The organism is Sphingobium jiangsuense (assembly GCF_014196495.1).
GTDB classification, from domain to species: domain Bacteria; phylum Pseudomonadota; class Alphaproteobacteria; order Sphingomonadales; family Sphingomonadaceae; genus Sphingobium; species Sphingobium jiangsuense.
Genome location: NZ_JACIDT010000018.1, coordinates 1 through 55437, shown reverse-complemented (window position 1 = coordinate 55437; position 55437 = coordinate 1). Strand labels below are relative to the sequence as shown.

59 protein-coding genes and 1 pseudogene (1 of these 60 only partly in view) are annotated in these 55437 nt (G+C 63.5%); 45 read left to right on the top strand and 15 right to left on the bottom strand.

The window, feature by feature from the left end:
- The 10 genes from GGR43_RS18890 to GGR43_RS18845 all read left to right on the top strand — a co-directional run.
- Nucleotides 1-253 carry the 3' portion of a type II toxin-antitoxin system Phd/YefM family antitoxin gene (locus tag GGR43_RS18890; RefSeq protein WP_017183643.1) on the top strand. It extends 8 nt beyond the left edge of the window, so the window shows 253 of its 261 coding nt (coding positions 9-261); the start codon falls outside the window, past its left edge; its stop codon occupies nucleotides 251-253.
- A complete protein-coding gene (locus GGR43_RS18885) occupies nucleotides 253-663 on the top strand; it encodes a type II toxin-antitoxin system VapC family toxin (protein WP_011950451.1) in 411 nt (136 codons plus the stop codon). The genes GGR43_RS18890 and GGR43_RS18885 overlap by 1 nt, the downstream gene beginning before the upstream one ends.
- Nucleotides 664-853: 190 nt before the next feature.
- Nucleotides 854-1168, top strand: coding sequence for a DUF7673 family protein (locus GGR43_RS18880; RefSeq protein WP_011950450.1), 315 nt, complete (start codon nucleotides 854-856; stop codon nucleotides 1166-1168).
- Between the two features lie 41 nt (nucleotides 1169-1209).
- Complete coding sequence (locus GGR43_RS18875; protein WP_017183644.1) at nucleotides 1210-1407, top strand: hypothetical protein; 198 nt, start codon at nucleotides 1210-1212, stop codon at nucleotides 1405-1407.
- Nucleotides 1408-1599: 192 nt separating this feature from the next.
- Nucleotides 1600-2295, top strand: a complete 696-nt coding sequence (locus GGR43_RS18870) for a hypothetical protein (RefSeq protein ID WP_011950449.1) — start codon at nucleotides 1600-1602, stop codon at nucleotides 2293-2295.
- 12 nt (nucleotides 2296-2307) lie between these two features.
- A complete protein-coding gene (locus GGR43_RS18865; protein ID WP_011950448.1) occupies nucleotides 2308-2592 on the top strand; it encodes a hypothetical protein in 285 nt (94 codons plus the stop codon).
- A 77-nt stretch (nucleotides 2593-2669) separates the two neighbouring features.
- Nucleotides 2670-3608, top strand: a complete 939-nt coding sequence (locus GGR43_RS18860) for a hypothetical protein (protein WP_011950447.1) — start codon at nucleotides 2670-2672, stop codon at nucleotides 3606-3608.
- A 108-nt stretch (nucleotides 3609-3716) separates the two neighbouring features.
- The gene (locus GGR43_RS18855) at nucleotides 3717-3989 is read left to right on the top strand and encodes a hypothetical protein (protein WP_011950446.1); all 273 of its coding nucleotides are present in this window, start codon (nucleotides 3717-3719) and stop codon (nucleotides 3987-3989) included.
- On the top strand, nucleotides 3986-4552 hold the full coding sequence (locus GGR43_RS18850; RefSeq protein WP_011950445.1) for a hypothetical protein: 567 nt from the start codon (nucleotides 3986-3988) through the stop codon (nucleotides 4550-4552). The genes GGR43_RS18855 and GGR43_RS18850 overlap by 4 nt, the downstream gene beginning before the upstream one ends.
- Nucleotides 4553-4773: 221 nt before the next feature.
- Nucleotides 4774-5325, top strand: coding sequence for a DUF736 domain-containing protein (locus tag GGR43_RS18845; RefSeq protein ID WP_011950444.1), 552 nt, complete (start codon nucleotides 4774-4776; stop codon nucleotides 5323-5325).
- Nucleotides 5326-5448: 123 nt separating this feature from the next.
- Here GGR43_RS18845 and GGR43_RS18840 read toward each other — a convergent pair whose 3' ends face one another.
- Together GGR43_RS18840 and GGR43_RS18835 are read right to left on the bottom strand one after the other, a co-directional pair.
- Nucleotides 5449-6729, bottom strand: a complete 1281-nt coding sequence (locus GGR43_RS18840) for a SulP family inorganic anion transporter (protein ID WP_011950443.1) — start codon at nucleotides 6727-6729, stop codon at nucleotides 5449-5451.
- 2 nt (nucleotides 6730-6731) lie between these two features.
- Entirely contained in the window at nucleotides 6732-7046 is a 315-nt protein-coding gene (locus GGR43_RS18835; RefSeq protein WP_011950442.1) for a helix-turn-helix domain-containing protein, read from the bottom strand.
- A gap of 173 nt (nucleotides 7047-7219) precedes the next feature.
- On the opposite strand from GGR43_RS18835, the gene GGR43_RS18830 reads away from it, so the two are divergent.
- The 7 genes from GGR43_RS18830 to GGR43_RS18800 all read left to right on the top strand — a co-directional run bounded on the left by GGR43_RS18830 (nucleotide 7220) and on the right by GGR43_RS18800 (nucleotide 14059).
- Nucleotides 7220-9040, top strand: a complete 1821-nt coding sequence (locus tag GGR43_RS18830; RefSeq protein WP_011950441.1) for a phosphoenolpyruvate carboxykinase (GTP) — start codon at nucleotides 7220-7222, stop codon at nucleotides 9038-9040.
- Between the two features lie 15 nt (nucleotides 9041-9055).
- Nucleotides 9056-9364 (top strand): alkylphosphonate utilization protein, encoded by a 309-nt coding sequence (locus GGR43_RS18825; RefSeq protein WP_011950440.1) that lies wholly within the window; start codon nucleotides 9056-9058, stop codon nucleotides 9362-9364.
- A gap of 608 nt (nucleotides 9365-9972) precedes the next feature.
- Nucleotides 9973-10302, top strand: coding sequence for a single-stranded DNA-binding protein (locus GGR43_RS18820; RefSeq protein ID WP_011950439.1), 330 nt, complete (start codon nucleotides 9973-9975; stop codon nucleotides 10300-10302).
- A gap of 58 nt (nucleotides 10303-10360) precedes the next feature.
- Nucleotides 10361-10690, top strand: coding sequence for a hypothetical protein (locus GGR43_RS18815; RefSeq protein ID WP_011950438.1), 330 nt, complete (start codon nucleotides 10361-10363; stop codon nucleotides 10688-10690).
- Between the two features lie 32 nt (nucleotides 10691-10722).
- Nucleotides 10723-11325 carry a hypothetical protein gene (locus tag GGR43_RS18810; RefSeq protein WP_011950437.1) on the top strand — a complete coding sequence of 201 codons (603 nt, stop codon included), beginning with the start codon at nucleotides 10723-10725 and terminating at the stop codon, nucleotides 11323-11325.
- 901 nt (nucleotides 11326-12226) lie between these two features.
- The gene (locus GGR43_RS18805; RefSeq protein ID WP_011950436.1) at nucleotides 12227-13306 is read left to right on the top strand and encodes a DUF2493 domain-containing protein; all 1080 of its coding nucleotides are present in this window, start codon (nucleotides 12227-12229) and stop codon (nucleotides 13304-13306) included.
- A 186-nt stretch (nucleotides 13307-13492) separates the two neighbouring features.
- Nucleotides 13493-14059 (top strand): hypothetical protein, encoded by a 567-nt coding sequence (locus GGR43_RS18800; protein ID WP_017184750.1) that lies wholly within the window; start codon nucleotides 13493-13495, stop codon nucleotides 14057-14059.
- A 6-nt stretch (nucleotides 14060-14065) separates the two neighbouring features.
- Here GGR43_RS18800 and GGR43_RS18795 read toward each other — a convergent pair whose 3' ends face one another.
- The gene (locus GGR43_RS18795; RefSeq protein ID WP_017184751.1) at nucleotides 14066-14326 is read right to left on the bottom strand and encodes a hypothetical protein; all 261 of its coding nucleotides are present in this window, start codon (nucleotides 14324-14326) and stop codon (nucleotides 14066-14068) included.
- Nucleotides 14327-14910: 584 nt separating this feature from the next.
- On the opposite strand from GGR43_RS18795, the gene GGR43_RS18790 reads away from it, so the two are divergent.
- The 7 genes from GGR43_RS18790 to GGR43_RS18755 all read left to right on the top strand — a co-directional run bounded on the left by GGR43_RS18790 (nucleotide 14911) and on the right by GGR43_RS18755 (nucleotide 22072).
- Nucleotides 14911-15726, top strand: a complete 816-nt coding sequence (locus GGR43_RS18790; RefSeq protein ID WP_011950433.1) for a hypothetical protein — start codon at nucleotides 14911-14913, stop codon at nucleotides 15724-15726.
- 367 nt (nucleotides 15727-16093) lie between these two features.
- The gene (locus GGR43_RS18785) at nucleotides 16094-17245 is read left to right on the top strand and encodes a tyrosine-type recombinase/integrase (RefSeq protein ID WP_188073437.1); all 1152 of its coding nucleotides are present in this window, start codon (nucleotides 16094-16096) and stop codon (nucleotides 17243-17245) included.
- Entirely contained in the window at nucleotides 17235-19004 is a 1770-nt protein-coding gene (locus tag GGR43_RS18780) for a site-specific integrase (RefSeq protein ID WP_188073436.1), read from the top strand. Before GGR43_RS18785 ends, GGR43_RS18780 begins: the two co-directional genes overlap by 11 nt.
- On the top strand, nucleotides 19001-20806 hold the full coding sequence (locus GGR43_RS18775) for a site-specific integrase (protein WP_188073435.1): 1806 nt from the start codon (nucleotides 19001-19003) through the stop codon (nucleotides 20804-20806). The genes GGR43_RS18780 and GGR43_RS18775 overlap by 4 nt, the downstream gene beginning before the upstream one ends.
- A complete protein-coding gene (locus GGR43_RS18770) occupies nucleotides 20799-21269 on the top strand; it encodes a hypothetical protein (protein ID WP_188073434.1) in 471 nt (156 codons plus the stop codon). Before GGR43_RS18775 ends, GGR43_RS18770 begins: the two co-directional genes overlap by 8 nt.
- Before the next feature lie 183 nt (nucleotides 21270-21452).
- Nucleotides 21453-21626, top strand: coding sequence for a hypothetical protein (locus tag GGR43_RS18760; protein WP_188073432.1), 174 nt, complete (start codon nucleotides 21453-21455; stop codon nucleotides 21624-21626).
- A gap of 221 nt (nucleotides 21627-21847) precedes the next feature.
- Nucleotides 21848-22072 carry a hypothetical protein gene (locus GGR43_RS18755; protein WP_011950432.1) on the top strand — a complete coding sequence of 75 codons (225 nt, stop codon included), beginning with the start codon at nucleotides 21848-21850 and terminating at the stop codon, nucleotides 22070-22072.
- A gap of 119 nt (nucleotides 22073-22191) precedes the next feature.
- Here the strand turns inward: GGR43_RS18755 and GGR43_RS18750 are convergent, their stop codons facing one another.
- Nucleotides 22192-22410, bottom strand: a complete 219-nt coding sequence (locus tag GGR43_RS18750) for a hypothetical protein (RefSeq protein ID WP_026002696.1) — start codon at nucleotides 22408-22410, stop codon at nucleotides 22192-22194.
- A 481-nt stretch (nucleotides 22411-22891) separates the two neighbouring features.
- Here GGR43_RS18750 and GGR43_RS18745 point away from each other — a divergent pair, with 481 nt between their 5' ends.
- From GGR43_RS18745 to GGR43_RS18720, 6 genes are read left to right on the top strand one after another with little or no spacing between them, the layout of a single operon-like run.
- Nucleotides 22892-23182, top strand: a complete 291-nt coding sequence (locus tag GGR43_RS18745) for a hypothetical protein (protein WP_011950431.1) — start codon at nucleotides 22892-22894, stop codon at nucleotides 23180-23182.
- Nucleotides 23172-25478 carry a type IV secretion system DNA-binding domain-containing protein gene (locus GGR43_RS18740; RefSeq protein WP_011950430.1) on the top strand — a complete coding sequence of 769 codons (2307 nt, stop codon included), beginning with the start codon at nucleotides 23172-23174 and terminating at the stop codon, nucleotides 25476-25478. Before GGR43_RS18745 ends, GGR43_RS18740 begins: the two co-directional genes overlap by 11 nt.
- A complete protein-coding gene (mobF, locus tag GGR43_RS18735; protein WP_011950429.1) occupies nucleotides 25478-28522 on the top strand; it encodes a MobF family relaxase in 3045 nt (1014 codons plus the stop codon). The genes GGR43_RS18740 and mobF overlap by 1 nt, the downstream gene beginning before the upstream one ends.
- Before the next feature lie 50 nt (nucleotides 28523-28572).
- On the top strand, nucleotides 28573-28773 hold the full coding sequence (locus tag GGR43_RS18730) for a hypothetical protein (RefSeq protein ID WP_011950428.1): 201 nt from the start codon (nucleotides 28573-28575) through the stop codon (nucleotides 28771-28773).
- Between the two features lie 13 nt (nucleotides 28774-28786).
- On the top strand, nucleotides 28787-29296 hold the full coding sequence (locus GGR43_RS18725; protein WP_011950427.1) for a DUF2726 domain-containing protein: 510 nt from the start codon (nucleotides 28787-28789) through the stop codon (nucleotides 29294-29296).
- 29 nt (nucleotides 29297-29325) lie between these two features.
- Nucleotides 29326-29961 carry a hypothetical protein gene (locus GGR43_RS18720; RefSeq protein WP_232332932.1) on the top strand — a complete coding sequence of 212 codons (636 nt, stop codon included), beginning with the start codon at nucleotides 29326-29328 and terminating at the stop codon, nucleotides 29959-29961.
- Nucleotides 29962-29998: 37 nt separating this feature from the next.
- Here the strand turns inward: GGR43_RS18720 and GGR43_RS18715 are convergent, their stop codons facing one another.
- Nucleotides 29999-30910 carry a LysR family transcriptional regulator gene (locus GGR43_RS18715; RefSeq protein WP_011950425.1) on the bottom strand — a complete coding sequence of 304 codons (912 nt, stop codon included), beginning with the start codon at nucleotides 30908-30910 and terminating at the stop codon, nucleotides 29999-30001.
- Nucleotides 30911-31010: 100 nt separating this feature from the next.
- Between GGR43_RS18715 and pdhA the strand changes: the two genes are divergently transcribed.
- Genes pdhA through lpdA form a run of 4 tightly spaced genes read left to right on the top strand, consistent with a single transcriptional unit; the run spans nucleotide 31011 to nucleotide 36163 of the window.
- Nucleotides 31011-32093 carry a pyruvate dehydrogenase (acetyl-transferring) E1 component subunit alpha gene (gene pdhA / locus GGR43_RS18710; RefSeq protein ID WP_011950424.1) on the top strand — a complete coding sequence of 361 codons (1083 nt, stop codon included), beginning with the start codon at nucleotides 31011-31013 and terminating at the stop codon, nucleotides 32091-32093.
- Nucleotides 32093-33463, top strand: coding sequence for a pyruvate dehydrogenase complex E1 component subunit beta (locus tag GGR43_RS18705; protein WP_011950423.1), 1371 nt, complete (start codon nucleotides 32093-32095; stop codon nucleotides 33461-33463). The genes pdhA and GGR43_RS18705 overlap by 1 nt, the downstream gene beginning before the upstream one ends.
- 19 nt (nucleotides 33464-33482) lie before the next feature.
- The gene (locus GGR43_RS18700) at nucleotides 33483-34745 is read left to right on the top strand and encodes a pyruvate dehydrogenase complex dihydrolipoamide acetyltransferase (protein WP_011950422.1); all 1263 of its coding nucleotides are present in this window, start codon (nucleotides 33483-33485) and stop codon (nucleotides 34743-34745) included.
- A 20-nt stretch (nucleotides 34746-34765) separates the two neighbouring features.
- Nucleotides 34766-36163, top strand: coding sequence for a dihydrolipoyl dehydrogenase (gene lpdA / locus GGR43_RS18695; RefSeq protein WP_011950421.1), 1398 nt, complete (start codon nucleotides 34766-34768; stop codon nucleotides 36161-36163).
- Between the two features lie 70 nt (nucleotides 36164-36233).
- Here the strand turns inward: lpdA and GGR43_RS18690 are convergent, their stop codons facing one another.
- A complete protein-coding gene (locus GGR43_RS18690) occupies nucleotides 36234-37433 on the bottom strand; it encodes a tyrosine-type recombinase/integrase (protein ID WP_011950420.1) in 1200 nt (399 codons plus the stop codon).
- 27 nt (nucleotides 37434-37460) lie between these two features.
- Between GGR43_RS18690 and GGR43_RS18685 the strand changes: the two genes are divergently transcribed.
- From GGR43_RS18685 to GGR43_RS18670, 4 genes are all read left to right on the top strand, one after another.
- On the top strand, nucleotides 37461-37631 hold the full coding sequence (locus GGR43_RS18685) for a hypothetical protein (RefSeq protein ID WP_017184755.1): 171 nt from the start codon (nucleotides 37461-37463) through the stop codon (nucleotides 37629-37631).
- A 6-nt stretch (nucleotides 37632-37637) separates the two neighbouring features.
- Nucleotides 37638-38372, top strand: coding sequence for a hypothetical protein (locus GGR43_RS18680; protein WP_011950419.1), 735 nt, complete (start codon nucleotides 37638-37640; stop codon nucleotides 38370-38372).
- 324 nt (nucleotides 38373-38696) lie between these two features.
- Entirely contained in the window at nucleotides 38697-38939 is a 243-nt protein-coding gene (locus tag GGR43_RS18675; protein ID WP_242496070.1) for a hypothetical protein, read from the top strand.
- A gap of 3 nt (nucleotides 38940-38942) precedes the next feature.
- On the top strand, nucleotides 38943-39617 hold the full coding sequence (locus GGR43_RS18670; RefSeq protein WP_011950417.1) for a nucleotidyl transferase AbiEii/AbiGii toxin family protein: 675 nt from the start codon (nucleotides 38943-38945) through the stop codon (nucleotides 39615-39617).
- Here GGR43_RS18670 and GGR43_RS18665 read toward each other — a convergent pair.
- The gene (locus tag GGR43_RS18665; RefSeq protein ID WP_011950416.1) at nucleotides 39614-39922 is read right to left on the bottom strand and encodes a hypothetical protein; all 309 of its coding nucleotides are present in this window, start codon (nucleotides 39920-39922) and stop codon (nucleotides 39614-39616) included. The two genes, GGR43_RS18670 and GGR43_RS18665, sit on opposite strands and share 4 nt — an antisense overlap.
- 72 nt (nucleotides 39923-39994) lie before the next feature.
- Nucleotides 39995-40609: a hypothetical protein gene (locus tag GGR43_RS18660; protein ID WP_017184756.1), complete on the bottom strand. Its 615-nt coding sequence runs from the start codon at nucleotides 40607-40609 to the stop codon at nucleotides 39995-39997.
- A gap of 221 nt (nucleotides 40610-40830) precedes the next feature.
- On the opposite strand from GGR43_RS18660, the gene GGR43_RS18655 reads away from it, so the two are divergent.
- From GGR43_RS18655 to soxR, 6 genes are all read left to right on the top strand, one after another.
- Nucleotides 40831-41232: a hypothetical protein gene (locus GGR43_RS18655; protein ID WP_017184757.1), complete on the top strand. Its 402-nt coding sequence runs from the start codon at nucleotides 40831-40833 to the stop codon at nucleotides 41230-41232.
- A 6-nt stretch (nucleotides 41233-41238) separates the two neighbouring features.
- A complete protein-coding gene (locus GGR43_RS18650; RefSeq protein WP_011950414.1) occupies nucleotides 41239-41658 on the top strand; it encodes a PIN domain-containing protein in 420 nt (139 codons plus the stop codon).
- 1 nt (nucleotide 41659) lies between these two features.
- Nucleotides 41660-42634 carry a CBASS cGAMP-activated phospholipase gene (locus tag GGR43_RS18645; protein ID WP_011950413.1) on the top strand — a complete coding sequence of 325 codons (975 nt, stop codon included), beginning with the start codon at nucleotides 41660-41662 and terminating at the stop codon, nucleotides 42632-42634.
- 99 nt (nucleotides 42635-42733) lie between these two features.
- Nucleotides 42734-43798: a PIN domain-containing protein gene (locus tag GGR43_RS18640; protein ID WP_011950412.1), complete on the top strand. Its 1065-nt coding sequence runs from the start codon at nucleotides 42734-42736 to the stop codon at nucleotides 43796-43798.
- A 378-nt stretch (nucleotides 43799-44176) separates the two neighbouring features.
- On the top strand, nucleotides 44177-44452 hold the full coding sequence (locus tag GGR43_RS18635; protein ID WP_017184758.1) for an HU family DNA-binding protein: 276 nt from the start codon (nucleotides 44177-44179) through the stop codon (nucleotides 44450-44452).
- A 517-nt stretch (nucleotides 44453-44969) separates the two neighbouring features.
- The gene (soxR, locus tag GGR43_RS18625; RefSeq protein ID WP_081095122.1) at nucleotides 44970-45539 is read left to right on the top strand and encodes a redox-sensitive transcriptional activator SoxR; all 570 of its coding nucleotides are present in this window, start codon (nucleotides 44970-44972) and stop codon (nucleotides 45537-45539) included.
- A gap of 42 nt (nucleotides 45540-45581) precedes the next feature.
- Here the strand turns inward: soxR and GGR43_RS18620 are convergent, their stop codons facing one another.
- Nucleotides 45582-46757 (bottom strand): AAA family ATPase, encoded by a 1176-nt coding sequence (locus tag GGR43_RS18620; RefSeq protein WP_026002697.1) that lies wholly within the window; start codon nucleotides 46755-46757, stop codon nucleotides 45582-45584.
- A 115-nt stretch (nucleotides 46758-46872) separates the two neighbouring features.
- Between GGR43_RS18620 and GGR43_RS18615 the strand changes: the two genes are divergently transcribed.
- On the top strand, nucleotides 46873-47082 hold the full coding sequence (locus GGR43_RS18615; protein ID WP_017184762.1) for a hypothetical protein: 210 nt from the start codon (nucleotides 46873-46875) through the stop codon (nucleotides 47080-47082).
- A 3-nt stretch (nucleotides 47083-47085) separates the two neighbouring features.
- Here the strand turns inward: GGR43_RS18615 and GGR43_RS18610 are convergent, their stop codons facing one another.
- The 6 genes and pseudogenes from GGR43_RS18610 to GGR43_RS18585 form a co-directional block, all read right to left on the bottom strand.
- A complete protein-coding gene (locus GGR43_RS18610; protein WP_017184763.1) occupies nucleotides 47086-49893 on the bottom strand; it encodes a conjugal transfer protein TraG N-terminal domain-containing protein in 2808 nt (935 codons plus the stop codon).
- 29 nt (nucleotides 49894-49922) lie between these two features.
- Nucleotides 49923-51323: a conjugal transfer protein TraH gene (locus GGR43_RS18605; RefSeq protein WP_037515325.1), complete on the bottom strand. Its 1401-nt coding sequence runs from the start codon at nucleotides 51321-51323 to the stop codon at nucleotides 49923-49925.
- Nucleotides 51324-51388: 65 nt separating this feature from the next.
- Nucleotides 51389-52204 (bottom strand): conjugal transfer protein TraF, encoded by an 816-nt coding sequence (locus GGR43_RS18600; protein ID WP_026002698.1) that lies wholly within the window; start codon nucleotides 52202-52204, stop codon nucleotides 51389-51391.
- Nucleotides 52205-52475: 271 nt separating this feature from the next.
- The gene (locus GGR43_RS18595; RefSeq protein ID WP_017184766.1) at nucleotides 52476-54341 is read right to left on the bottom strand and encodes a conjugal transfer protein TraN; all 1866 of its coding nucleotides are present in this window, start codon (nucleotides 54339-54341) and stop codon (nucleotides 52476-52478) included.
- A complete protein-coding gene (gene trbC / locus GGR43_RS18590) occupies nucleotides 54338-55084 on the bottom strand; it encodes a type-F conjugative transfer system pilin assembly protein TrbC (RefSeq protein WP_017184767.1) in 747 nt (248 codons plus the stop codon). Before trbC ends, GGR43_RS18595 begins: the two co-directional genes overlap by 4 nt.
- Nucleotides 55085-55095: 11 nt before the next feature.
- A pseudogene (locus GGR43_RS18585) lies at nucleotides 55096-55341 on the bottom strand (TraU family protein); the annotation flags it as partial.
- Nucleotides 55342-55437: the final 96 nt, after the last annotated feature.

The following is a 55437-nucleotide window of genomic DNA, read 5'->3' as shown; positions in this document are numbered from 1 at the left end:
GACAACCATTTCAAGTCGTGACTTCAACCAAGGTGCGAGCCGGGCAAAGAAAGCTGCCCGCAAGGGCCCTGTCTATATCACCGAACGGGGCAGGCCCACCCATGTGCTCATGACGATCGAGGATTATCATCGACGGCAGGGCAAGAAGCCCCGCAGCTTGCTCGCGACCTTGGCGCAAGCCGGCGACGATGCTGACTTTGACTTCGAACCCAGCAAGCTGGATCATATCGTCCGACCGGCGGATCTGGATTGATGTTTCTCCTAGATACGAACGTCATCTCCGCGCTTCGCAGACCTGAACGGCTGCCTCCCGAGGTGACATCCTGGGCGGACGAAGCCGATGTCGACCAGTGCTACATTTCGGTCATATCGGTCCTCGAAATTGAACTAGGCATTTTAGCCAAGGAGCGCGTCGATGCTTCTACCGGCCGCATTTTGCGGACATGGTTTCAAACCGACGTGCTGGCGGCGTTCGATGATCGCATCATCCCGATCGACACCGAAGTCGCGATGCGGTGCGCCGCATTGCATGTGCCGGATCCCCAACCGGAGCGGGATGGTCTGATCGCCGCGACGGCGGTTGTGCATTCGATGACGCTTGTTACCCGCAACGTTGCGGATTTCGAGCGCACGCCGGCCAACCTCCTAAATCCCTGGCATTGAACTGGCGCTGAGCCGAAGTTGATTTGAGGTGACAGACCATGAAGTCTCGGCACAAAGATCCGAAAGCAGGCGACACATCCAGGCGGGAAGTGCTGCGCCTCCCCGACTTCAATGCAGATGATCGCAAAAATGTTGCAGCTGCTCGTCCTCCGGTAGCAGCGGACGCTTTCAATGAAGAAACGCGGCCGGCGTGACCGCGGCACCCTTCGGCAAGGCCGCTGCGGGAAAAGCTCTCGATCGCCTGATCGATCTTGCCCGGTCCGACACGGGCCAGGCGCGCCGCGCCGCCAACTTCCTGCTCGCCTGGTGGAATGGCGAGGATTGCGGTCATTTTCCCATCGCCGATCTCTTCGGTGTCGATGCGACGATCGCGACCCATATCACGACCATCATTGGATTTCTTGGCCAGCATGAAGGTGCGATCTACCCCGATGCCTTCGGTCGCAAGGCCGAGATGATCGAACTGGTCGGGCGCTGGCGCGACTTCGCCGACGAGGATGGCTGAGCGCTCGCATCGGGACGCTATCGGCGCTATTGTCGAGTCCCATGGCCGAGCTTGATCCCCACACGCTGCGCGTCGCCGCTTCGCTCGTTCGCTCGCGGATCGAGACCATAAAGCTCGACGGGCGCATGGACGGGCTCCAGCGGTTGGGTGCGCACCGTACGCTCACCCAGCTCGCGGTGGATCTCGAAGTGTCGGCCGACCATGTCGGGCCTCCCCGCCGGCGCAAGCGTACGAGCTGAACGCGCCAACCCGGCGGTGACGCCGGCCGGGCCTTCCGACCATCGCTGACCGAGGCCGAGAAGCTTCTCCGCACGTCTTCTGCCGTCCGCGCTCCGCGCACGGGGAGGGAAGGGGGGAAGAGGATGGCGGCCGGGCCTGTCTCCGAGGCCGGGGACCGGCCTTGCGCCGCACGCCCTTCCTGAGGAGCCATTATGGCCAACCATTTTACCAAGGCGAGCTTCACCTTCGCTGTCACCGATGCCGAGGCCGAAATCTTCCGGCATGTCGGCGAGGCTGCCGAGATCGTTGGCGATTCCCGCCTCGCACCCGATCAGCGCGCTGCAGCCTATGCCGACCTTGGCGCGGGCTTCGCCGCCTGTTTTCCCCCGATCGACTCCGATCCCTTCGGCGGCTTCCTCGCGATCTTGAGCGATCCCGATTATCCACGGCTCGGCTTCTCCGTCCAGGTCGATCCGTCGGATGGGACAGGGCGGTGCAAGGTCTGGCTCCATGGCGATCAGTTCGACGTAGAAACCGCCGCGCAACTGATCCAGAAGGTCGCGAAATCCGCGCTGCCGGCCGGCTTCGAATATTGCCTCGATTGCGACCGCCTGCGCCCTGGCGAATTCGGCGGCGGCTATGTCGTGATCCGCGAGGATCGCTTCGAATTCGCCTCATCGGCCCAGCTCCTCGAGCGGGCGCTTTCGCGCGAGCACCGTGAAGGCGCCGACGGCTACGTCCTCACCACGCGAGATGCTGAAGAGGGTCTGCTGTTCTGGAACAATGACACGGGCTTTGGCGAGCTAAGCACCGCAACCGTGTTCTCCGAAGCCGAGGCCGGCCGTTTCGACGTTCCCATCGCCCATGATCAGCCGGAATGGCTGGCCATGCCGGCGCCGATCTCCTGAAGGAGCCCGCCCATGCGCTTCATCATCGCTCTCTACGAGATCGACCGCGCCTATGGTGGGCCTGAAGAAGGTGCCTGGTGGTACGATACCGGCGAACTGGCTCGATTGCTGGCGCTCGCGCCCACCGAGACCCGCGCCGTCCAGCTTGCCGATCGCGCCAATCGCCTGCTCGAGCGGTTACAGCGCCACCGCCGCCGCGTCGATTCCGTCCTCTACGACGGTGGGCGCTATGCCGCCATCGTCTTCGAATGGACGGCGCCGCCGGCATTTCCCGAAGTCCGGCCGCAATACGCCTGACCACGCACGCGCAGGCAACCGGTCCGCGCCTGCTCCCTCCTGACCCCCCAGACCGACCATCCCAAGGAGGATTCTCCATGTCGACCTATCATGTCGCCTTCACGGCGCGTGTCCCTCACTGGATTCTCGAGCACGCCGAGGCCGGGAACACGGACCGTGCGCGCAGCTGGATCCTCTTGCAAGGCTGGTATGAGCGCCGCAGGCTCGAATGGAACGCCACGCTTACGGTGGAACCGGACAAGGCCCACTCCCCGATACGCCATGAGGTCATTCTCGATCTCGATTGTCCCGAAACCGACAGGCCCAGCGCCGCCTCGTTCGCGTTCACCGTCAAGGTAGGCGTTCGCCATGGCGAGGATCCGATCCACAAAGCGCGCCGCGTGCTCGATCTGTCCCGCCGCCGTGACTCGCTGTGCCGCAAGGCCGACCGCTGGGACGTTCTGGACCGCGGCTCGTTTCGCGCCGTGCGCGGCAGTTCGCTGATTGGACCGATGCCGCCGCAGTGGCCCATCGACCGGACGCTGACCGCCTTTTCGAGCCATCTGGGGAGCTATGGACAAGGCGGGGTCGGCCTCGCGGGCTGGCAATGCAACGGGGGATCATGGATGGTGCTGCCGCTGACCTACTCCGACGGATGGATCTGGCTCACGCGCGAGGAGATACGGCCAGCGCCGGACCATCGGTCACTTGCGATCGCTGTCGATCAGCGAATCCTCGGTGTGCATCCCGATCAGCTCGCGGACTTCCCGCCCTGGGAGCATCGCTATGCCGGTCAACATCAGATCCTCGACATGCCTGACTTCGGAGCCGAAAGGCCCACAATCCTGCGGTTCGACGCGAGCGAGACCGGCTTCATCCTCGAGGCCGCCAACGGTCCGACCCGCTGGCGCTTCGCCATGGGCGACGACCTACCGCGCCCTGTCTGGGGCGGTTCGCGGAAACCGCGGCTGCTGTGCGAGGGCGAATCCGTCGCCGAGGCCTTCTGCCTCGCCCATGATTGCTATCTTGAAGTCTGACCGGGGTCACGCACGTAGCACTCGCCCACGCGCTACCGCGATCGTTGCTGTGACCGCATGCCATCGGTCGCGGCCCGCTGACCTACCGCTTCCGACATGGAGGATCACATGATCGTAATTTCAGGCCTGCGATGGAAGGTCCTGGCAGCCAGCGCCCCAGCCTGCTGCGACCCGGCAGATGTATGCCGCGAGGCCGTCGAACACTGCAACGCCTTGAGGGTCGGCATCGACGTCAGCTTCCGCGACAACATCATCGAAGCCCGGCCCGGCAGCGATCCCGCGCAGCTCGCCGACATCTTCGAGCGCCGCGCGGCCGAGCTGGCCAAGCCGGTCGGCTCTCCCTCGTCCGACCACGTTCAGTCCCAAGGGGAACGACCATGACCACCATCGTCCTGAGCAACGGCCATTTGCGCACAGAGACCGCCGACGCGGCGATCGACGCGCTGATCGAGATCCTGCGCGATCATCCGCTCAACCGTCTGTTCGAAAAATATGGCGACTTTGTCGAACGCGACGCCCGCAATCTGCGCGGCGAATGGCTGGAAGGCGTCGAGAATGCCGTCAGCTTCTTCGGCAACTTCTTCGATCGCTCTCATATCTTCAGCATCGTCTCGAACGATCCGGATCATGTCGACCGGCTCTGCACGGCGATCGCGGCCAACAGGCAGCGCGCCGACTATCTGCGTCAGCCGCCGCCTTATGATTCCGACAAGCTGGTCATCGAGCGCAAGCGTTTCAGCGTCACCCAAGGCGAAGTGCTGCTGACCTATAACGGCCAGCGGATCGAGCAATATGGCGACACGATCCGGCTCAATGGTCGCGGCGACTATGACGGCCATGACGACCATTACTGGCACGGCATCGCAAAGCGCGACCTCGCCCGTCGCCATGTCGAGGCCTTCGACCGCAGCAGGACCGCGAGCGAGCGGCCTGCTTCCTTGTAGCTGTCATCGCCCAGCCAGTACCGGCGGCCCGGGGCGGCCTGACCGCTTTAAGGCGATCAGCGGCATCCCCTCACAGATCCATTTTCGCCCCGAGGCCGCGGAAGCGGGCCTCGGATGTGGCGCTTGCGCGCCTGCTCGGCCGAACGGCCGAGGAGGGGAGTGGGGAAGGAGGAAGTTGGCTCGGACACAGTGTTCGAGACCGGCTTTCAGGAGACTTTCCCATGAATATCGGTTCGATCAAGCAGAATGACGCCGGCATTTTCGTCGGCAAGATCGCGACGCTGACGATTGCCATGACGATCGCGCTGCGCGAGGTGCACTCGGCCAATCCGAAGGCGCCGAAGTACGAGGTGCTGGCGCTGTCGGCATCGCGGGCGTGGGTGCAGGTGGGTGCGCTGTTCGAGCTTTTCTCTAACGGCACGGGCGAGGCGTTCCTCAACGGCAAGATCGAGGATCCGAGCCTGGCCGCGCCGCTCTACGTGTCGGCGTTCCGTCAGGAGGACGGCAGCTACAACGTCGTGTGGTCGCGCCCGACGCGCCGCCGCGACCTCGCCTCGGAGATGGCGCCCAAGGCCGACGAGGGCCTGCCGCCGCTGCCCGGCGCCGACGAGACCGCCGGCCCCGCCACACAGGGCACCGAAGCCGGCCTCGGACAGTCCTCCGCAAGCCATGCCTTCGGCTGCGAGCCGCAGCAGGAACAGCAGCAGGAAGGCGGACGCCGGCAGCGTCGTCAGCGCGCGCCGGAGCAGGCGGAGGAGCCCGAAACCGTCTGAACCTCCCCGTGCCCGGTCCCACACCTCCAGGCCGGGCACACCCTCCCGCTGGGCTCGCTTCGCTTCTCGCGAAGCGGGCCCTGTTTTCATTTACCCGGCAGCCCGCACGTCTGCATTCCGGCTTCAGTCTCCCTCTTGCGGAACCCGTCGTCGTGCCATGGCCAGCAGCGCAGCGACGACGCATCCCGCGACGATCCCGAAGGTCAGGTCCTTGACCAGGGTCAGCCCAAAGGTCGCCAGGAGCACCAAGGCCGTGGGCCAGCTGCGGATCAGGCGCAGAAACTCCGCCTTCTCGGCCATGTTCCAGCACACCACCAGAAGGACGCCGGCGAGCGCGGAGAGCGGAACGTACCGTGCGAGCGGTGCCGCGACGAGCATGAAGAGCAGGACGAACAGCGCGTGCATCATGCCCGACAGCGGACTGATCGCGCCGGCCCGAATGTTGGTTGCTGTGCGTGCGATCGTGCCGGTGACGCTGATCCCTCCGAACAAGGCGGACACGATATTGGCAAGCCCCTGCGCAACAAGCTCCATGTTGGAGCGATGCTTGCGCCCGGACATGCTGTCGGCGACCTTCGCTGACAGCAGACTTTCGACGCCGCCGAGCAGCGTAAACGACAGGGCCGACGGCAGCAGCTGGAGAACCAGCGCCCACGACAGCTGCGGCGCCTGCGGCGTCGGAAGCCCACGCGGGATCTCTCCGAAACGGCTGCCGATCGTCTCTGCCGGAAGCTGCAGCCAGGCGGCAGCTATCGAAGCCAGGACGACCGCGATCAGCATACCGGGCCAGTTCGGCCGGAACCGGCGCACCACGAAAATCAGCGCGGCGCATCCCAGGCCGAGCACCGCGGCCGCGGGCGTCACCGTCGAAGCCGCGTTGCCCAGCCCCACCAGCTTGGGGATGAGGGGGCCAGGTTCCGCTCCGTCGAGATGAAGACCGAAGAGGTCCCGGATTTCTCCGGAGAAGATCGTCACCGCAATGCCGCAGGTGAAGCCCACCGTCACCGGATGGGGAATATGGCGGATCAATGAGCCCAGCCGCGAAAGTCCAATCAGCGTCAGCAGGGCCCCGGACAGCATCACGGTGACGAGGAGGCCGTTCAGACCGAATTTCGTCGTGGTCGCCGCGACCAGAACAATGAAAGCCCCGGCGGGACCCCCAATCTGATAGCGGCTACCGCCCAAGGCCGAAACGAGGAATCCGCCGATGATCGCGGTATAGAGCCCTCGCTCGGGCGACACCCCCGAAGCCACGGCGATCGCCATCGACAGCGGCAGAGCGACGATCGCGACCGTCACGGCGGCCAGCACGTCCTTGCGAAACGACGAGAAGGAGTAGCCCTCGCTCAGGACCGTGAGCAGCTTCGGCCGGAAGAGATGCGATGTCGCCGTTCCGTCAGGCATCGCTATGACGCCGACGCATTGTCCGGCGTGCGCCGCACGGGCTCGCGCAGGGTCGGGCTGGTGGGATCGCGCAGCCGGACGCCACGCCCGCCACTCGTGCTAACGCTGTTTTCCCGGATGAGTTCGATGCCCTCGCGTTCGAGCGCGTCGACCACCTTGGTCAAGGTGTCGACGACGCCCCGGACATAGCCATCGCTCGCCGCTTCCATCCGCTGGATCGTGGGAAGCGATACGCCGGCGCGCTCGGCGAGCGTGCGCTGGTCGATTCCGAGAAGCGCGCGCGCCGCGCGAAGCTGGGCCGGAGTGAGCATCGGCATGATGTAAAATACATCAGAAATGACGTCAAGGATCGCTTAAAAGCGTTGTAGAGTATCTATCATGCTATCCTAAACTTGCTTTCAGCGCCATCAAACTGCTAACGCTCAGGCACCCAAACCACCTTTTTAACCGCGCGCGCTCGACGCGACGCCCAGGTATTCGGAGAGTTTCGATGTCGGACGCCCTTATCGCTGAAACGCTGGCCGCCCCGACTCGCCATCGTCGCCTCGCCGCCTGGGTGGACGAGATCGCCGCCCTTACCAAACCGGACCGGGTCCACTGGTGCGATGGCTCCGAGGCCGAGTGGGACGCGCTTACCGCGCAGCTCGTCGCCGCCGGAACCCTGCGCCGCCTCGATCCCGCGAAGCGTCCCAACTCCTTCTGGGCCGCATCCGATCCACGCGACGTCGCGCGCGTCGAAAGCCGCACCTTCATCTGCGCCGAGGACGAGGCCGACGCCGGCCCTACCAACAATTGGCGCGCACCGCATGAGATGCGCGATACGCTCCACGGCCTATTCGACGGCTGCATGCGCGGACGCACCATGTATGTCGTGCCCTTCTCCATGGGGCCGATCGGCTCGCCCATCAGCGCGCTCGGCGTGGAGATCACCGACAGTACCTATGTGGTGCTCTCGATGCGCGTGATGACGAGGATGGGCGCACCGGCGCTGGCAGCCCTGGGCGATGACGGCGAATTCGTTCCCGCGGTCCACTCGGTCGGCGCTCCGCTGGCGCCCGGCCAGGCCGACGTCGCCTGGCCCTGCAACGAGACCAAATATATCGTCCATTTCCCTGAAACGCGCGAGATCTGGTCCTATGGATCGGGCTATGGCGGCAACGCCCTGCTAGGCAAGAAATGCTATGCGCTGCGCATCGCCTCGGTCATGGCCCGCGACGACGGCTGGCTTGCTGAGCATATGCTGATCCTCAAGCTGACCTCGCCCGAAGGCGGCGTGCATTATGTCGCCGCCGCTTTTCCCTCGGCCTGCGGCAAGACCAACCTCGCCATGCTGCAGCCAACCATTCCAGGCTGGAAGGCCGAAACGATCGGCGACGACATCGCCTGGATGCGCTTTGGCGACGATGGCCGGCTCTATGCCATCAATCCCGAGGCCGGATTCTTCGGCGTCGCACCCGGGACGAGCGCAACGACCAACGCCAATGCCCTGGCCAGCCTCAACGCCAACACGATCTTCACCAACACCGCGCTCACCGCCGACGGTGATGTCTGGTGGGAGGGCCTGACGAAGGAGCCGCCCGACGGGCTTACGGACTGGCGCGGCCAGGCCTGGTCTCCCGATCTCGGGACGCCGGCCGCCCATCCCAACGCGCGCTTCGCCTGTCCCGCCGGCCAGTGCCCGGCCATCGCACCCGAATGGGAGGATCCCAAGGGCGTCCCGATCTCGGCGATCCTGTTCGGCGGCCGGCGCGCGACGACCGCTCCGCTCGTCACCGAGGCCTTCGACTGGCAGCACGGTGTGTTCCTGGCCTCGAATGTCGCCTCCGAAGGTACGGCTGCGGCCGAGACCAAGATCGGGGATGTCCGCCGCGACCCCTTCGCGATGCTGCCCTTCTGCGGCTACAATATGGGCGACTACTTCGCGCATTGGCTCAAGCTGGGAGCAGAAGCAGCGGATCCAGCCAAGCTGCCACGCATCTTCTACGTCAACTGGTTCCGCAAGGATGCCCATGGCCGCTTTCTCTGGCCCGGCTTCGGCGACAACGCCCGCGTCCTCAAATGGATCGCGGACCGGCTCGACGGGTGCGTCGAGGCGGAAGACAAGGCCATCGGCCGCCTTCCCAATAGGCACGACCTCGATCTGCAGGGGCTCGATCTGTCGGATGACGCGGTCACCGCCTTGCTCGCCGTCGATGACGATGAATGGCGCGCCGAGGCCGAGCGCATCCGCCGTGACTATGCGCGCTTCGGCGACCGCCTGCCCGCCGCCTTGACCGCCGAACTCGGCGCGCTCGAAGCCCGTCTGGCGTGAAGGGCGCCATCGATCGTGACCGACGCAAACGACGACTATGTCTATGACGAAGCCTCTGGCGACTGGATCACCGCTGCCGAGGCAGCCGTGAATGCCCGGACCGCCGAGACGATCGAGGTCCGCGATGCCGTTGGCAACGTCCTCGCCGATGGCGACAGCATCATCACGATCAAGGACCTCAAAGTGAAGGGGGCGGGGCAGACCCTGCGCAAGGGTACCGTGATCAAGGCGATAAGGCTGACCGGCGACGCTCAGGAAATCGACTGCCGCTACGAAGGCATCAAGGGCTTGGTCCTGCGCGCGGAATTCGTCCGCAAGCACTGACATGGCTGGCGAGGCTTCGCCGACCGCTCCAAGGACGAAGCAGGCCGGTGCCCCGCGGCCCGATGGTCATGGAGCCTGACCGAGTTGCGTGGACGGCGTCAGAACCTGCGCCCATCGCCGTCCACGCGGCCGGTGATCATGCCCGACCACTTGGCGCCGCGCCCTTCTCGTGTCTGGCGCTAGCCGAGCGCCGCCCGGCATGACCTGACGGCGTAACGCCGCCGTGGAAGGCGCGCCGATGTCAAGCTGCGACGCAGGCCGTCCCCGACCATTTGGGCACCGATGAATGTCTGACGCGCGCTGCAGTCGTGCTGCCGGCGTGTCTCGCCGTGGCGGGTCCGTGTGAAGACCGTCCATGCCGCGCGCCTTGCCGATATCACCGCGGGGCCATCCGCTTGTCTGGATGAACGCTACGCCCGTGCGGGATCCCCGCAACCCGCCATTTTCCGACCGTGTTGAGGCCTGACGGCCTCTGCCCGCACCACTCGAAAAATGGGGGTTTCCCCGCGCTGAAGCGCAGGTGCGGTGCCCCCTCGATCACGGGCCTTCGCGATTGTTCATCCCAGCGGGATCGGCCCGCTGGCGTGAAACGCGAAAGGCATCAGGCCATGAACAAGGTTTTTCTCTCGGGCCGCATCACCTCGGACATCACCCGCTTCGGCACGGACAGCAAGGGCGGCGTCAGCTTCAGCCTCGTCACCTCGAAGCCGGTGATCAAGGACGGCCAGGTCCAGAAGGACGACAACGGCTACACCGAAACCTACGACGAGTTCCATCAGGTCAAGGCCTTCAACGGCCTCGGCAAGTCGGTCGCCAACAACAAGAAGAAGGGCGACAAGCTCCTGGTGGTCGGCGAGATCCGCTACAGCCGCAACGAGCGCGACGGGCGCACCTACTACAACACCGACATCGTCGCCGAGGAAATCGAGTTCCTCTGACCGTCTCCCGGGCGGTCGCTCGCGGCCGCCCTCCACCTTCCTTCAGATGGAGAGCAAGATGTTCACTCTCACCAGCTTCGACGACATCGCCGGAATCGCCCAGGGCGTCGAGATCACCAACCCCAACATGGTCGAGCGCATCCGCCGCGCGGCAGACAGCCTTAACCGCCACGAGATCGCCGCGCACCTCGGCCAGGCGATCACCGAGGCGACCGACGCCGCGCATGTCCGCGACTTCGAGGAAGTGCAGTTCGGCGAGGCGAGCGCCGATGCGATCGTCGATTGCGAATATTACGAAGATCTCGCCGCAGCCTGGTCGCTGATCGCCAGCGAGCATCAGCTGACCATTCCCCATTCCATCTTCGCGCACGACGGGTCGGTCCACTGACCCGTCACACGCCTTTCGAACGGAGTACCGTCATGATCAAACCTGCCCCTTCGAACACCGCCGCCGCCCATTGCTACGGCATCGTCCTTCACCATCGGCTCGCCTGGTGGCTGGTCGAATTTCCCGAACTCGACGCGGCGCCGACCGCCGCGCGCAAGCTTTCGGGCAAGCTCACGCCGGGCATGGCCGACTGGCTCCGCTCCGAGACCGGCGATGCCGGTCTCGCGGCCGACGTCGCTGCGCTCCATCCCCAGAGCCGGTGCTGGTCCGGCGAATTCTCCTACCTCCCCGCGGCCGGCGCCGCCGACCAGATCGACATCGATGCCCATCCCTGGGGCAGCGAAGCCGGTGAACTCGAGACCCGGCTCGCGCGCACGATGATCGATGCGACACTGCATCCGGTTCCCGCGGGCTTCATCTCAGTCTTCACGGGCCTACCGCCGGAGAACCAGCCCGTGCTCGCGATCAGGTTGAGCGGCTACACCTGTTCGACCTTCGAACTGCTCACCGCCCGGCATATGCCGACCTATCGGCCGCGGTCGCCCTGGCGCGACATCTCGGCCGATGCGGTCAGCGATAGCGGCAGCGACATCATCGGCTGGCAGCCGGCGGCCGACTGGATCAGGCCTATCTGATCCGTGCGGCGAAGCCGGCGAGTGTCGTTGGCTTCGCCCTGCCTTTCGCTCGAGCCTGACTATCATCTGCCCGCGCGAGCGCACAGCCGGGCGCCACCACCGCTGGTGGCGTTTTCCACTTGCCGTGCCCACCTCCCGGTGAAATCCGGACGCCGGCGGCTCCTGTCGTGACCCGGCTCTCATGCGTGCCGCAGGTTGTGCCGCGCCTTGTGCCGCGTGAGGTTCATCGCCCTGCCGCGAGCCGCGTTCACTGCGCCCGGGCCCTATCGCTCAGCCCCGTTCGGACATGCGGGCGCGAGCGTGTCAGCCGGCGATCGAACTGCCTCGCAGCCAGCTCCTCAATCCAGGTGATCGATACCGTGACGCCCCAGGACGTCAGGCACCGGGGAGGTTTGCGGTGACCATCCAGTGCCGGGCGGGCCGGCGAGGTTTTGCCCGGACAAGAAGAAGAGAAGAGGGTTTCGGCGCATCCCGCCCAACGCTTCGCGCCGGGCGGGACCGGGGCTCTATTCGCTAAGCCGCCGCCCGCGCGTACCGCACGTGCCCCGGCCAAGCTCACGGAGCCAGGCCTTCGGCCCGTCTCCGCCCATTCGGGTGACGAACCCGCTTGCGGGATTCCCCCGGTGAGGTTTGAAATCCCTATTCCTCTCTTGTGTCTGCCTAGTTTGGCATGCGGGGTTGGCAGTCCGTCGAGGATGAGCGGTCCCCCCAATTTTTTCGTGCGGCCGCTGCCGCGCCCACCCGAAAAAAATCGGTTCCCCCGCTCCCCGCTGGTGCGGCGTCAACCGGGGTCCGGCCGCGGCCGGCTTCCCGGTTAACGTCCCCGACCTCCCTGACCGCCGCATGTCCTGAACAAGGCCTCATCGCGTGGATGAGACATCCAAAAGCCACGGAGGCCAACATGTCCAAGTCCTTCTCGAACTTCGCCGATTTCGCCAGCTTCATCGCCAGCGAGACGGGAACCGACCAGCGTAGCCCGCTCTACGAAGCCGCCTTCATCGAGCATGACGAGCGCGCCAAGCTTTCGCCTGTCGACGAGAGCGAGCAACTGGAAATGCCCGATCCGGAACAGAGCCGAGCCGCCGTCGAAATGGTGATGGCGACGCTCTTCGATGTGTTCCGCGACACCCGCCTCGAACCCTTCGCGAGCGATCTCGCCTGGGGCTTCGTCAACAGCTTCCATGTGGTGGCGAAGCGCATCAGCGACCGCGAGGACGATGCGGCCAAGGAGCTTGGCGAACTCGCGCGCAGCTTCGATCCCAGCGAAATCTACGCATCGCAGATCGAGGAGGCGCAGCTGCTCTGCCAGACGCTGCAGGGGTGCCGGGATGCCATGGAATGCATGCGCGACCACGCCGCCGACGTCTACCGGGTCGAGACCGGACGGCCCTATTCGCCGACGCGCGGCAGCCGGGTCTCGAAGGGCGTCACCGCCTCGATGATCGACGCCCGAGACTATCTCGCCGCCCGGATGCGGGAACGCCGTGAGCAGTTCGCTCCGGAAGGTCCGGTCGTTGCCTTCTCGGGCGGTCAGGTCTGGGAGGATCATGACATGCTCTGGAAGGGTCTGGACTCGATCCTGGCCCGCATCCCGGAGATGATCCTCGCCACGACAGCACAGACCAAGGGCTGCGATGCCATCGCGCAGGCATGGGCAGCAGCACGCGGCGTGAAGGTCATCATGTTCCGCCTCGACCGCCGGCTGGGGGCCAAGGCCGCCTTCGTCCGCAACGATCGGCTGCTCGCCCTCAAGCCGGTCGAAGCTGTCGTCTGCGAAGGCTCCGGCATCCAGATGAACCTCGCCCAGAAGCTGCGGCAGGCAGGCGTTCCCCTCCACATCGTGAAGCTCGAACCGTCAGCCAAGCCGCAGCCCGCCCAGCCCACCGGCAGAACCGCAAAGTCGCGGGACGAATTCGATCCCTGGACCCAGGACGACTATTACGCCGCCATGGTGAACGGCGGTGGTCGCCGTCGTCGGTGACGCGTCCGGGAGAGGCTCCGGCAATCGCCGGGGCCTCTCCTGCTTTTTCGCTGCGAGGATGCGGTGCGCGGGGGCATCGAACCCCCGCGCACCGCCGGGCGCTGGCGCGCGCCGCACGGACAATACCCGAAAGGGCCAAGGAAAGAGGGGAGAGGCGAGGCGCTTTCAGCCGAGGAGACCAAGCCCGTGTCCATCCTGTTCCGCATCACCGAGCCGGCCGACGATACAGCCTCGCCCAGCGCCATCATCACAGCCCGCAAGCTTGCGGCTTTCCGCCGGTTCCTCCGTTCCGAAGGAGATCGTATCGGCATCGCGCTGCTCGAACCCGACGAATATCTTGGCGACAGCTTCGAGGCGCGCGTCTGTCCACTCGCGCTCGCCGCGATCACGGGCATTTTCGACCACGAGGCCACTGTCATCGCAGTCGTCGAGGAGGCCCAGTTCAGAGGCAAGCGCATCGCGATCCATCACTGCCCGAGCAGCGCCGAGATCATCCTGCGCGTCGCCCTCACGTCCGATCAGGGCGTCGAACTCGATCTCGCCTACGGCAATGCCTACGCGCTGCTCGAAGCGCTCGCGATCGAGCCTGACAGCGTCGGTGACATCCCCATCGATCTCCTACGCGCCCGGCTGTCCGATCCGGCCACGCCGAGCCGCGCGGCGCTGCGCGGTGTCGGTCATTACCTGCCCCGACTAGAGCGTCTCGTCGCGAGCGCGCAGGAGCGCGAGGCTGCCCGCTTCGCATGGGCCTGACATGCGTTAGTCCCGGCAATTCTTCTCCGGCGGGATCCTGTCGGTCCTTCGACGCATGAGGCTGTCGATCGCCGCCTGTAAATGACAGGTCGCCATCTGCTCGCCAGCTTGCTCGAGCGCCGCCATCGCCTCACGCATCAGCACGACTGCGAGGGCCCGGCGGACGTTTGAATCGATTCCCTGCGGATCATATATGTCGATTGATTCCGGCGTGCGCGGTGCGGCTTTCGCGCGGCGGGGAACAATCTCTCGTCCCGAATTGGTCATCCCCAGGCTCCCCGCAATGCGCAAAGGTCGAACCCTTGCTCAAAACTCCCGCGCACGAGGCGCGGGAGCCGGGGCTGGTAACACGTCGAGACATGCGCCTACGCTTTTAGCACCAAGGCACCTGGACATATGCGCAGGCACCCCGGCGTGAGATCACACCGAGCTGCCTTTCTCGACGGGATTACCAGTCCCGGCGCCACGGCCTTCGCGGCGCAAACAGCCACCTATCACAGACATGGGAAGACACCAAGGTGGGTCGTCTGAACAGCGAGCCACAGTGCCTTGCCGGCAGGCACGGACACGTGCCTAAGATGGGAGACGGGACCCAAGCTCTCTCACATCTCGGCATCAGACGAGGCTTCATCGCCAAAGCATGACGCTGGGTGTCGATCGGCCGTCAAGGATCAGCGGTCCCCCCAATTTTGCCGGCCGGCGCGCTGCGCTTCCCGGCGACAAAATCGGCTCCCCCCGCTGCCCGCTCACGCGGCGGCCATGCCGTCCCTGACCGCCTCAACACCGCGTCCAGATGAGCCCATCCTCATCGATGCGAGATGGGGAGCGCACCATCATCAACGGAGGCTTCGATGGACAATCTTCACCACTCCCTGCGCACGCTGTTCAGCACCCCATTCTGTCCAAACTGCACGACCCTCTTCGACGCCGAGCAATATGATCATGTCGACGAACGCGCGCGCTGCTCGCACTGCGGAACCGTCTATCGGATCCCCGACGACCATGTGCCGGACAATCCGGATGACGACATCGACGACGTCCGGCCGGATACCGCCCATATTGTCCAACCGCACGAGCCGGGCTACTGGCCAGCGCAAGCGACTGGCTTCCGGCTCATTCGCCTGCTCGAAAGATATCTCGCACTTACCCAGACCTGCGGGCGCTTAGTCAGCGTTGCCCAAACCTCCACCGAACGGGATTTCTTCAGGGCCGAGCATGACCGGCTCTACCGCCTAACTTGCCGCATCGCACGCCAGGTCGCCCGATCGAACGGCTACGCGATCCTTCGAGCACTCTCGGACGATAGCCCGGCCTATCGCGTGGTGATCCAGAACCAGCCTATCGCTCTATCCGGGGGTTCGTGCATCAAGGAGACGCCGCAGTTTCTGACCCTCGAACAGTTGCGTGCCGACGCGGAACGGCTCGCCGAAGCGGAGATGCGGGCCACCGCCGGCGCGACGTACGAACTCTACGCCCGCCAGTTCTCCACGGCCTGTGCACGCGCCATCAACAAGCTTGATCCGGACCTGCGCCGCTACGCCGTCAAGATCGCCAATGACCACGGCTACATCGCGGGCGAGGACGAGCGATATGCCGACTTCGGACCCGGCCTATGCTCCCTGACCGGCATCGACGAACACTATTGCCATTGCGGCCGTCACCCCTGACGGCAGCCGGGACCGGGCCACGCGCTCGGTCCCGTTCTTTCGACGAGATGGCTCGATGCCCCGGCTCGCTCGCGTGCCATGCGGACCCTTCGGTCCGCACGTCGCTACGCCTCGGCCGAGGTCTCCCGACGAGAGGGAACATCTCTCACAGTCTTCCCATTCTGTCAGACGTCCGAGGCCGCCTCAAGGACGGCGGTTAGGTCACGTTTCTCAAGACTGTCCTGATTGTAACCTACGGTGAGGAGGGAGCAGGCCGACCGCCGCGCTACCCCATAGAGCAGGCGGTGGTCGGCCTGTTCCCTTCGGGCGGAGCTCGTGTTGCGGTCAATCGCGACCGAAGGTCGCGCCCGGTCGAGGGAGGAAGAACATGGTCACCATCATCCGCGCGGCCGATGGGCACACCGGTATCCCGGCGCACTTCCCGATATTGTTGACCACCGGCATGGAGATCATCGAACCGGCATTCGATTATCTCCACGAGATCGCGACGCTCTACGGCCGTACCCATAGTCGCGAAACGCTGCGGACCTACGCCGAGCACCTCTACGACTGGTTCGACAGTCTGGAGCAGTCGGGCATCTCCTGGCGCGAGGTGCGGACGGAAACCATCGCCGCCTACCGCAATCGGATGCTCGAGCAACCGAGTGCCTACACGCGCAGGCCCTACGCGCGCTCGACGATCAATGATCGCGTCCGCACCATATGCCGCTTCTATGAATGGGCGCATGCTCATGGCTGGATCGACGAACGCCCCGTTCTGTACGCTGATCTGGCAATAACGAAGCGGCGAAGGCAAGGCTTCCTGGCCCATCTGGGGCAGCGCGCGACCGTCCGCGCCAATGCGCTGACGGTTGCCGAGTTCGAAACCTTGCCCCGACCGCTGCGCATCGACGAGCTGAAGCATCTGTTCTCCCATCTCGACATGCCATACCGGTTGATGGCCGAATGGGCGCTCGCCACCGGCATGCGCCGCATGGAACTATGCGCGCTGGCGGTGGAGCAGGTGCCCGATGTTTGCGCGATCGACGCCGAGAGCGTTCCGCTCATCGGCATCTCCCTCACCGCCACGAAGGGGGCGCGGCCGCGCGCTGTCTATCCGCCGATCCGGCTGATCGATCGGACGCATTGGTATATCGGCGAGGACCGCGCCGCGCTCGTCCGAATGCGGACACGCAGACGCTCACCCTACCAACCTCCCGCCAATCTCTTTCTCAATCACTACGGCAATCCCGTCACGCGCGCCCGGCTCACCGCGGTCCTCGCCGCAGCCTTTGACGCCGCAGCAATCAAGGGATCGCTGCACTGGCTGCGCCATACCTTCGCGATGACGATGCTGGTGCGGCTGCAAGCGCAGGCGGCGGTTAATCCCGCCATCAACCCGTTGAAGGTGCTGCAGGTTCTGATGGGGCATAGCTCGATCCAGACGACATCTATTTACCTGCGCTGTGTCGAGCTGCACGACCGGGAAATCGCCGAAAGCCTGGCCTATCTCTATGGGGAGGCGATCGATGGCGGCTAGGCCCCGCATCGACCGCCGCCTAGCAGCGGCGGCCGCTCCGGACTCCGCTTTGGAATCCGGGGCGATGGTCGTCTTCCGGGACCGATGGGGCGAGGTCGAACAGCAGTTTGACATGACGGCTTCCGGGGTGCCGCATGCCTTGATAGATCACTTTGCGAATGCCTTCCGCGGGCATTACGCCTCGGCGGCAACCGCCTCGCGCGACACATGCTGGAAAGCGCTGCGGACATTTGCGCGCTGCCTTGCGTCGTCGGGACGATCAGTGAGCGTGGGCGATCTCGGCACCGGCCTCGTGGGCCGCTATATCGCATGGCTCGATATACAGCGCACCACCAGCGGCGCACCGTGGTCGCTCGCTACGCGATACAAGCGGTATCTGCCCGTCAAGCTGCTCCTGGGTTGGCTCGTCGCGACCGAGCATATCCCGCCGATCGACTTCCCCCACAATCCGTTCCCTGGACGCCATGCCGCGGAGCCGCAAATCCGGCTCCCGCAAGCGCAACTCAAGGCCATCTTGACCGCCTGCTACCGCGAGATCGATGCGGCATGGACGAGCTTCGAAGAGGGACAACGGCTGCTCGCACAGCCCGAGACAGCCTCCGATCGCGGCGCGCTCCTCCACGAGCTGCACCGTCTCGGGTTCGGTATGATGCCGCGCTATAGCGCCGTGCCCGCTCTCCATAATCGTATCCACTCGCAGGGCGGCGCGCTGGAACTGGCGGGTTATCTGCATCTCACCGTCGCAACGCTGGTGCCGTTCTTCGTCGCCATCGCAATACAGACCGCAGCCAATCCCGACGCCCTTCGGCATATGGCCCGTGACTGCCTGGTCCCGCATCCGCTCGATCCGAGCCAGATCATGATCGAGTGGACGAAGCCGCGCGCTGGCGGCTCGATACGCCGCACGCAGCGCCGGTCGTTCGATCGGCGCCGTCCCTACGCCGCCCCGAATCTCATCGAGAAGCTGCTGAGGATGACGGCTCCGCTCGTACCGCATGCATCCCAGGGAAATCGTGACCGCCTGTTCCTCGTCCGCGGCAATGGCGCGCGGGGGATCGCTCCGATCGCGCACCAGACACTGACCAACGGCATCCGGGCCTTCATCGCCCGCACTAACGCCCATATCGCCGCGTCGAATGCGGCGAATCCGTCAAACCCCCAGGCACTGCTCCCGAACTTCACGCCCAAGCAGTTCCGCGGAAGCGTCGCCACCCGGCACTATGCCGCCTCCGGCGGCGACATCCGCGCCGCTCAGGCCGTTCTCAACCATGCCCGCGTCGATACGACCGATCTTTATGTGCGTGGTCCCGAGGCGAAGCGCATCCAGGACGAGACCATCGCCAGGTTGCAGGCAATGATGGTCGTATGGGTGACGGGCGAGGCGCGGCGGGATGATCGAGCTGGGGCGTGCGCTGGTATGGCGCCAGGCGCAGACGCGCACACTGCCGGTCATATATGCACCGATCCGCTCGCCGGTATTGCGGCAGCGCCCGGGCGGCTCTGTCCCGCCTTCCTTGGTTGCCTTGCCTGTCCCGGCCTTGTCATCCCAATCGACGCCGAGCATCTGGCGCGCATACTTCAGCTGAAATCCGCACTTGAAGCGGCTCGCGAACGGATCGACGCGCACCGCTGGAAACTCCTCTACGGACCGAGCCATCGCATCCTCATCGAAGACATCCTGCCCGGCTTCCCTGAAAACTTGCATGAAGCGGCCTGCCGCTTGATGGCGTTGCTTCCGCCGCTGGCGGAAATGGAATGAACGCCGCGACGAACATCGCCGCACGCGATCACGCGGACGGCACGCCCGTGCACGTGTCGTCGCGATCGCTGCTTACGGACGATTTATGGCATCTCGACGTCGCGACGCCGGGTGCGATCTTGAGCGAGTTCATGCTCGACTGGACCTTCGCTCTCCATGACGGAAGCAGCTTCGGGGACGAACGATGGCGGGCGCTGCGCGACGGTGCCAAGACCTTCCTGTGGAGCCTCGTAGTCCACCCGCCACCCGGTCGGCGGCCCTATCGGACGAGCACGCTCGTCGGTGAATATCGCAGGCTGCGCGTGCTCATCAACTGGATGGCGAGCAACGGCTATGACCGCTTCGACCGGCTCGATCGCCGCGCTGGCGACAACTTCGTCACGTTCGCAGCCGGGCGTCCGGGCCGACGCCGACCAAACGTCTCGCGTTCGACCCTCTACGGTTATGCCAACCTGCTCTACCTCTTGTATCTGCAACGGGAGAAGGTGCCCGGCGCACCGCCAGCGGCCATCGTGGACGCGGAGAAACTCCGCGAGCTGCGGAATCGGCCAAAAAATCTGCACATCGGTCCCGCCACGCCCGACGACGTGGCGATGCCGCTCGTCAACGCCGCGATCCGGCTGATCGGGGCGCCTGCGGACGATATCATCGCGCTGCAGGATCGTCTCGCAAGCGGGCGCCTTGGCCAGCACAGCTTCGCGATCCTGGAGGGTGAGGACGCGCCGTGGCACACGGGATCGGCGAACAGTGCGGTCAAGGTGAACTTCCTTATCGACCGCCTTTACGATGCGTGCTTCGTCGTCATCGCTTATCTGGTCGGCGCCCGCGTCTCGGAGATACTCGGGCTGCAAGCAGGATGCATCGAGACGGTTCCTGCGGCCGAAGGGAGTGAGACCTTCGATTATGTGAGCGGTCGGATTTACAAGACCGCGACAAGCCCGTTAGGCGAGGTGCACCGCTGGATCGCGCCGGCTCCCGTGGTGCGCGCCATCTCCGTGCTTGAGCGGCTCTCGGAACCGCTGCGCCGCGAAACCGGCCGCGACGATCTCTGGCTTCGCCGACCCGTCAATCGCCTTCACGCGATCGGGATATGCCGATCGACCGTTCTGAACCACCATCTCAACACCGCGTTCGCCACCTTCATCGGCTTGCCGCCTCACGACGGTCGCCGGTGGCATCTGACCACGCATCAGGGGCGAAAGACCTTCGCCCGCTTCGTCGGGCGCCGCGATCGAACCGGTCTTCATGCGTTGGCGGCGCACTTCGGCCATGTCACGCGCGTGATGACCGACGCCGCCTATGTCGGCGTCGACTACCACCTCGCGGATCTCATTGACGCCGAGGTCCTCGCCGAGACCCGTGACGCTCTGGAGGACGTGCTGACGGCAACGAGGCTGGGCGGCAAGGCCGCACGCGCTATCGCATCACACAGTCGGTTCCGCGGACGGCTGCGCGACGGCGACCTGCGTGAATATGTCGACTTCATCCTGCGTGAAAGCGACATGCGGCTCGGCGTTTGCGACTGGGGCTATTGCGTCTATCGGCGCGAAACGTCGGCTTGCCTGGGCGGCGAGAAGGGGCCCAATCCCGTTCTGCGCACGCAGAGTGCGTGCGCGACATGCGCCAACTTCGCCGTCACCCCAAAACACCGGCCAGTCTGGGCTAGACGCCGCGAGAGGAACCTTGCGTTGCTGTCACACCGCGATCTTGATGACGAAAGTCGGGCCCTTGCGAAGGCGCGGGTCACAGAATGCGACCGCATCCTCGACGATCTCGATAGCACGGGAGAACGCCATGACTGAGCCCACCGATGACGAGCGGCACGCGCCGCAGCAGAAGCGTCGCCAGTTCACTGAGCAGCGGCTTCGCGCTGCGCTGGGGCGCCTCGTTGCGGGCAAACCCCGCAGGAAATCCCTGCGCAACACGGCCTACCGGCTGACGGTCTCGGTGCTTGCCCGCGAAGCCAATGTCAGCCGCAATACCATCTACACCAATCATCGATCGTTTGTTGACGAGCTGGCCGGGCAAGCCGGCCGTCCGGATACTGCTGTGCCCCGCTCACGCGCCCGAAACGCCCACCAAGACCGCCGCCTGATCGCAGAACTGCGAAGCAATATCCGCGACCTGGCATCACAGAATGCGGCGTTGCTGAAACGCGCTATCGATGCGGAAAAGCAGGCCCGGCACCTCGCCGCGCGCAACGCATCCCTGACCAGTGAAATTGCCACCTTGCGCGTACCGGCGGTCCTGTCCCGAAAGGGATAAAATACTCTCTCAGGCCTTCCCAGTTTACAGCACCAGAACAACCGCCTCGAGGCCGAGCGGCCCCTCCAATTTGCTGCGCAAATCGGTTCCTCCGCTCGCCGCTTGCGCGGCCGCTTCGCGGTCCTCGACCCGGCTGCCCTGGCGCTGACCACGGTCATACATCTTCAAGAAGAGGAGTGACCGATGCTTACGATCTACGACCAAATCCAGGAACTTCGGGCAGAGCTGAGCTACGATATCCTCTCCCGCACCGAACGCGCAGATGCGCTGAAGACGCTCGAAACGCTCATCGCGCAGCAAGCGAAAATCGATCGCGATTTTGACGCACAGCTGGCCGAAATCGCGGCGCTGGGGTGACCGGCGCCGATCCTAATAGGACAGTTGACATCTGACCTATCGACGGGGCCCCACGATTTTCTTCGGCGGATCGAGGGGAGGCGCTCGTCCTTCGGCGTGGTGGCCGCCGAAGAAAATCGTGACCCCCACCGCCGCTTCGCGGCCCGCTTCGCGGGTCCTTGACCCGGCCTCGGCCGCCTGACGCGCCGCTCCTGTCATTCAAGACAGACAGGAGCGAATCCATGCAGATGATCTCGACCAGCGCCGCCGCCGACAACGCCGCCTTCTTCGCAGCCATCGCGAACGCCGAACGCCGCGCGCTTCACAGCTACTTCGACCAGCACGTCGTGGCGGACGACGAGGCGGGCTACATCACCATCGACGAGGGCGATTACGGCGCGCTGCCGATGACGATCATCGACCGGATCGTCCACAGCGTGCCGGGCGGACTGCTCGACGAATATTGAGGCAAGACGGGGAGGGGCGCGCACGCGCCTCTCCCTTTTTTTGTGTGGCGATGTTACGGGCATGGGGGGCATCGAACCCCCCATGCCCGTGCCGCGACAAGGGTCGCGGCGGGGGCTGTTCAGGCCGTGAGGCGCTTTTCCACTTCGTCGATGCCGAGCGACCGGATACGGGCAACGAGCCCACCCAATCGCTTGCCGTCGAGCTTCAGCAGGCCGGTCTTCTCAAGAGCCTGGATCGCGGCCTCGCGTTCCTTCTCTTCCAGCCGTTGCCGTCGCTCCTCGAGCTTGCGGCCTTCCTCTTCTATCGCTGCTCTTTCCTGTTCCAATGTGCGTGCCATGAAGGGCCTCTCGGTTCACGCTGATCGGGCTATGAACAGGCCCACTATAAGCGCTCACCGGCCATGCCGGAAGCACGGAATGCGCGCCCGCCAAGCGGTTGGTCAACTGCCGCAACCATGGCTTTCCTTCCGTCCACCGGACGGCCTGGCGTCCCGCCGGAGGCGCTTCCCCATGCCATTTGATCGCGTCACAAGACGCCCCGGGGAGTGGATCAGCCCTGGTGCAGAGAAGCACACCGAACGCACCTCGGTGCATTGGGTTCTGGAACAATTCCAGCGACTTATGGCGGTCTTGGTGCGTGTGCGGCTGTGGGACAGGATTTCGCTGCCCACAAAACACACGAAAATCGGCCATTTCAGCGTGTTACACGAGAACACGCTCCGCGCCGCGCATGCGATTTTCTTGCTCCACCGACACGATTGCGCTATAAGTCGGATCGGTTTCTGAGACCCCACCAGCCTCCCTGCTAGGAGGCTCGGTTTGACCATTCCCTACAAGCATTGCTCGGTCCGGCTCGACCGGAGCAAATATGATCGCCTCGTAGCGCTCGCCGCGGAGCGCGGATGCACGCCGTCCGACCTGCTGCGCGCGGCCGTCGATGCCTTCCTGGGATCCGGCCAGCTCTTGACCTCAAGCCACCGTCGGATCGCCCGCATCAGCGAGTTCCAGCATCTCGCGCTCGACATCATCATCCGCGAACAATTCCCCGAATATCGCGACCGCATCATCGCGGAAACCGACAAACGTCTGGAGCAATATCATGGCGCGTGAGGACATCCGCACGGACGGGCGTCCCGTCCCGCTCACCCATCATTCGGCGCGCGGCCGCGTGCAGCGCAATGCCGGCAATTTCACCCGCGGCAGCCAGCTACTCACCCATGAGATGCTGATGTGGTTCTCGGGCGCCAAGCTGCCCTTCATCCTCTGGTTCTTCGCCTTTCTCGCCGCCTGGTTCATCATCATGTCGCTCAAGCTCGACGAGCATGGTTTCCAGCTCGTCTGCATGAAGGTCTATGCGACCCTCTGGAACTGGATCGACCTCAATCCGAACAAGCGCGTCAACGTCACGCTGCCGAACGGCGACCTCATGCGCACCGTGATGAAAGCGGTGCCCTATATTCCCGAGGTCATCACAGCCTGGGCCGTCGCGATGCGGGGCCTCATCGGCGCTTTCCTGATCTCGGTCTTCATCACCATTCCGGCCGCCATCTGGTTCGTCGACATCTCGCATCGGCGCGGCCGTTCGATCCTTCAGGAACGGCATGAACGCGGCGCCATGCTGGTTGATCGCAGCGTGCTTCTGGTGGAGATCAACGAGCATAACCGGGTGAAGTTCGAAGAGGAGGCGGCCGACCTCTTCCCCGGCCTGTCCTCGCGGCAGGTTCTCGCGCTCCCGTTCCGAGCGCGCAAGGAAGCCGGCATCCATCATCCCTACACGCTCGCGGGCATCCCCTTTCCGCACCGCACCGAACAATCCCATGCGATGCTCATCGGCACCACCGGATCAGGCAAGACGACCGAGCTCAGAAGCCTCGTCACCCAGATGCGCGAGCGCCAGGACACGGCCGTCATCTTCGATCTCACCGGCGCCTATGTCGAAGCCTTCTACGATCCCACACGCGACACGATCCTCAATCCCATGGACGCGCGCTGCCCGGCCTGGTCGATCTTCAACGATTGCCGCACCCACAGCGAATTCACGGCCGCCGCGGCGGCGCTAATCCCTTCGGATGGCGGTTCGTCCGAACCCTTCTGGGCGCTCGCAGCGCGCACCCTCTTCATCGAGATGTGCATTCGCCTGATGGAGCGGGGGCAGACCAGCAATCTGGCGCTGTCCGAGAACCTGATGACGGCCGACCTGAAGCGCGTCCACCGCTTCCTCGCCAACACCATCGCCGACCCGCTCACTGCCCCCGAAGCGGCCCGCATGGCGGAATCGATCCGCGCCGTCTTCAACACCAATGCGCAGGTCCTTCGCTTCCTTCCCGACGAGGGCGAATCCTTCTCGATCCGCGACTGGATCACGCGGGACAAGAAGCCCGGATCGATCCTGTTCGTGACGTCGAACTATGTCGATCTGCCGATGAACCGGGCGCTGCTCACGCTGTGGATGGATCTCGCGATCAACCGGCTGATGACGCTGCCGCGCACCCGCAGCTTGCGCACCTGGTTCATGTTCGACGAGCTTGGCGCACTGCATCGCCTTCCGGCGATCGAGAATGGTCTCCAGACGGCGCGCGCGTTTGGCGGCGCGATGATCCTGGGCATCCACAGCTTCGAGAAGCTGGTCGAAGTCTATGGCGAGCAAGGGGCACGCAATCTCGCCTCGCTCGCCCGCTCCAAGCTCATCCTCGCGACGGCCGATCTCGACACGGCCGAGCAGTGCGCGCGCTACATCGGCAACCGCGAGGTTCGCCAGATGGATGAGGCCTATAGCTACGGCTACAATAACACCCGCGACGCTTCGACCCTGACCCCGCGCAAGCAGGTCGAACCACTCGTCATCGCCGATGACATCACCAACCTGCCCTCGATGCACGGCTTCGTGAAATTCCCCGACGGCTTCCCCGCCGCGCGCATCCTGCTCGAGTGGAAGGACTATCCCCAGGTCGCCCAGGGCTTCGTCCAACGGCCCGATGTCGGGCCGGTACGCTCAAGGCGCGGAGAGGAGGTGTTCGAGGAAGACGGGGCAGGGGAGGCGGGCGGGCGCGACGGCTCGTTGCAGGTCGTGGAGGAAGTGGCCGAGATCACCAATCTCGCCCGCGATCTCGCCGCACGGATCCTGTCGGCCGAGGTCGAGGAGGAGGACGATGCCGCCCGCCGCGCGGCGCAGCGGGCGGACGACCGGGACGAACAGGCGACGCCTGGCACGCATAGCGCGGACAGGGCGCAGGCGGCGCGCGCCAGCGGCGAGGAACAGCCGGTTTCCGCGCGCGACCGGGACGATCGTCGTGATGGCCACCGGCACGGGGAGACGAGCCCACAGGTCGAGGACCAGACCCTGATCGAGCTGCGCCACGACTTCTCCACCGGCCGCGAGGATGACGGCATGGACATGGGCATCTGATGCTCTCGGTCGCCGGCGTCCGCTCCGCTTCCGGTGCCGCGAACTATTTCGCGAAGGACGACTATTACACGGTCGAGGGCTCGTCCGAGATCAGCGCCTGGGGAGGGGAGGGCGCCGAGGCGATCGGCCTGTCCGGAGAAGTCTCGAAGGACGCCTTCGAGGGCGTGCTGAACGGTATCCTCCCAAGCGGCGAAGCGGTCGCCCAGGTCGAGAACCGGCGCGCCGGCTACGACCTCACCTTCTCCATGCCGAAGTCGGCTTCGGTCATGGCCTATGTCGCCGGCGACAAGCGCGTGCTTGACGCCAATATGGCCGCGGTCAAGGCGACCATGGCCTGGGTCGAGAAGAACCTCGCGGAAGGGCGTCGCGACATCGAGGGGCGCAAGGTCCCGGTCCAGACGGGCAATCTCGTCTACGCGCTCTTCCAGCACGACACGAGCCGGGCGCTCGATCCGCAGGCCCACATCCACGCCGTCATCGCCAACCTCACCCGCATGCCCGATGGCAAATGGCAGGCACTCCACGCCGACAAACTCTGGAGCCACAACAGCATCATCGGCTCGATCTACCATGCTTTCCTGCGCGCCGGGCTCGAGCGGATCGGCTATCAGGTGGACCTCAAGGGCAAGCATGGCACCTTTGAGATTGCCGGCGTTCCCAAGGCGGTCATCGGCGAATTCAGCCAGCGCCGCGAGGAGATCCTCGATCACGCAACGCGGCTCGGCATCAAGTCGCCGGAGGGCCTGCGCGAAATCACCAAACGCTCGCGCGATCCCAAGCTCGACGTCGAGGACCGCGCCGCGCTGAAGCAGGGCTGGATCGACCAGGCCGCTGCCCACGGCTTCGACGGCAAGGACCTGCGGGCAGCAGCCGAGGCGCGCGCCGGGATGGCGTCTTCGGAAAATGCTCTCGAGCGCGGCTACCGCGCCATTGTCGATGCCGTAACTGGTGCCCGCCAGACGCTGGGTGCGCTGCTCCGCCCCCAGGACCCTTTAGTGGACAATGCGCTCGCCCGCGCGGTCAAGTCGCCAGCGGAAGCGCGCGCGCAGCTCGCGGTCGCGTCCGCCGTCCGGATCCTCTCCGAACGTGAGGCCGCATGGCCCGTCAATCTGCTCGGCAAGACCGCGCTCGATCTCGGTCTCAAGGGCGTCACCGTCGACCTGATCGAGAGGCGGATCGACCGGCTCGTGCAGAACCGTCAGCTCATCCCGGGCGTCGCGACAGCCGCGGACCGGACTGGCCGCATGGTGACCACGCAGGAGGCGCTGCGGACCGAAGAGAAGATTCTTGCCGCCGTCGAGGAGGGGAAAGGGAAGTCCGAGCCAATTGTGGCGGCCGCCGATGCGCCGCAGCGATTGCAGGATGCCGCCGAACGGCCGCTCAATCCTGGGCAGCTCGCCGCCGCGACGATGATCCTGTCATCCGCCGATCGTACCGTCTCGGTGCAGGGCGCCGCCGGCACGGGCAAGTCCACCATGCTCCAGGCGGTCGCGCGGGTCGCCGAGGAGGAGGGCGCCCGGATCACCGGACTTGCCTTCCAGAACAAGATGGTCGCGGACCTCGCCGAAGGGGCGGGCATCAAGGCCCAGACGATCGCTTCCTTCGTGCTCGCCAACGAGCGGTTCGTGACCGAGCGTGACACGCTGGGATATGAGGCTGCGCGCGAGAAGCTCGCCGGTACCATGCTTCTCGTCGACGAAACCTCGATGGTGTCGTCGAACGAAATGCTCAAGCTCCACCAGATCACAGCAGCCTTGGGCGTCGACAAGCTCGTTCTGGTCGGTGACCGGCAGCAGCTCTCTTCGATCGACGCGGGCAAGGCCTTCGCCATGATCCAGGCGGGCGGCGGCACGATGGCGCGGATGGATCAGAATATCCGCCAACGCACCGACCAACTGCGCACCGTCGCGGCGCTCGCCAATATCGGCAAGGCCGGCGCGGCGCTGAAAGTGCTGGGGGACCGTGTCGTCGAGGCGGGGGAGCCGGCCGCCGCTGCGGCCGACATGTGGCTCGAGCTCTCCCCTGGCGAACGGGAGGCGACCGCTGTCTTCGCTTCGGGCCGCGACGCGCGCGCCGTCATCAACCAGCGCATCCAAGATGGCCTGATCGCGGAAGGGAGCGTCAAGGGCCAGGCGATCCATCTCACTGTCTTTGAGCGGGTCAACACCACGCGCGAGGAGCTGCGCTATGCCTCGACCTACCGTCAGGGCCAGACGCTCGAGGTCGGCCGCGGCGGCGCGCAGGACGTCGGGATCAAGGCGGGACGCTACGACGTCCTCAAGGTCCACGCCAACGGGAAGGTCGAACTGTCGGACGGTCGGCGCAGGATACGCTTCGATCCCCAGAAGCTGTCGCCGACCGAGCAGCGCGATCGCCTGCAGCTTTCTGAAAAGAAGGACCTTCAGCTGCGCGAAGGGGACCGCATCCGCTGGACGGCCAACGACAAGCAGCGCGGCCTGCACAATGCCGCGCTTGCGCGCGTTGTGGGCGTCGATGCCGATGGCGTGAAGGTTGAGACTGCGGACAAGGTGCTCCTCACGCTCAGCCTCGGTGACCCGATGCTATCTCGGCTCGACCTTGCTTATAGCCTTAATATGCACATGGCCCAGGGGATCACCACCGACAAGGCGATCACCGTCATGTCGTCGCATGAGCGCAACCTCTCGAACCAGCGCCTCTTCAACGTCGGGGTCACGCGCGTGCGCGACGAGCTGACAATGGTCGTGGACGACAAGGAGAAGCTCGCGCGGCAGCTCGACATGAATCCCGGCAACAAGACCTCCTCGCTCGAGACGCTCGGCCGCCTCGATATCGACGGCAGGAAGGGGCCGGGCGCGCAACCCCGCGAGAAGTTCGATCCCGGTCCGATCGACGGCGTCAACCTGTCCGATCTTGCTCCCGTTCCAAGCGATCTGCCGCCTCTGCCCGATGGCGCGGCATCTGCGCCGGCCGCGAAGGCCCCACAAGCGCCGCCCGATCTGAAACCCGATCGCGGCGATCCGCTGCCACCGCTGCCCGAGCGCAGCCTCGGGCTCGACTTGTGAATGGAGAAGTCGCCGGCGTGGTGCCTGCGGCGAAGAGAAGGAGACGAACGATGGGTTGGGAATTCGATGAGGCTGGCAAGTTCGGGAGCGAACGGGCAGCCGAAGACTATGCGAAGCGCAACAACATCGATCCGCGTGATGTCCAGCTGACCCGCAAGGGTGAGGAGGTCGAACTCAACATCCGCCGGTCGGCCCTCGATGGCCGTAAGCTGCGCGACAATGGCGAAGGTCGCCGGGACGGCTGGGGCTGAACGGAGGGCTACAATGAGCACATTTGAATTTCTCGCCTCGCTTCTGCTGGTGGGCGTCATCGTCGCGCTTGGCTGGTCGAAAATGTCCCGAGGCTTCACTCCACAGAAACCGCTCGACCCAGTGGCGCGGCCATTCATGACGCAGCGCGAGCAAGCCATGCTGGCCGCGCTCGAGCACATCCTGCCCATGTACCGCCTCCATGCCCAGGTCTCGATGGGAGCCCTCCTCAAGGTTCCATCGGTGCCGGGCCGGCGGCCGACCCCAGCGGACTGGAATCGCTTCCAGCGAAAGATCATCGACTTTGTGGTCGAGGATCCCACGACGGGAAGGGTGGTCGCCTTGATCGAGATCGACGATCGTTCGCACGATCCCGGCAAGGATCGGGAGCGTGACGCGATGACCGCCCGGGCCGGCTATCACACATTGCGGATCCCCGCTGGTGCAAGCCCCACGGTACAGACGGTGCTCGGTTTCGTGGGTGACCTTCGCGACGGTGCGGCGAGCGCCGCATATCAGGGATAACCGGCATGGGGCTCAAAGATCGCGACTATATGCGCGAGCGCTATCGCGCGCGCGCGAAGGGAACCCGATGGAACGATCGGGCCGGGCGCGTCGAGGGCGCCTGGTTCGATCCCGTCAACCGCGGTTTCGATTATCAGCGCGGCCGGTTGAGGGGATCGCGCGGTAATGCCGGCGGGATGCTGCGCTGGATGTCGCTCGCGTTGAGCCTGTTTCTCATCGCTATCCCGGTGTGGCATTCGCTGAAGCGGGAAGGCTGGCTGGCGGATAGTGAACCCGGATTACCCTTCCCCGAAACGGGCAGCGTGACGGTCAACCCCGCATTGGATCCGGCCGGGGCGACATCGCGGATGGCAGTCACGACCTCCGATGCGAACGCCGTCGTTCAGCTCTTCGACCCTCAAAGCGGGCGGCATGTGATCTCGGTCTATGTCCGCAAGAACGATCGGGCGATAATCGCGGTTCCACCTGGAACCTATCGGATGAAAGTGGCGGAAGGGCAGCGTTGGCACGGCCCGGTGGACTTTTTCGGTTCGTCAACGACCTATGACGCCGTCGTGCCGCTGATGGTGTTCACCAGACAACGGGGCAATGGCATCGACCTGCACAGGCGTCCGAACGGCACATTGCCGACACGGCCCAACTGGCGCGGTCCAGCGCCCCTGTAACGAACGATCATGCGGAAGCGCGGCCGAAGACCCGGTCCTATCGAGCGGCGGGCGCCGATACCTCTTCGGTTTTCAGCGCATGGGCAATTTCGAAGATATGAAGAATGATCGGGTCCTTCTCAGCAGATCGGATCGCTGCCTGCAACAGAATAGGAGGCGGTGACTGATCGAAAACGCGAACGATCTCGCCACTAGATATCTTCTCTCCCACCATGTTGAGAGGAAACAAGCTTACGCCGCCGCTGGACACGATGATATCGATCAGAGAATGCAGGTCGTTGCAGGTGTTTATCTTCCCGTCATGATATCCCAGTCCACCCAAGGCATCATGCATGATCGCATGCATGGGGGAGCTTCGTGCCAATGACCAGAACAGCAGGTCTTTTGGGGGCACGAGTCGCTGCTCCAGCATGTTCGCGAGGCTGGGAGACGCGAGCCATATCAACTCGACCTCGCCGATCCGCCGCGTCTTGATGCCGGGCATTTCAACGGGACCGATCGCGAAAACCAGATCGGCCGCGCCACTTAGAAGTCCATCGATCAGTTTCGATGTCAGGTCGATTTCGATCTCCAGTGAAAGCCCTGGCATCTCCTGACGGATCGCATTCACGAAAGCGGACAGGCAACTGGCGGCCGCAATTTCACCCGATCCGATACGGACGATGCCGGCCACGCTGCTGAGGTCCACCGGATTGAGCAGGGCCTGTTGAAGCGACGGCCACACCTGCTCGCATCGGCGCACCAGTTCACGGCCCTGGACAGACAGGATCATGTTACGCCCTTGTCGCGCGAACAACGGAATTCCCAGGTGATTCTCAAGTTCGCGTATTCGCGCGGAAATGCCCGGTTGCGTGGTGTTGAGGCGATTCGCTGCCGCGCTGAACGAGCCAAGGCGGTTGATCCAAAGCAGGGTTTCCAGATGGTAGAGCGCGATCCGATTCATCACCATTGGTTATACATACATCGAATGAACTATGATTTGAACTGATGTGACATTTATCTCATGGCCAGACCCCGAAAGCGCAGCAGGCAGGGGAAGGGAAGGGTTCGTGGCCAAAGAGCAGCATGTGAAGGCAGAGAGCCGAGCCGGGCCGGCAAGGCGGGCTTCGGTTTCATCTGGATCCGCCTCCAATCGCGAACGTCCGGCCGAGCCCGTCCGCTATCAGGCGACCAATGCGGAGATGCTGGAACTCTACCGCCAGATGCTGCTGATCCGCCGTTTCGAGGAAAAGGCCGGCCAGCTTTACGGCTTCGGCATGATCGGCGGCTTCTGCCATCTTTATATCGGGCAGGAGGCCGTCGCCGTCGGCCTGCAATCGGCTATGAGGGTGGGCAAGGACAGCGTCATCACCGGCTATCGCGACCACGGCCACATGCTGGCCTACGGGATCGATCCCAAGGTCATCATGGCAGAGCTGACCGGCCGCGCTGCGGGCATTTCACGCGGCAAGGGCGGGTCGATGCACATGTTCTCGGTCGATCATGGCTTCTATGGCGGCCACGGCATCGTCGGCGCGCAGGTGGGGCTGGGCACGGGCCTAGCCTTCAAGCATAAATATGCGGATGATGGCGGCGTCTGCCTCACCTATTTCGGCGACGGCGCGGCCAATCAGGGACAGGTCTACGAAAGCTTCAACATGGCGGAGCTGTGGAAGCTGCCGGTGATTTTCGTGATCGAGAACAACCAGTACGCCATGGGAACCAGCGTCAACCGCGCGTCGGCCGAGGACCAACTCTATCGGCGCGGCGAGAGCTTCCGCATCCCCGGCATCCAGGTGGACGGCATGGACGTGCTCGCTGTCCGTGGCGCTGCTGAGGAAGCCCGGCAGTGGGTGCTGTCCGGCAAGGGGCCGATCCTCCTGGAATTGAAGACCTACCGCTATCGGGGCCATTCCATGTCCGATCCGGCCAAGTACCGCTCGCGCGAGGAAGTGCAGGCGGTCCGCGACAAGTCCGATGCCATCGAGCATCTCAAGCAGGAGTTGGAGGCGGCCGGCGTCACCGAGGATGAGTTGAAGGCGCTGGAGAAGGAGATCCGCCAGATCGTTCAGGAAGCCGCCGACTTCGCCGAGCAGGCCCCGGAGCCCGAGCTTGCCGAACTCTATACCGATGTGCTGGTGGGGCAATATTGATGGCGATTGAACTGAAGATGCCGGCGCTTTCTCCCACCATGGAGGAGGGTACGCTCGCAAAGTGGCTCGTCAAGGAAGGCGATGCGGTGAAATCCGGCGACATCCTCGCGGAGATCGAGACCGACAAGGCGACGATGGAATTCGAGGCAGTGGACGAGGGCATCATCGCCAAGATCGTCATTCCTGAAGGCACCGACGGCGTGAAAGTGGGCGCGGTGATCGCGCTGATCGCTGGCGAGGGTGAAAGCGCCGTGACGGTCCAAGCCGCCGCCCCCGCTCCCAAGGTCGAGGCACCCGCGCCCAAGGCGGCGGAGCCGGCCCCGCAGCCGGTTGCGGCGCCTGCGCCCCGCGCGGCGGTTGCCGATCCCGATATTCCCGCCGGCACCGAGATCGTGAAGACCACGGTGCGCGAGGCGTTGCGCGACGCCATGGCCGAGGAGATGCGCGCCGACGACCGCGTCTTCGTGATGGGCGAGGAAGTGGCGCAATATCAGGGCGCCTACAAGGTGACGCAGGGCCTGCTGGAAGAGTTCGGCGATCGCCGCGTCATCGACACCCCGATCACCGAGTATGGTTTTGCCGGCATAGGCACAGGCGCGGCGATGGGCGGCTTGAAGCCGATCGTCGAGTTTATGACCTTCAACTTCGCCATGCAGGCGATCGACCACATCATCAACTCGGCGGCCAAGACCAACTATATGTCCGGCGGCCAGATGCGCTGCCCGGTGGTGTTCCGCGGCCCCAACGGCGCCGCCAGCCGCGTCGGCGCCCAGCACAGCCAGAATTACGGGCCCTGGTATGCTGCCGTTCCTGGCCTGATCGTGATCGCGCCTTACTCGGCCGCCGACGCCAAGGGGCTGCTGAAGGCCGCGATCCGCTCGCCCGATCCGGTCGTGTTCCTGGAAAACGAGTTGCTCTACGGCCAGAGCTTCGACGTGCCGAAGCTGGACGATCATGTCCTGCCGATTGGCAAGGCCCGCATCGCCCGCGCGGGGCGTGACGTGACCCTGGTGAGCTACTCCATTGGTGTCGGTGTCGCGCTGGAAGCCGCCGACAAGCTGGCAGATGAAGGTGTTGACGCGGAGGTGATCGACCTGCGCACGCTCCGCCCGCTCGATAAGGAAACCGTGCTGAAGTCGCTCGCCAAGACCAACAGGATGGTGGTGGTGGAGGAAGGCTGGCCGGTCTGCTCCATCTCCTCGGAGATCATCGCCATCGCCATGCAGGAAGGCTTCGACGACCTCGACGCCCCGGTGCTCCGCGTCACCAACAAGGACGTGCCGCTGCCGTATGCCGCGAATCTGGAAAAGGCCGCGCTCATCAAGGCGGATGACGTGGTCGCGGCGGTCAAGCGCGTCCGTTATCGCTGACGCCTGCGGAGTTTCGAAAATGCCGATTGAACTCAAGATGCCCGCGTTGTCTCCCACGATGGAGGAGGGTTCGCTCGCCAAATGGCTGGTGAAGGAGGGCGATGTGGTGAAGTCTGGCGACCTGCTGGCCGAAATCGAAACCGACAAGGCGACGATGGAATTCGAGGCGGTGGACGAAGGCATTATCGCGAAAATCCTCATCCCCGAAGGTACAGAAGGCGTGAAGGTCGGGACCGTCGTCGCCATGCTTGCCGCCGAAGGCGAGGATATCACCGCTATCGGGGAAGGGGCTGTTCCCGCGCTTCTGCCGGCCCCCGAGATTGCCGACAAGGTCGCTACATCCATTCCCGCCGCTGTTCCTGTCGCGTCGTCAGCCGCACCCGCAATTGGTGCCAGCCGTATCAAGGCCAGCCCGCTTGCCCGTCGTCTGGCGGAGGCAAGCGCCATCGATCTTTCTACGATAAGAGGCTCCGGGCCTAATGGCCGCATCGTCAAGGTTGACATTGATGGCGCGACGCCTGCCTCGATGCCGGCCGTCGCTCCGGGGGTCCCCGCGGCGTTTGCCGCCGCAGTACCGTCGATCGAACCCGACATTCCACACGAAGTCGTCAAGCTGTCAAACATGCGGAAAGTCATTGCCCGACGGCTCACCGAATCGAAGCAGCAGGTTCCGCACATCTACCTCACGGCCGATATCCACCTCGATCCATTGCTGAAGCTTCGGGCCGATCTCAACGACGGGCTTGCCGAACGCGGTGTCAAGCTCTCGGTCAACGATCTGCTGGTCAAGGCCTTGGCGGCCGCCCTTATCGAAGTGCCCAGCTGCAATGTGCAGTTTGCCGGCGACAATCTGCTGCGGTTCAGCCGCGTCGATATTTCGGTGGCGGTATCGATCCCCGGCGGCCTGATCACGCCGATCATCGCGGGCGCGAACGCCAAGGGCGTTGCCGCAATCTCCAGCGAGATGAAGGATAGGGCGGAGCGCGCGCGCAACGGTAAATTGCAGCCGCATGAATATCAGGGCGGCACCGCCAGCCTGTCGAACATGGGCATGTTCGGCATCAAGCAGTTCGAGGCTGTCATTAACCCGCCCCAGGCCATGATCATGGCGATCGGCGCGGGCGAAAAGCGGCCTTATGTAGTGAACAATGCGCTGACCGTTGCCACGGTGATGTCGGTAACCGGCAGCTTCGATCACCGCGCGATCGATGGGGCGGACGGTGCGCAACTGATGGCCGCTTTCAAGCGCATCGTTGAGAAGCCGCTGACACTGTTGGCCTGAATCTCAAGGAATTTCCGAACATGGCTGATAGTTACGACGTGATTGTCCTTGGCTCAGGCCCCGGCGGCTATGTCGCCGCGATCCGCGCCGCTCAGCTCAAGTTGAACACGGCGATTGTCGAGCGCGAGAATCTAGGCGGTGTCTGCCTCAACTGGGGTTGCATACCCACCAAGGCGTTGCTGCGCTCGGCGGAGGTTTTTCGCTACATGCGGCATGCCAAGGATTATGGCCTGGTCGCGGAGAAGATAACCGCCGATCTGGATGCAGTGGTGAAGCGCTCACGCGGCGTTGCCAGGCAGCTTAATCAGGGTGTCTCGCACCTGATGAAGAAGAACGGGATCGCCGTTTATATGGGTGAGGGGAAGCTCACCGGCAAAGGGAGGCTTTCTGTCACAGCGCCGGATGGTAAGACCAGTGAGTTGACCGCGAAGAATATTATCATCGCCACGGGCGCGCGTGCTCGCGATCTGCCGTTCCCGAAAGCCGATGGAAAGCGCGTCTGGACCTATCGCCACGCGATGAACCCGCCGGAAATGCCGAACAAGCTGCTTGTTATCGGCTCGGGCGCGATCGGCATCGAGTTCGCCAGCTTTTACAACGACATGGGCGCGGAAGTGACAGTCGTCGAGATGCTGGACAGGATCGTTCCGGTCGAGGATGCAGATGTCTCGACCTTCCTGGAAAAAGCGTTGGTGAAGCAGGGCATGAAGATCTTGACGGGTGCAGGTGTCCAAAAGCTCGATATCGGTGCCACCGGCGTAACAGTCGCGATCAAAGCCCGGGATGGCAAACTTGTTTCGGACGAATACAGCCATGTCATCGTGGCAATCGGGATCGTCCCAAACACCGAAACCGTTGGGCTTGAGGCACTGGGTGTGAAAACGGAGCGTGGCCACATTGTTACCGATGGCGCATGCCGCACCAATGTCGAGGGAATCTGGGCGATCGGAGACGCCACGGCGCCGCCTTGGCTAGCGCACAAGGCCAGCCATGAAGGTGTTATCGCGGCAGAAACCATAGCGGGTCAGCATCCGCACGCAATGGACCCCAGGAACATTCCCGGCTGCACCTATTGCCACCCGCAGATCGCTAGTGTCGGCCTCACCGAAACAAATGCGAGGGAAGCAGGTCACGAAGTGAGGATTGGCACCTTTCCCTTCATCGGCAATGGCAAGGCTATCGCGCTCGGCGAGCCAGAAGGCTTCGTCAAGACGGTATTTGATGCCCAAACTGGCGAGCTGCTGGGCGCACACATGGTCGGCCCGGAGGTGACCGAAATGATCCACGGCTTCACCATCGGTCGTACACTGGAAACAACCGAGGCGGAGCTGATGGAAACGGTTTTTCCGCATCCGACCATTTCCGAAACGATGCATGAAAGCGTGCTTGCTGCCTTCGGGCGCGCAGTCCATATTTAGGCTATCTTCCATATTTGGGAGAGATCATGCCTCCTTCTGCTGCCGAACCACGAGCGGCGAGGCGTCAAGGTCAGCTACGTACTCTTGAAAGAACCCGTGCGGCGACATTGCTTCGCACCGCGAGCTTTCTACCGTAACGTAGCGCGGTTGTCGGTGAACTCCATCGCAGCGCCTGCGCAATGCCGGCTCCGTCCTCTCCGGCGGCGAAGAGGTCCTGGGTCAGGCCAACGCGCAGCGAATGTGTGGACAGCGCCTGAACCGCATCGGCCAGCTTGCTGGCGCTCAGGTTGACCAGCCCCATTTCGTAGGCGGCACTCGCCACGCGCCTGTAGATCCCATTGACCCCCTGCCGACTGAGGGCCTCCTTGCCGATGGTGTAGGTCGTTCGGGCCAGTGCCGTTTCCGGATCGGAGCCGCGCGCGCGCCGGCGATAGACACCAACCCTGCGAAACAGCAGCCCGTCCTCGATCGCGCTTTCGGCCTGCCACAAGGCGACCCTGCGCATCGTCTCGGCCGACAGCCACGCCCACGCGCCTTCCTGCTCCTGGTCGGTTTTGGAGAAGGGGATGAACAAGGTCGCCGAGCCGTCGTCCTGCGCATCGATATGCGTGGCTTCAACCCTAGTGAGCTCGCTGACCCGGAGCCCTGCGTCATAGCCGAGCGAAAGCAACGCCGCGTCCCGTAACCCCTGAAGATCGCCGCCACACGCTTCGAGTAGCGCAGCCAGGGTGAAGCCTTTGGCGGCGTGGTGATCCAGCGCCTTGCCTAACCGCAGAGGCGCAGCCTGACGCTGAAGTGCGCCTCTCTGCCGGCGGATGGCCTTCAGCGCGGCGCGAACCATCGGGGCGTCGGTCGGCGCGGCGGGCGAGGCCAAGCCCAGCATGCGGTGGACCGAGGCGATGCTGGCGATGCGCCGCGCCAGCGTCGCGGGCTTCCTGCCTTTGGCGTCCAGCGCGTTTACATAGCGCACCATATCTTCGGGATCGGCTGGCAATGGCCTGCGGCCTTCTTCACCGCACCAGTCGCGCCAGCAGTCGAGATCGGCGGCTATCGCCGCCTTCGTCGCGTCGGCCATCGCCGCCAGGGTCGTCTCGAGACCGAGCTGACTGATCGGCGGTAGATCGGTCGGAATGATTTCCCCGATCGTGCGCAGCAGCCGCACATCGACGGATTCGGCGTCTGTCTTGCGCGATCGTGTCGGCAGAGCAGTGTCGTTCGTCCTGACGACGATGATTTCCATGGGGGAGGATTTGGTGGAACTCTCGGTCATCGTTCGCTATATGTCTTCCCGGAGGATATGATGCAGCTCAACTCGGCAAAAGCTCTGGCCCTTGGCCGGGAGGTCCGCGAAACCTTCGGCAGCTGGAAGAAGGCACGCGAGGCGGCCGTCCAGCGCGATGGCGTCTATGTCATCGATCGGGCGAAGATTCGTGCTGAAAAGGCCAAGAAGCTCGCCAAGACGGCCTGATCTCGAATGACATTCGGCTACGCGCTGCTTGGCGCTCTGGTTCTTCTGCTTCCCGGGTTTGCGGGTTATTTCGGTCTTCGTATTGGCGAGGCGAGTGATTTTGTGTCGCCGCGGCCCGACCGGCCCAATTCCAATCTCACCATTTTCCTGATTGTGCTGCTGGCGCTCGCTGCGCACACCGCCGGGGCGGGAATTTTTGCCTTCAACGAAGCGATAGCGGCGTGGAAGCCGCTGATCTCGCTTCCCTATGATCCCAATCCCTACAAGGCACTTCTGTCCGGCCAGGTCCCATCGGGGCTTTCCGCGCTCGCAATCGAACTGGAACTGCTGTTCTGCCTGGCGCTTTCCTTTGGGACCGGCTGGGTCTGCGAGAGAATGGCGCGCGCCAAGCCGATTACGACCCGAACCGCGCCCTTGCGCTTCGGATGGCTCCTGCCGATCGTCGAGAAGGTCGAGGCCGGTGGCCATGTCGCGGTCGGTTATGTGCGCACGACGAGCGGCCACAACGGTGCCTGGGTCGCCTATGAAGGCAGCATCCGGCGCCTGACGCTCGACGATGACGACGGAATCCGCATGGTGGTGCTCGAGCAGTGCGATCGCTTCATTGTCCGGATGACGGACGACAAGATCGAGCGGGTCGACATGGACAGCGCGCCGATCGCCATGATGCATCTTGCCGCCGACCAGATCGCCGATTTCGCAATCGAACTGTTCGAGGTTCCCGAGATCGGCGCTGACTGAGGCGAGCGGCGGCGTTCTGCTCAAAACATGCGGCACAAGGCGCGACACATCTGTGCCGCATGGTTTTTCCCCGTTCGTCATCATCCGCAAAATTTGCCCTTCCCTGCCGTTCCAGCAGCCCTGTACTTACCATAATCTCCCATTATGGTAAGTGAGAAAATCACGCGGGGAGGGCGGTTTACGCGGAGAATCGGCCTTGCACATCCCGCCTGGCCGGATAGCGGATTGGCGCCGTTCTTGTTTTGATAACGCCGAAGCGCTATATGCGCTGAACGATCCACGAGATCATGGTACAGGTTAGAAATGGCAAAGGCGGTAAGCTTGGTGTTGGCGACGGTGAACGCTCCTTATGGGGCGAACCTTTCCGCGCATCAACTCGCTGCGCTGATCGCCGACCCAAAGAGCGCGAGCGATTTCAACGCGCCCGTGTTTTCCTTCTTCTCGGAAGTAAGCCCGGCTCTGCAGCTGCAGTTCGTCGAGGAAATGGGTGTCGACGCCGACAAGGTCTGCGCGGTCGCCGACCAGTTCTCCCACCTCTCGGGCTACGCGCTCCCGCTGGCGGCGTAACGCATGGTCGAGCGCGGCCCAAGCCAGTGGCCGGTCCTGTTCGATCTTGCGATGGAAATCTTCGCCCAATTCGAGGAGAACGTCGGCTTCGTGCCCTCGTGGAGCTTCGGCGGCGGGACGGCGCTCATGCTCCAGATCGATCATCGTGAAAGCCACGACATCGATATCTTCCTTGATGATCCGCAAATCCTGCCTTTTCTCAATCCAGAGATCCAGGATTTCGCAATGACCCGTCGGCCGGACGAATATAAGAGCGACGGGACGCAGGCGCTCAAACTCGCCTTTGACGAACTGGGTGAGATCGACTTCATTTGTTCGTCCGCCATCCTCGATGTTTCCAGTGAGCGCCACGATGTGAGGGGGCGGACGGTCGACCTTGAAACTCCGGCCGAGATTGCAGCGAAGAAAGTTTACTTCCGGGGCTGGAACTTGCAGCCACGCGACATGTTCGATCTTGCTGCCATCGCCGAGCACCATGGTGACGACTATGTCGTGTCAGCATTGCGTGAATGCGGCCATGAGCGATGCCGCAAGGCGCTGGAAGTCGTCGAGAAGGTCAACCCGAAGGCTGTCGAGACGGTGATTGGCCAGCTGCTGTACAGGGAAAAGAACAGCCATCTGGTCGCAGAGGCGCAGGCGATTACGCACCGAATTTTAGGGGCTTCACTTTCCGATTAAGACGGTCGCAGCACGGGCGCGAGGAGCCGTTCGGCACGAGCCGAACCGTATTCCTTCACCGCACGCGCGAGCTGCGCGCTATTCATCTCCCCTGCCTTGGCAAGCGCACGCGGCAGGATGGCCACCTTGTCCTCGGGCAGCCTGTCGATGTTATGGAGGAGGTCGACAAGCAGGACTTCCTTGGACAGCCGCCTGGGCACCGACGGCCGCATCCGGAAATCGTACATCCGGCCATCCAGTTTGAACCGGCCATGGCGTTTGCGATTATAGACCACGGGCTCGTTGTGGAGCTGGGTCGTGCACACGCCAAGCCCATTGAATGCGCTTGGAGAGACCAGCAGGAACCGATCGTCGCCGAGAAATGTGAAGCTGCGATCCTACCGCGCCGCAGCCGCTCGAGGCTGAGCGTGTGCGCCTCGTACATAAGGCTGCCGCCGGTTTTCGCTGGTCACGATGCTCGGCTGAAGCGCGGCGCGGACCGCATCCGTGACCGTATAGACCGCATGACGCTGCGCACCGCGGTTCTCATGGTCCACGAAAAAGCCCTGGTAATGCCGTCTGATCAGTCCTGCCTTCACCAACTCCGACACCGCCCGGCTGATCGCCGTCATGCCGGTTTCGCGGATGCGCTCGCTGAGTTCCGCGTCGACGCGGCGCGCGGCCTCCACCGGATCGCCCGGCAATTCTCCTTTGGCTGCGAGCGCAGCCCGGACCTTATCGGCGGTGGCCCGGCGCTGGTGGTGACGCGCGCCGCTCGGCGCAATCGCCGCGGCCAGCCATTCGCGGATGGGCACCAGAACCTCGCCTTCTCGAACCAGAGGCCCCGCCTCCCCGTTCGTCCGGGCGGCCCTGGCGATGAGATCGAGCACCATGAAGGTGTAGCGCGGCCGACCCGAGTGCTCCGCGATGATGCGCACGATATCCGGCAGGCCAACTACTGGTGCTGGCGCCGGGGTTGGGATCGATGGCGCGAAGAGATCGAACTGAAGCATGGAACGAATCAAGCACAAAGCACGACTCTTGTGAATCCCCCAATCGCTCACAGAAACGACCGAAAGACGTTTTGCCATCCGTGTCACTTTACCCGACCGGTACCTGAAGGGTAAAGTGACGCAGCCGTCATTGATCGATGCATCTGCCCCGTGGCCACAATCATTGACATTTTGTGGCCACGCCCTATAACCATCGTCATTGGCAGCGAAGGTTGGTTGGTATGGACGTGCAGCTTCTAGCCGGAATCGAGAGGATCTGCTCCCTTCCAGAGCATCAGCTAGAGGTTGAACTCGGCAAACTGCTCGAAGGTCGGGCTCCGATGGCCACTATCACCATTCGCGCCGCGCGTGACAGCTTCACCAAGCTGCTTGCGCGTGCGCGTGACGGATCGGTTCAGCTTGTCGGCAAAGACAAGGGAGAGCAGACCGTGATCCTCTCGGTTGCGGCTTTGGCGAATGTCATTAAGGCAGCCGCTGGCGGTATTTCCGCCGGAGAATTTCTTGCCGCCACGCAGTTCCAGCCGTCACGCGGAAAGCTCGTCCATGTCGAGAGCGACGACGACAGCAGCCAGGAATTCACTGTCCGATCCGGAGAAGCTTCCTGGCAGCAGGCCAGCGCCTAAGCGGCCATGTATCTTCTTTCGACCCAATGCCTGCTTGACCGGATCACGGGTCAGGCGCCGGCCTCGATCGATGCGCTGCCTGCCCGAGAGATCCACCTGAGCGCGGTTTCCCTCGGGCAGGCGCTGCTGGCCATCGAGCAAAGCCCGGCGGGTGAACGCCAAGGCCACCGCGATGCGCTGCGCGGCTATGTCGGCATGGTGCGCAGCTTCGATAATATCGTGCCGTTCGACGAAAAGGCCGCCATGCTGTGGCCTGGTCTGCGGGCTCAGAAGCTGATCGCCACCAACCCGGCCGGTGCCGTGATCCCGGTCAGCGAGGCGACGACGATGGTCGTTGCCTCGGCTCTCGCTACCAATCTTGTCTTCGTCGACTATCCGCAGCCCTACCATAGCGGCGTCAGCGGGCTGACGGTGGTGAACCCTTGATATGACCGAGAGCGACGTCGGGATCAGGGAAGGTGCGCGCGCGCAGCCGGCCAAACGGTTCCGCATTCTGGCGCTGACCGGAGGTGGGTATCGTGGCCTCTTTACCGTTCGGATCCTCGAACAGATCGAGCGGACGATCGGAAAGCCGATCAAAGACCATTTCGATATCATCGCCGGCACTTCGATCGGCGGCATCGTGGCCATCGGCCTGGCCCAAGGCATTCGCCCAGCCGTGATCGGCGCCGCGTTTGAGAAGCACGGCCAGGCGATCTTCCCGAAGCGGGGTTTACTCGGTCGCTGGGGGCTGGCGCGCTCGCGCTATGACGCGGCTGGCCTCGCGCAGACGATCGACGCCGTTCTTGGCGAAGCGGGAAAGACGCCCCTGTCCGGCCTGAAGACACCCCTGATCGTGACCGCGGTCGATTTCGGCGCCTGGGCGCCGGCAATATACGAAACCACTGGCATGTCACCGAAGCTCGAAGGAACCTCGCTACGGGACATTGCCCTCGCCACCTCCGCGGCGCCAACCTATTTCCCCGACCATGTGATCGACGGGCATTCCTATGTCGACGGCGGACTGATCGCGAACGCTCCGGATAGTATCGCCCTGATGCGGGCGCTTGGGCGCTATGGGCGCACGCCCCAGGAAATCGACCTCATCAGCGTCGGGACCGCAGGAGAGCTGCGATGGGATGTGCCGCGTGCGCCCAGGCGCCGCGGCGGTGTGATGCTGATCGCAAAAGACGAGCTCGTGTCGAGGACGATGAAGGCGCAGGAGAGCCTGTCGCTCGACCTCGTGCAGTCCGTCCTGGGCTCGAGCTACGTCCGCATCGATAGGGTGCCTTCGCTCCAGCAGCAGAAGGAACTTGCGCTCGATCGGGCAACCGACAAAGCGGCCGAGATCCTGGGACAGCTCGCGCGCGACGCCTATGCGGGAGCCTCGGCGAGCAGCACGTTCAAAGCGATGCTTCGATAGGGGACGGGTGGCGGACTGACCAAGCCTTACGTTCCAGAAAATGCTGCCTGTCCGTCAAGCATCTGCCCAACATGACCTCAACACGGATCTACTCTGACGATGGCGAAGAAAACGACCAAAAGAACGCCGAAGGTCTTCCTGGATGCGAACATCGTCATCAGTGCCGGCAAACCACCAGGCGGGCCTGAAATCGCCCGTGTCGTCGATCTTGTCGATGCCGGTCTGATAACGGTGTTGACCACCGATCTCACCATCACCGAGGTTGCCAAAAAGTACATCCAGAGTGATTTCGACGCGATCAAGGAGATCAGCCAGCCGCATTTCCGGAAGATTGTCGAGGGAGCGACCGGCGTTGCGCTTCCCGCGCTCAAGCGGCCGGAGCTTCGCGCAAAGCTGAAATCGATCTACGATGAGTCGACTACGCAGATGTTCGATGCGCTGGAGGCCAAGACGCTCCAGATCGACGAGGTGAAGCCGTCGGCAGTGTTCAGCGCCTATGCGGCAGGGGAAGGTTTCTTCTCAGGCGACGGCAAGAAGGACCAGTTCCCCGACGCCTTTGCCTTCGAGTGCCTCAAGAAGGAGGCGTCGAGAAATAGCCCGGTGATCATCGTTTCGAACGATGGCGACTTTGATGGCCCGGTCGGGTCTGCGAAGCATATTTCGCTGGTGAAGTCGTTGCCCGAACTGTTCGCGGCGCTTGGCCTCGAGATGGCCGCGCCGCAACTCGATCCCTTCCTGGAGACGCAGGAGGAACAGATCGTCGACCTCGTCAGTCAGGAACTTACGAATTGGGGACTGCACAGTAGCGACGTCATGGATGCGGAGATCGACGAGATCACCGTCAATTCGGTCGAAGTGAAAAAACTCACCGCCTTCAAACCAAGTGAGGCAGGTAAATCAATCCTTGTGGTCGGCACGATCGAGGTCGCAGCATTGGTGTCTTTCACTCATCCCAACTGGGATGAAGCGATGTATGATTCCGAGGACAAGGTGCTTATCCCGTTCGAGGATGAGAGCGGGGAGACCGAGATCGAGCTTACCATCGACGTCGCCATGTCGATCGCGGTCGACGAGGCAGGCAATCCCGAGGAGATTGAAGCCTTGCGGTTTCGCAACAGCGATTTTCAGTATGTGACGCTCTATCCACCCGACATGTACAAATAGGGTCCGTGGATGAGACGATTCGAGGTCGAGAAGCAGTTCTGCGACATGGTCAGCCGGATCACATCGTTCAGGTCGAGTCGGCGACTCTGTTTCGGGTAGAAAAAAGCCGCCCACAAGGAGGCGGCTTGATAGTTGGGAGAGGATGCCTGAAAGGCCCGTCTCTTGTGCATTGCATCATAGAATATTGCAACTGCGAAATTCGCAACTATGGACACGCCTGATACCGGCGTTTGCCACTAGGTGCCGGCAAAAACTATCGCTCATGGCCTGTCCGGCCAATAAGCCGGAATCCTTCAATAAGGTCGAGCATTGAGATAGCGCCGCACGCTCCTCGCCACTATTAGAGGAATCCCGAAAAATTGCAGAAGGAACAGCATGATGAACAATAGCGACCTTGCCGATCATCTCGCCGGTGCGACCGGGGCCACCAAGGCTGATGCCCGCAAGGCGGTCGATCTCGTCTTCGCCGCAATAGCTGACGCCGCCGCCAAAGGCGAAGAGGTGAGCCTCAACGGCTTCGGCAAGTTCAAGGTCAAGGACGTTCTCGCCCGCGAAGGCCGGAACCCGGCCACCGGCGAAACCATCAAGATCGCAGCGTCGAAAAAACTCTCCTTCAGCGTGGCGAAGGCCGTCAAGGACCGGCTCAACAGCTAAAGCGGGCTTGACGCCTCGATACCAAGAGATCGAGGCGTCCCCCTTCCCCGCAAGAGGCTTCCCGCAAGACCGCCACTCGCGGCTTTAATGATCGAACGACGCGATAATCTCCGGGAAGAACATTGCAACGGCCTGTATCGGCGAACGGCGTGACCTGCCTGGACCTGCTGACACGACAGATCGCCATCCATGTTCCAGCATTGCAGGATTGGTCGTTCGTAGCGGTCGATGTCGAGCTGGCGGTACATGACATTGCCCCTCGCGAGCAAGGTACGCAAATTCTCGCGGCTATCGTAGGGATTGTCCCGCACGCAGAGCAAGTGCTGAATTCGGGCACGTCGATACCGTAAAGCCGGGAGTGACCAAACGCCTCGCACCGGATTATAGTCGCCGTCGTAGATGTAGGGGCGGATGCACGGCACGGGCTTGGTCTGCGCGGTCGAGAAATGACCACATCCTGAGTCCTGAAGTAGTTTGCCGGTGCTCTAGCACCGACATTTGGTAACGAGTCTTTGCAATGACTGTTGACAAAACACGTCCTCTATCTGTTGGCGCCATCGCGCAACGTAGCGGAGTCGCGGTTTCGACGATCCATTTCTACGAGGCGAAAGGCCTCATCAAGGGCGAGCGCACAGCCGGCAATCAAAGGCGGTATCCTCGATCCGTATTGAGACGGATCGCCATTATCAGAACCGCCCAATATGTCGGGCTTTCGCTCTCCGAACTAAAGGATTTTCTTGACCGGATTCCAGAGGGGCCGGTTACGTCAACGGATTGGCGTCGGCTCAGTGCCGAGTGGAGTACGCTATTGAACGAGCGGATAGCTAGTCTCATGAGGCTGCGTGACCGCCTCGAAACCTGCATTGGATGCGGCTGTATGTCCCTCACCGACTGCCCCTTGCGAAACCCCGAAGACAGGTTGGGCGCAGTTGGGTCAGGCCCTCAGCTCCTCTTGGTGAATTTCGCTCGTGAACCTCGTGATGATGAAGATAGCCCCGTTCATTTTCGCACCAAACGTCGCTCCTTGGCGGCGGTCAAATCCACTCTTGACGTTAACCAAGACACAAAAGGGAACGATGACTCATAGCTTGGTGCCCTTCCCCGGTCGTTCGGGGCGGTGCTTCAAAAATCATCCTTCCGGCATCACTCTTCGCATGAATGCATCGAACAGGGGCACGGTGAACGCTGTATCTCCATGCGCGGGACTATAGAGCATTCCTTTCGCGATCAGGCTGTTTCGCGTCGGCGCCACGCTTGAAACCTTCACGTGCAAGGCATCGGCAACATCTCCCGACCTGTGCGGTCCAGTGCCCAAAGTGGCCATGGCGCGCAGATAGCGCTTCTCGGCAGGGGTCAGACGATCGAACCGAACGCGGAAAAAGCTGGCGTCAAGTTCCGCGAGCGCGCTACGCGTTGCCGCCGCAACATCGTCTTGGGTGATCGGCGACGCCTCAGCTGCATCCCAGCTATGCTTTCCCCACTCCTGGAGGAAATAAGGGTAACCTTGGGTCTGCTCGCAGATCGCGTCCAACGCCGCATCATCGACAGCTTCGCCTTCCCGCTCGATTGGAAGCCGAATGGCATCGCGCGCGGCGTGATCATCGAGCGGTCCGACGGAGACGAACTCGAAAAGTCGCTCCGCATAGGACTTGGCCCGGCCCATCTGCCCAACGAGTTGCGGCAAGCCAGCGGCGATCATTGTAATGGGAAGCTGCTTCTGGCTGGCCCGGTGGAGCGCACTGATCAATGCGGCCAATTGCTCTTCAGGCACATATTGGAGCTCGTCGATGACGAGTACCACAGCTGACCCCTTCTCTCGCGCCGCCTCGCCGATTGCAACCAACAGATCGGCGAGATCAGCTTCAAGGTCGCCGCTGTCGGCCAGGCCCGGCTCGACGTCGAAATCGAGTCCCACTTCGAGATCGTCATATTTGACCTTGAGCTTTGCGAACCCGGCCAGCGCGCGAAGCGCGCGCTTAACGCCGTCCGAAGCTTGCTTCATGCGATCGAGCCTCAGCAGCGTCGCCCGAAGGGCAGGCACGAGGATGCCGGGGAGCGAACGGTTCTCGGGAGCCTCGATGGCGACGATAGCCATGCCCTCCCCCTCGGCTGCGTCACGCATCGTCGTGAGCAGAACGGTCTTGCCTACACCGCGCAGTCCATAGAGGACGCTCGGGCGTGCCGCGCGCCCCGCGCGGATTCGGTCGAGCGCGACCGCGTTGCGTTCAAGCAACGCATCTCGCCCCGCCAACTCTGGAGGGCGAGTGCCGGCGCCAGGCGCGAAGGGGTTACGACGAGCATCCATAGCGAGGTTATGGTGGTTTATCGTTTTTTTGTAAACTTGATAATCTCGCTATAAGTCGCGTCTCAAGGGTTGCGGAAAAGCGCCCCAACCGCTATTCTCCGTCACAGGAGAAAGCATGCGCTTCCCAAAATTCGACCTCGACACATATAATCGAACGAAGGATTTGTCCGGCGGTCCCATCTACGCGATTGTCGAGGAAGAGATTCCTGAGATCGAAATGATCACCGACGAAAACGGGAACCCCACTCGTGGCGGTCTAATAGGCTACGCCCTCGCCTACGTTTGCATGGCCGGCCTCGTGGGAGCGATGTTCTACATCCTCTAAGCTCTATTCGCGAAGCTTGGGGTCTTGGAAGAATCCGCGATCGTGGTCGCGGTTCACCTCCTGCTCAAGATCAGCGGCCCCTTGAACCCGCTGCCCTCGCATCGTCTGCGCCGCAGCGCGGTCGCCCCCCAGCTCTGCCTTGCCGGCCTCGATGATCGCAGCGGCGCCGACATCCCCGCCGCCGCCAGGACCGGCGGGCAGCCGCCCAGGACCATGCGGCCGGTAGGAGGCCCTGACATCCGCCTCGTTCCCCACGCTCGGCCGATTGACATCGACCAGGTCCGGATCGTGGAGGCGCCCCGCAATCTCCGCCCGGATGCCATCCTGCTTGTCATGCATCCAGCGCGTGATCATCTCCTGGCGCACAAGCCGCTGCTGGTCTGTGAGATCGGTTGCCCAAAGCTCGGGCGCGTCAAGCCCCGGATTTTCGACCTGTTGGCGGCGATACCATTGCGCAAGATCCTGGCTCAGATTCTCGCTGAGCTGCATGCCATGCGTCTCGGCATAGCTGGCGTCGCGTGACAGCTGCTGGGAAAGCTCCTCAAGGCGCCGGGCCGTCTCAGAGTACGACTTTGCCAGCGCCAGAGAATCCTCCGTACTCGCCGACGCCGATGATGTGGCGGATGCCCGGCTGAAGCTACCGCTGCGCGAATAGGTCCCATCGGACATCGAGGCGCCGCTTCCGCTCGAATGTTCGTCACGCACGCCACTCGAGGATGTGTTGGCGCTGTCGCTGCCGCGGGTTTCGTCAGTCGCATGCCTTAGCGCATCTGTCTGAGACCCTGATTTCGATACGCTGCCGCCAATGCCGGGAAGGCGGCCCAAAATTCCTCCGCGACCGCCCGACCCTCCAGCCGTCTGCCGTCCCGTTCCTGCGGACACCACCCCGGAGATCTGGTCGCTCGTCTGCGCCTGACGATCATGGCCCTGAGATATTCGCTGACCTTGAGAGATCGTATCCCGTTCCTCCAGACCCTGCGTGCTGCTCCCGGTCCGCCGGTCGAATTGATCGACGGACGTGTTCGCCTGCCGGCCGCTGCTCGAATCCCAGCCGGACGACCGCTCGGTCGAGGTGCCGAATGCACTGCGGTTGGCATGCGTAGCGGTCAGGACCTCGGCCGCGGCATTCTCATAAGCCTGCGACTGTCGGTGCGCCTCGCTCGCCATCTCCCGCCATTCCGCGACCGACCCGGTCGTCATGGTAGGGGTGAAGCCGAGGCGCGAAATGGCCCCCGACGTGTCGAAGACGTCCTGACCATTGCCAAAGCCGTTGATCATCGCGCCATTATCCTGGCGCCAGCCCATGCTCGGGGCGCCGCTCATATAGCTCGGCGCCGTGGTCCACTGATCGGCCTGCCGCATATTCGAAGTCGAGTTCGCCCAGCTCACATTGCCATAGGAGTAGTTTCCGGTGGTCTGCTCGAGCGCGGCGGCCTCCGCCGCGTTCTGCGCCGGCGCCAGCATCGACATGGACTGGCCAGCAATCGACATCGCGCCGCGAGCAAGACCGGCCGCGAGGAAAGGCACGCTCATCAGCATGAAGCCGGCGATCGTCGCCGTCTCGCCGTTGACCGCGCCGATGCCGGCATAACTTCCAAGCGTCACGCCTCCCCCGGCCACGCCGTTCGCCGCGGATTCCGCCCTTGTCATGCAGATCATGTGGAGGATGACATAGAGCGGGCCCCAGGCAGCCAGGTAGAAGAAGCCCATGGCATAGCCCTTGAGCGTGCCAACCCCCGTCTGGGGCATGAGGAACAGCGGGAAGATGACTGGGAACATCGCGAAGAAGACGACGGTCAGGACGATGTTGAGGATCGGCACCCAGGCCATCGCCTGCTGGGCAATCGAATTATAGGTGTTGCGCGCCTGGATGTCGGCGCGCGTCTGGGCGAAGGTGTCTATCGCGGCCGCGCCTGCCCCACCAGCCATGCTGTTGCGTGCTTGCATGAAGGCGTTGATCGCTGTGTTCTGCCGCATCGTTTCGGTGAAATTGCTCCCCGATCCGGTGAACGCCGTGTTCGCGATCGGCACGTCATGCTTGAGCTTGTCGGCGGCCAGGGCGTTGCTGAGCCTGGGATAGACCTCCTTACCCCAGATCGGAGCATTGGCCTCGATCATCGGCGCCCATTGCGCGTCGAGCGCCTGGTAGGCCTGGCGGCAGGTGATGATGAAGTTCTGAACGGTGCCGTCGCCCTGGCGCTCCAGCCATTCCTGCGAGCGCGCTTCCGAGCCCGGCCCGATCGCGGCCCACAGGTCGGGCGCCTTGGCGAGGTTCGTGAGCGACTTCTGATAGAGCATCACGTCGCCGAACACGCAGTTCTTGAAATGGTTTTCGAGGTTGGTCGAGAACTCCGCGTCGCGAACAACGAAATTGCGGGTCGCGTCGAACAGGCGCGCGCCATAGACCATGCCATTGCTCGAATAATTGAGCTCGCTGGGCATGACGAACACCGTCTCGGCCGTCCGCGTCAGCCAATCCCCGACCTGCGTCGTAAAGCTCGCCAGCACACCCAGGCCCATCGGCACATTGTCGATAGTCGATGGCGCGAGGCTCGGGTTGATCCGGTCGGTCACCTTGATGCTCACCGTGGGCACCATCAGGCAAAGATAGATCGCCGTCGCCTGGAGGAACCAGTTCATCCACGCCTTGTAGTTAAGCGTGAAGGCGACAACGAGCAGCGAGTAGATGAGGCCCATCACCATCACGACCCGCAGGAGCGAGCGGTAGCCCCCTCCCCCTGACCAGGCAGCGACGGCGTTGAACACGTTTACGAGATACTCGCCGCCCCCGACCGTGAAGACCTCCAGCATCGACGCGCTCCCGCTTCAGTTCAGCCGCACTAATTCAGACCTTGGGCGTTCAGCCCGCGCGAGAAGTTGAGCGCGGACGCCATCCCCGGCGTCATCGAGTTCTGCAGGGTAGACTCCAGCATGATGCTGCGGTTGATGATCTGCATCGTCACCTGCAGTTTGTTGTTGAGACGGACATCCCGCTGGCTGAACTTGGCGCGCGTGGCCGCGATCTGTTGCTTCCACTGCGTCGCGGTCTCCTGGTCGAAGGTCTGGTAGTGAACCTTCGCCTGCTCGACCCGGTCCAGCATATTGTCGAGCATGGCAGAGAGCAGGTCGACGGCCACAATCTCGGACAGCGTCTGGATCTCGCCGTCGGTCAGCGCATAGTGGGCATAGGCCTGCACGGCGAGGATCTTGTAGATCGGCACGGTCGCGAGGTTGAGGAGCTGCTTTTCGGCGGCGTTGAGCGGCGTGTCCGACCGGATCTTGTCGCTCATCGACTTGATCATCGTGGCGATCCGCGGGCGCAGCGCCGACGATGCCGGGACCGACAGGGTCTGTTCGCCGACATCGTAGCAATTCTCGTCGTTGCACTTCAGCATCTTGACCGGCGGCGCGTCCGCCGTGCCGTCGAGCAGCGCAGTGACGACGGCGTCTTCCGCCGGACCGAACATCACCACCTTGCCGCCAACGCTCGGGTCCGTCGACGGCGTCGTCACGACCGTACCAACGAGCGTCATGATATATTCGGAGAAGGACTGGTCGAACGCCCCGAACTTGGCGGACTTCTTCAGCGCCTCCCAGGTATAGTTGTGCGGTTCGCCGACCAGCTGGTCCTTCATCGACGCATCGGTGTTCCCGGCGATTGTCGAATCCCGCCGATTGCCGTTGTTGCAGCCCTGACGCGAGGCGGCCCAGTCGGAAAAGACGCCCTGGCTGTTGCCGACCGCCTCGCAAATGGTCGCCCGGGTCGAATCCATCTGGGGCCAGATTCCGCCGACCAGCGCCTGAGCGGTCTCGCAGCTGGAGATGTTCATCTGGTTGAGGAGCTGCGCCTTCTGGCTGAACTCGTCCATGACCTTACCGATCTCGGGCGAGACGGAATCGATGGCCAGCTTGAAGGCGAACCCAAGCGCGTTGTTGGCCGTCGCCTTCAGCATCGCCACGATCTCGGACGCATTGATGAAGGAGAAGCTTCCAGAAAACAGGTCGATGCCGCCGCAGCCCGCACGGGCGCTCGGAAGCTGAAGATTGAACGGCTGCACGCTCTTCTGCGGGAAACGCGTCCAGACATTGCCGAGAGAGTAATAGCCGGCCGACTGACCCTGATAGGCCGAGGGGCCGGTCACGTTGGCAGCGCCGCCCGCGTCGGAGAAGAAGTTGTTCATCTCGGACGCGACGTCGGCGCGCGCGACCCCGACGATGGAAAAATTGAGCGCGGCCATCATGGCCATCGAGCCGGCGGCCGAGCGGAAGAAGCGGCGGGCGCGCCCTTTGCGATGATCCTGTCCCATCAGTAATCGCTCCCCACTTTCGTGTTCGTGAGCGTGAAGATGCGATCCATGATCTCATCGGCGCTCAGGATGCCGTATCCAACCGGAATGGTCCGTTTGGTCACCGTGTCGAAGAGGACCAGCGCCGGTGTCTCATTGCCCGGCACGCCCATGCGCGCCCGCTGCCCGGAATCGACGACATGTTCCGGAAAATCGCGGCTCGGCCCCCCGTCCATCGATACGGCCATGACCGCCATCCGGTGGCTGTCGGTCACCGAGCGAAGGATCGGGGCGAACAGCTCACAGGCGCCGCAGCTCTGCGCGAAGAAGTAGAACAGCCCGTAGCGCTGCCCCAGGTTGGTCAGGACCGCGTCGCGATCGGCCTTTCGATTGTCGAGCCAGGCACGCTTGCCGACCGTCGAGACGGGCCTTTGCAACGTGTAGTCGATGTCGGGGTTCTGCCAGAGCGCGCGCTGCCACACGTCGGAGAAAGTCGAGGCGCGGTCGAGCTGCTCGCGCTGGAAGCGGACGTAGGCGATGACGTTCTCTTCGGTCGGCTCCAGGATCGCCTTGGCCTTCAATTCGTCGAGCTGCTTCGTGATCGCCGCCATCCGGTCGACCGCGCTCGGCGGCGGCGACGGTTGCGCCTCGCGCGGCAAGGGTCTGGGCTTGTCGCAATAGAACCATTGTCCGAGCTTCCGCTCGCCGCAGTAGAAAGCATCCGGCCGGTTCTGCTCGATCGTGTCGCGTGACGGCGGCGCATCCTGCGCCAACAGGGGAGCAGCAGTCCCAATCGACAGGGCGAGCAGCATCGAGAGTTTAGCGACGGGGGACATCACGCTTCGTCCTTTCATCGGCTGAGGCGGTTTGCGCGGAAGGGAGTGCGAGCGGTGGGTTGGGTGTCAGACTGTCCCAGGCTGCGGGGTGGACGCAGCAATCGGCCACGGTCGCGGGAGAGCCACCGCAACGATGGTGGGGCGTTGGGGCCGACGGTTGCAGCGCCAGGGATGCCAGGACGAGGGGCAGCTCGAGAACAGGGATAGGCATGGTCACTTTCCTTGGGTTTGCGCTGCGGCCCCTGCGGCAAGGAGATCGGATCGGCCCATCTCACTTGCCGTGGAGGTCGTAGTAGTTCTGAATTTTCTGCTGGATTTCGGTCATGGTCTGGACTTCGTCCGGCAGCTTGGCCGCATCCATGAAGTCCGCATAAACCTCGGTGAAATCCATTACCGACAGGTCGAGCCGCGAGAACTCGTCGATCGTGAAGCCAATGCACTGTTCCTTTTTCGGCGCCCCCCACGGCTTGCCGAGCTGCACACGGCCCTGCTCCTGGAGGATGCGGGAGAGCTTGCTCTCGAAGCAGCAATAAGCGGTGCGCCGCGTGCTGCAGATGCCGAGGAAACTCGACGAGCAATAGGTGCCGAGATTATGGCACAGGCCCATCCGGTCCTTGATGTCGAGCCTCATCTCGTCCTGTGAACATGCGAAAAGGACCAGGAAGGGGGTCGCGAGCGCGGCGATCGCCGCGGGACCGCCCGCCAGCGCAGCCGCGCCAGCGCCGACCGTCAACAAACCCGACGTCTTGCCCGCACAGCAGTTGATAAGGCCGAACACCGGCTTGTGGCAGGTCTCGCGCGTGCCGCTGAAGACCCGGAGATCGGCTTCGTTGAACTCCTTGCCCGCCTGGTCGATCGCATGCAGCGCAACGAGCGCGTCCTTGAACTCGGTCGACGCTTCGCGAACGATCGGCTCGCAGTCGCCGTTGATGCAATAGACGTCGTCGCCGCAGATATATTGCGGCGCATCGCTCGTGCCTCCGGAAGGCGTCGGGCACCTGTAGACGCGGTTCTCGACTTTGCAGGGCCCGCCATCAGGCTCCTCGTCAAGGCATTCTGTGCGCAGATAGGTGCAGCTCCCGTTCGCCTCGAGATCACCGCAGTCATTGGCTGTTGAGATCCGGTGGCATTGATAGGTCCGCTGCCAGGCCCAGCAGGGCTGGGTGACAGGAACGCCGTCGACGATCCGGGTGACCGGGTCGCTCGACGTGCACACTTCGGTCTCGAGCGTGCAGTTCGGGTCGCCGGCATTGGCGGCGCATAGCCCCTCGTTGCGCGTGATGACCGGCACGGCCGGTTCTTCCTGCTTCGTGAGCCAGTAATTGCCGGTCGAGAGCACATAGCCCGGATGATACTCGCCCGGCGTGATCCCCTGGGCCTCGGCGGTGCATTTGACCTCGACGGCGGTGTGGCCAAGGCTTTTGCAGGTCGGCGCCGCAGTATATCCATAGGCGCTCATATTGTCGCAATAGTCGATCGGGCGGCTTTCCCAGCAGATGCCGGTGGCGATCTCGTCGTCAAAAGCCGCGCGGGCGGGATAGGGCCCGCCATCTGTCGGCAGGAAGCTCAACCGACCCGTGTAATAGGTGTAGATCGTCCGCTTCTCGGTGTGAACGTCAAGGCTGACGTTGCAGGTCCGGGCTTCCGTGGTGACCTTGCTGCCGGCGTTGCAACTCGCCTCATAATAGCCCGCGCTCCCCGGCGCGGCGGGCAGCGGCACGCATGTGCCCTTGGTGCCGCCCATTTCCTCGCCAGCGAGATAGGTCGAGGGATCGTTTTCGACCGATGTCGCGCGCGCCGTGGTCGCGAGGATCTCGGAATTGCTGAACGTGGCCCGGCTGTGATCGGCATCGGTGGTGATGCGATATTGCTCGTTGGACGACTTGGCCGCCTGGGCGTCGGACTCAAGCTTACCGGGATCGTCGAAATAGGATCCTTCGGGCAAGCTCGTGCCGGAATAGCCGGGGACCGCGGCGGCTTGCGCATCGCTGGACGGCACCAGCGTGGAATCGTTGCGCTTCTCCGTACCCAGCGCCTTCCCCTCCTGGCGCGCCTCGTCGAGCGTCATCTGGGCAAGCGCGGGCGAACTCGCCATAACGACGCCGAAGAGCGCAGCCAGGACGAGATACGCCCTCATGGATGGGCCTTGCGCATGTTGGCGAGGCCAACCGCTGCGACCCGTGCGCCCGGGCCATTACCGTCCGCGAACTGCTCGAGCGCATATTCGACCGAGACGTTGCCGACGAGCCGATCATAGGGCGGCAGCTTGGTCTGGCAGGAGAAGCCGGCGCAAAGATCGAAGTCCGACGAGACACTGACGTATGTCGGCACTGCCTGGACATCGAAAGCGCGGAACAGCCGCGGATCGATGCCGACATTGGCGAAATCGTCCTGCCGGTCGATGATCTTGCCAAGGCTCGTGGCGAACTCCTTCATCGAATTGTTGGGGAAGCCGCGGAACACGACCACCCCGCCGGCCCTGGCCGTGTCGCCGATCAGCTTCTGCAGCGACTGCGGTGGCATCGACAGGCTCGCGAAGACGATGAACTGGGGCGCCTCGCCCTTCCCTGCCGTCGCGTTCGACGCGGCACCGGCCACGATCTCGTCGAAATCGACGGGGCCTGCCGGTCCCTTGGGCAGATCGCTCTTGGCGACCCGCTGCATGTTCTCCATGCCAGCGTCGCGAACGGTCTGCGCGTCCTCGCGGAAGGCGTCGCCCCTATCCTTCACATGGTTGACGAAAGCCTCGGCATCCGCCTGTAGGTCCGCCGAACGCTGCTTGATCGCCTGGACGTCGATCCCGTCGACGGTCTGCGCGAGCAAGGCCGTCACGCTCGCCAAGCCAAGGATCGCTGCGAAGCCCCAGAGGTATTTGCGCATTGGACGGCCCCCTACAGCACGCAGCAATTGCGTTTGCGCCAGACGAGGTAGCCCATGTCCTCGCCGGCGGCGGGATAGGCGCGACCTGCGTCAGGCGGCATGGTGGATGCCCCGATCGTGGAGCAGGCGAAGCGGCCGCTCACGGTGGGGATCGGATTGACCATCTGGAAGCGGTATTGCTGCTTGCGCATGATCGGCATGAGGTACTTCTTGCAGAGCCCGGCCGAGCCCATCGTCCCCCAGGCAAGAGCTTCGCGGGGCTCTGTTGCAAAAATCGTGAAGCTTGAGCATGCTTGGCGGAGATTGGACGGACGGAACGATGACGGATTTCAAGTGGCGCCATTTCCAGGGTG

Coding starts and splice junctions, on each gene's coding strand:
- GGR43_RS18885 (WP_011950451.1), top strand. CDS start 253: ATGTTTCTCCTAGATACGAACGTCATCTCCGCGCTTCGCAGACCTGAA.
- GGR43_RS18875 (WP_017183644.1), top strand. CDS start 1,210: ATGGCCGAGCTTGATCCCCACACGCTGCGCGTCGCCGCTTCGCTCGTT.
- GGR43_RS18870 (WP_011950449.1), top strand. CDS start 1,600: ATGGCCAACCATTTTACCAAGGCGAGCTTCACCTTCGCTGTCACCGAT.
- GGR43_RS18865 (WP_011950448.1), top strand. CDS start 2,308: ATGCGCTTCATCATCGCTCTCTACGAGATCGACCGCGCCTATGGTGGG.
- GGR43_RS18860 (WP_011950447.1), top strand. CDS start 2,670: ATGTCGACCTATCATGTCGCCTTCACGGCGCGTGTCCCTCACTGGATT.
- GGR43_RS18855 (WP_011950446.1), top strand. CDS start 3,717: ATGATCGTAATTTCAGGCCTGCGATGGAAGGTCCTGGCAGCCAGCGCC.
- GGR43_RS18850 (WP_011950445.1), top strand. CDS start 3,986: ATGACCACCATCGTCCTGAGCAACGGCCATTTGCGCACAGAGACCGCC.
- GGR43_RS18845 (WP_011950444.1), top strand. CDS start 4,774: ATGAATATCGGTTCGATCAAGCAGAATGACGCCGGCATTTTCGTCGGC.
- GGR43_RS18840 (WP_011950443.1), bottom strand. CDS start 6,729: ATGCCTGACGGAACGGCGACATCGCATCTCTTCCGGCCGAAGCTGCTC.
- GGR43_RS18835 (WP_011950442.1), bottom strand. CDS start 7,046: ATGCCGATGCTCACTCCGGCCCAGCTTCGCGCGGCGCGCGCGCTTCTC.
- GGR43_RS18830 (WP_011950441.1), top strand. CDS start 7,220: ATGTCGGACGCCCTTATCGCTGAAACGCTGGCCGCCCCGACTCGCCAT.
- GGR43_RS18820 (WP_011950439.1), top strand. CDS start 9,973: ATGAACAAGGTTTTTCTCTCGGGCCGCATCACCTCGGACATCACCCGC.
- GGR43_RS18815 (WP_011950438.1), top strand. CDS start 10,361: ATGTTCACTCTCACCAGCTTCGACGACATCGCCGGAATCGCCCAGGGC.
- GGR43_RS18810 (WP_011950437.1), top strand. CDS start 10,723: ATGATCAAACCTGCCCCTTCGAACACCGCCGCCGCCCATTGCTACGGC.
- GGR43_RS18805 (WP_011950436.1), top strand. CDS start 12,227: ATGTCCAAGTCCTTCTCGAACTTCGCCGATTTCGCCAGCTTCATCGCC.
- GGR43_RS18795 (WP_017184751.1), bottom strand. CDS start 14,326: ATGACCAATTCGGGACGAGAGATTGTTCCCCGCCGCGCGAAAGCCGCA.
- GGR43_RS18790 (WP_011950433.1), top strand. CDS start 14,911: ATGGACAATCTTCACCACTCCCTGCGCACGCTGTTCAGCACCCCATTC.
- GGR43_RS18785 (WP_188073437.1), top strand. CDS start 16,094: ATGGTCACCATCATCCGCGCGGCCGATGGGCACACCGGTATCCCGGCG.
- GGR43_RS18780 (WP_188073436.1), top strand. CDS start 17,235: ATGGCGGCTAGGCCCCGCATCGACCGCCGCCTAGCAGCGGCGGCCGCT.
- GGR43_RS18775 (WP_188073435.1), top strand. CDS start 19,001: ATGAACGCCGCGACGAACATCGCCGCACGCGATCACGCGGACGGCACG.
- GGR43_RS18770 (WP_188073434.1), top strand. CDS start 20,799: ATGACTGAGCCCACCGATGACGAGCGGCACGCGCCGCAGCAGAAGCGT.
- GGR43_RS18760 (WP_188073432.1), top strand. CDS start 21,453: ATGCTTACGATCTACGACCAAATCCAGGAACTTCGGGCAGAGCTGAGC.
- GGR43_RS18755 (WP_011950432.1), top strand. CDS start 21,848: ATGCAGATGATCTCGACCAGCGCCGCCGCCGACAACGCCGCCTTCTTC.
- GGR43_RS18750 (WP_026002696.1), bottom strand. CDS start 22,410: ATGGCACGCACATTGGAACAGGAAAGAGCAGCGATAGAAGAGGAAGGC.
- GGR43_RS18740 (WP_011950430.1), top strand. CDS start 23,172: ATGGCGCGTGAGGACATCCGCACGGACGGGCGTCCCGTCCCGCTCACC.
- mobF (WP_011950429.1), top strand. CDS start 25,478: ATGCTCTCGGTCGCCGGCGTCCGCTCCGCTTCCGGTGCCGCGAACTAT.
- GGR43_RS18730 (WP_011950428.1), top strand. CDS start 28,573: ATGGGTTGGGAATTCGATGAGGCTGGCAAGTTCGGGAGCGAACGGGCA.
- GGR43_RS18725 (WP_011950427.1), top strand. CDS start 28,787: ATGAGCACATTTGAATTTCTCGCCTCGCTTCTGCTGGTGGGCGTCATC.
- GGR43_RS18720 (WP_232332932.1), top strand. CDS start 29,326: ATGCGCGAGCGCTATCGCGCGCGCGCGAAGGGAACCCGATGGAACGAT.
- GGR43_RS18715 (WP_011950425.1), bottom strand. CDS start 30,910: ATGGTGATGAATCGGATCGCGCTCTACCATCTGGAAACCCTGCTTTGG.
- GGR43_RS18705 (WP_011950423.1), top strand. CDS start 32,093: ATGGCGATTGAACTGAAGATGCCGGCGCTTTCTCCCACCATGGAGGAG.
- GGR43_RS18700 (WP_011950422.1), top strand. CDS start 33,483: ATGCCGATTGAACTCAAGATGCCCGCGTTGTCTCCCACGATGGAGGAG.
- lpdA (WP_011950421.1), top strand. CDS start 34,766: ATGGCTGATAGTTACGACGTGATTGTCCTTGGCTCAGGCCCCGGCGGC.
- GGR43_RS18690 (WP_011950420.1), bottom strand. CDS start 37,433: ATGACCGAGAGTTCCACCAAATCCTCCCCCATGGAAATCATCGTCGTC.
- GGR43_RS18685 (WP_017184755.1), top strand. CDS start 37,461: ATGATGCAGCTCAACTCGGCAAAAGCTCTGGCCCTTGGCCGGGAGGTC.
- GGR43_RS18680 (WP_011950419.1), top strand. CDS start 37,638: ATGACATTCGGCTACGCGCTGCTTGGCGCTCTGGTTCTTCTGCTTCCC.
- GGR43_RS18670 (WP_011950417.1), top strand. CDS start 38,943: ATGGTCGAGCGCGGCCCAAGCCAGTGGCCGGTCCTGTTCGATCTTGCG.
- GGR43_RS18660 (WP_017184756.1), bottom strand. CDS start 40,609: ATGCTTCAGTTCGATCTCTTCGCGCCATCGATCCCAACCCCGGCGCCA.
- GGR43_RS18655 (WP_017184757.1), top strand. CDS start 40,831: ATGGACGTGCAGCTTCTAGCCGGAATCGAGAGGATCTGCTCCCTTCCA.
- GGR43_RS18650 (WP_011950414.1), top strand. CDS start 41,239: ATGTATCTTCTTTCGACCCAATGCCTGCTTGACCGGATCACGGGTCAG.
- GGR43_RS18645 (WP_011950413.1), top strand. CDS start 41,660: ATGACCGAGAGCGACGTCGGGATCAGGGAAGGTGCGCGCGCGCAGCCG.
- GGR43_RS18640 (WP_011950412.1), top strand. CDS start 42,734: ATGGCGAAGAAAACGACCAAAAGAACGCCGAAGGTCTTCCTGGATGCG.
- GGR43_RS18635 (WP_017184758.1), top strand. CDS start 44,177: ATGAACAATAGCGACCTTGCCGATCATCTCGCCGGTGCGACCGGGGCC.
- soxR (WP_081095122.1), top strand. CDS start 44,970: ATGACTGTTGACAAAACACGTCCTCTATCTGTTGGCGCCATCGCGCAA.
- GGR43_RS18620 (WP_026002697.1), bottom strand. CDS start 46,757: ATGGATGCTCGTCGTAACCCCTTCGCGCCTGGCGCCGGCACTCGCCCT.
- GGR43_RS18615 (WP_017184762.1), top strand. CDS start 46,873: ATGCGCTTCCCAAAATTCGACCTCGACACATATAATCGAACGAAGGAT.
- GGR43_RS18610 (WP_017184763.1), bottom strand. CDS start 49,893: ATGCTGGAGGTCTTCACGGTCGGGGGCGGCGAGTATCTCGTAAACGTG.
- GGR43_RS18605 (WP_037515325.1), bottom strand. CDS start 51,323: ATGATGGCCGCGCTCAATTTTTCCATCGTCGGGGTCGCGCGCGCCGAC.
- GGR43_RS18600 (WP_026002698.1), bottom strand. CDS start 52,204: ATGTCCCCCGTCGCTAAACTCTCGATGCTGCTCGCCCTGTCGATTGGG.
- GGR43_RS18595 (WP_017184766.1), bottom strand. CDS start 54,341: ATGAGGGCGTATCTCGTCCTGGCTGCGCTCTTCGGCGTCGTTATGGCG.
- trbC (WP_017184767.1), bottom strand. CDS start 55,084: ATGCGCAAATACCTCTGGGGCTTCGCAGCGATCCTTGGCTTGGCGAGC.